The organism is Oceanobacillus aidingensis (genome assembly GCF_042654105.1).
GTDB lineage: Bacteria > Bacillota > Bacilli > Bacillales > Amphibacillaceae > Oceanobacillus > Oceanobacillus oncorhynchi.
In genome coordinates this window covers 57,672-115,342 of the sequence record NZ_JBHSFT010000018.1, presented here as the reverse complement: position 1 = coordinate 115,342, position 57,671 = coordinate 57,672, and the positions used below count along the sequence as shown (strand labels likewise).

At 38.3% G+C, this 57,671-nt stretch carries 56 protein-coding genes and 2 riboswitches (2 of these 58 cut by a window edge); of the genes, 44 read left to right on the top strand and 12 right to left on the bottom strand.

Going from position 1 to position 57,671, the window contains the following annotated elements:
• The 5 genes in view from ACFO3P_RS12370 to ACFO3P_RS12350 are tightly spaced (at most 18 nt apart) and all read left to right on the top strand, a layout consistent with a single transcriptional unit that may run on beyond the window.
• Positions 1-243: the 3' portion of an NAD(P)/FAD-dependent oxidoreductase gene (locus ACFO3P_RS12370; RefSeq protein ID WP_042531180.1), read on the top strand. It extends 936 nt beyond the left edge of the window; the window shows 243 of its 1,179 coding nt (coding positions 937-1,179); its start codon lies beyond the left edge, outside the window; its stop codon occupies positions 241-243.
• On the top strand, positions 240-1,244 hold the full coding sequence (locus tag ACFO3P_RS12365; protein ID WP_193062483.1) for a proline racemase family protein: 1,005 nt from the start codon (positions 240-242) through the stop codon (positions 1,242-1,244). The genes ACFO3P_RS12370 and ACFO3P_RS12365 overlap by 4 nt, the downstream gene beginning before the upstream one ends.
• Positions 1,245-1,256: 12 nt before the next feature.
• Positions 1,257-1,994: a hypothetical protein gene (locus tag ACFO3P_RS12360; protein WP_193062485.1), complete on the top strand. Its 738-nt coding sequence runs from the start codon at positions 1,257-1,259 to the stop codon at positions 1,992-1,994.
• 18 nt (positions 1,995-2,012) lie between these two features.
• Positions 2,013-3,434, top strand: coding sequence for a Na+/H+ antiporter NhaC (gene nhaC, locus ACFO3P_RS12355; protein ID WP_042531187.1), 1,422 nt, complete (start codon positions 2,013-2,015; stop codon positions 3,432-3,434).
• Positions 3,418-4,299, top strand: a complete 882-nt coding sequence (locus ACFO3P_RS12350; RefSeq protein ID WP_042531189.1) for a dihydrodipicolinate synthase family protein — start codon at positions 3,418-3,420, stop codon at positions 4,297-4,299. The genes nhaC and ACFO3P_RS12350 overlap by 17 nt, the downstream gene beginning before the upstream one ends.
• A gap of 24 nt (positions 4,300-4,323) precedes the next feature.
• Here the strand turns inward: ACFO3P_RS12350 and ACFO3P_RS12345 are convergent, their stop codons facing one another.
• A complete protein-coding gene (locus tag ACFO3P_RS12345) occupies positions 4,324-5,544 on the bottom strand; it encodes an RNA polymerase factor sigma-54 (RefSeq protein WP_289584664.1) in 1,221 nt (406 codons plus the stop codon).
• A gap of 646 nt (positions 5,545-6,190) precedes the next feature.
• On the opposite strand from ACFO3P_RS12345, the gene ACFO3P_RS12340 reads away from it, so the two are divergent.
• The gene (locus ACFO3P_RS12340) at positions 6,191-7,672 is read left to right on the top strand and encodes a peptide MFS transporter (RefSeq protein ID WP_193062501.1); all 1,482 of its coding nucleotides are present in this window, start codon (positions 6,191-6,193) and stop codon (positions 7,670-7,672) included.
• A 426-nt stretch (positions 7,673-8,098) separates the two neighbouring features.
• Here the strand turns inward: ACFO3P_RS12340 and ACFO3P_RS12335 are convergent, their stop codons facing one another.
• Positions 8,099-9,187, bottom strand: coding sequence for a GntR family transcriptional regulator (locus ACFO3P_RS12335; protein WP_193062503.1), 1,089 nt, complete (start codon positions 9,185-9,187; stop codon positions 8,099-8,101).
• A gap of 361 nt (positions 9,188-9,548) precedes the next feature.
• Between ACFO3P_RS12335 and ACFO3P_RS12330 the strand changes: the two genes are divergently transcribed.
• From ACFO3P_RS12330 to ACFO3P_RS12275, 12 genes are all read left to right on the top strand, one after another.
• On the top strand, positions 9,549-11,159 hold the full coding sequence (locus ACFO3P_RS12330) for a xylulokinase (RefSeq protein WP_289584665.1): 1,611 nt from the start codon (positions 9,549-9,551) through the stop codon (positions 11,157-11,159).
• A gap of 22 nt (positions 11,160-11,181) precedes the next feature.
• A complete protein-coding gene (locus ACFO3P_RS12325; protein ID WP_256705549.1) occupies positions 11,182-11,877 on the top strand; it encodes an L-ribulose-5-phosphate 4-epimerase in 696 nt (231 codons plus the stop codon).
• Positions 11,878-11,917: 40 nt separating this feature from the next.
• Positions 11,918-13,342, top strand: coding sequence for an L-arabinose isomerase (araA, locus tag ACFO3P_RS12320; RefSeq protein WP_193062509.1), 1,425 nt, complete (start codon positions 11,918-11,920; stop codon positions 13,340-13,342).
• A 233-nt stretch (positions 13,343-13,575) separates the two neighbouring features.
• Entirely contained in the window at positions 13,576-14,958 is a 1,383-nt protein-coding gene (locus ACFO3P_RS12315; RefSeq protein WP_256705551.1) for an MFS transporter, read from the top strand.
• Between the two features lie 190 nt (positions 14,959-15,148).
• Entirely contained in the window at positions 15,149-17,134 is a 1,986-nt protein-coding gene (locus tag ACFO3P_RS12310) for a glycoside hydrolase family 127 protein (protein WP_256705552.1), read from the top strand.
• 220 nt (positions 17,135-17,354) lie between these two features.
• The gene (locus ACFO3P_RS12305) at positions 17,355-18,224 is read left to right on the top strand and encodes an AraC family transcriptional regulator (protein ID WP_256705553.1); all 870 of its coding nucleotides are present in this window, start codon (positions 17,355-17,357) and stop codon (positions 18,222-18,224) included.
• 237 nt (positions 18,225-18,461) lie between these two features.
• A complete protein-coding gene (gene melA / locus ACFO3P_RS12300; RefSeq protein WP_256705554.1) occupies positions 18,462-19,949 on the top strand; it encodes an alpha-glucosidase/alpha-galactosidase in 1,488 nt (495 codons plus the stop codon).
• 16 nt (positions 19,950-19,965) lie between these two features.
• Positions 19,966-21,237 carry an ABC transporter substrate-binding protein gene (locus tag ACFO3P_RS12295; protein WP_256705555.1) on the top strand — a complete coding sequence of 424 codons (1,272 nt, stop codon included), beginning with the start codon at positions 19,966-19,968 and terminating at the stop codon, positions 21,235-21,237.
• Between the two features lie 112 nt (positions 21,238-21,349).
• A complete protein-coding gene (locus tag ACFO3P_RS12290) occupies positions 21,350-22,240 on the top strand; it encodes a carbohydrate ABC transporter permease (RefSeq protein ID WP_193062519.1) in 891 nt (296 codons plus the stop codon).
• 2 nt (positions 22,241-22,242) lie between these two features.
• A complete protein-coding gene (locus ACFO3P_RS12285) occupies positions 22,243-23,091 on the top strand; it encodes a carbohydrate ABC transporter permease (protein WP_193062521.1) in 849 nt (282 codons plus the stop codon).
• Positions 23,092-23,429: 338 nt separating this feature from the next.
• Positions 23,430-24,296 (top strand): DMT family transporter, encoded by an 867-nt coding sequence (locus ACFO3P_RS12280; RefSeq protein WP_042531196.1) that lies wholly within the window; start codon positions 23,430-23,432, stop codon positions 24,294-24,296.
• A gap of 287 nt (positions 24,297-24,583) precedes the next feature.
• Complete coding sequence (locus ACFO3P_RS12275) at positions 24,584-25,867, top strand: histidine--tRNA ligase (protein ID WP_289584668.1); 1,284 nt, start codon at positions 24,584-24,586, stop codon at positions 25,865-25,867.
• A gap of 88 nt (positions 25,868-25,955) precedes the next feature.
• Here ACFO3P_RS12275 and ACFO3P_RS12270 read toward each other — a convergent pair whose 3' ends face one another.
• A complete protein-coding gene (locus tag ACFO3P_RS12270; protein WP_289584669.1) occupies positions 25,956-26,744 on the bottom strand; it encodes a class I SAM-dependent methyltransferase in 789 nt (262 codons plus the stop codon).
• A gap of 230 nt (positions 26,745-26,974) precedes the next feature.
• On the opposite strand from ACFO3P_RS12270, the gene ACFO3P_RS12265 reads away from it, so the two are divergent.
• The 3 genes from ACFO3P_RS12265 (at position 26,975) to ACFO3P_RS12255 (ending at position 28,372) form a co-directional block, all read left to right on the top strand.
• Entirely contained in the window at positions 26,975-27,394 is a 420-nt protein-coding gene (locus ACFO3P_RS12265; RefSeq protein ID WP_042531201.1) for a nucleoside 2-deoxyribosyltransferase, read from the top strand.
• 225 nt (positions 27,395-27,619) lie between these two features.
• On the top strand, positions 27,620-28,039 hold the full coding sequence (locus ACFO3P_RS12260) for an SRPBCC family protein (RefSeq protein ID WP_042531203.1): 420 nt from the start codon (positions 27,620-27,622) through the stop codon (positions 28,037-28,039).
• Positions 28,040-28,372 carry an ArsR/SmtB family transcription factor gene (locus tag ACFO3P_RS12255; protein WP_042531205.1) on the top strand — a complete coding sequence of 111 codons (333 nt, stop codon included), beginning with the start codon at positions 28,040-28,042 and terminating at the stop codon, positions 28,370-28,372.
• 93 nt (positions 28,373-28,465) lie between these two features.
• Here ACFO3P_RS12255 and ACFO3P_RS12250 read toward each other — a convergent pair whose 3' ends face one another.
• Positions 28,466-28,912 (bottom strand): SRPBCC family protein, encoded by a 447-nt coding sequence (locus tag ACFO3P_RS12250; protein WP_289584670.1) that lies wholly within the window; start codon positions 28,910-28,912, stop codon positions 28,466-28,468.
• A gap of 255 nt (positions 28,913-29,167) precedes the next feature.
• On the opposite strand from ACFO3P_RS12250, the gene ACFO3P_RS12245 reads away from it, so the two are divergent.
• The 5 genes from ACFO3P_RS12245 to ACFO3P_RS12225 all read left to right on the top strand — a co-directional run bounded on the left by ACFO3P_RS12245 (position 29,168) and on the right by ACFO3P_RS12225 (position 33,329).
• Positions 29,168-29,680, top strand: coding sequence for a GNAT family N-acetyltransferase (locus ACFO3P_RS12245; RefSeq protein WP_193062531.1), 513 nt, complete (start codon positions 29,168-29,170; stop codon positions 29,678-29,680).
• A 28-nt stretch (positions 29,681-29,708) separates the two neighbouring features.
• On the top strand, positions 29,709-30,254 hold the full coding sequence (locus ACFO3P_RS12240) for a GNAT family N-acetyltransferase (protein ID WP_193062533.1): 546 nt from the start codon (positions 29,709-29,711) through the stop codon (positions 30,252-30,254).
• A 172-nt stretch (positions 30,255-30,426) separates the two neighbouring features.
• The gene (locus ACFO3P_RS12235) at positions 30,427-31,146 is read left to right on the top strand and encodes an EcsC family protein (protein ID WP_193062535.1); all 720 of its coding nucleotides are present in this window, start codon (positions 30,427-30,429) and stop codon (positions 31,144-31,146) included.
• A 304-nt stretch (positions 31,147-31,450) separates the two neighbouring features.
• Positions 31,451-31,969 (top strand): TetR/AcrR family transcriptional regulator, encoded by a 519-nt coding sequence (locus tag ACFO3P_RS12230; protein WP_193062895.1) that lies wholly within the window; start codon positions 31,451-31,453, stop codon positions 31,967-31,969.
• Between the two features lie 406 nt (positions 31,970-32,375).
• Positions 32,376-33,329 (top strand): SDR family oxidoreductase, encoded by a 954-nt coding sequence (locus ACFO3P_RS12225; RefSeq protein ID WP_042531218.1) that lies wholly within the window; start codon positions 32,376-32,378, stop codon positions 33,327-33,329.
• Between the two features lie 182 nt (positions 33,330-33,511).
• Here ACFO3P_RS12225 and ACFO3P_RS12220 read toward each other — a convergent pair whose 3' ends face one another.
• Together ACFO3P_RS12220 and ACFO3P_RS12215 are read right to left on the bottom strand one after the other, a co-directional pair.
• Positions 33,512-33,664 carry a small acid-soluble spore protein P gene (locus tag ACFO3P_RS12220; RefSeq protein ID WP_040979436.1) on the bottom strand — a complete coding sequence of 51 codons (153 nt, stop codon included), beginning with the start codon at positions 33,662-33,664 and terminating at the stop codon, positions 33,512-33,514.
• Between the two features lie 24 nt (positions 33,665-33,688).
• Positions 33,689-33,928 (bottom strand): hypothetical protein, encoded by a 240-nt coding sequence (locus ACFO3P_RS12215; RefSeq protein ID WP_042531220.1) that lies wholly within the window; start codon positions 33,926-33,928, stop codon positions 33,689-33,691.
• Positions 33,929-34,409: 481 nt separating this feature from the next.
• Here ACFO3P_RS12215 and wrbA point away from each other — a divergent pair, with 481 nt between their 5' ends.
• From wrbA to ACFO3P_RS12155, 12 genes are all read left to right on the top strand, one after another.
• Complete coding sequence (wrbA, locus tag ACFO3P_RS12210) at positions 34,410-35,021, top strand: NAD(P)H:quinone oxidoreductase type IV (RefSeq protein ID WP_042535902.1); 612 nt, start codon at positions 34,410-34,412, stop codon at positions 35,019-35,021.
• A gap of 388 nt (positions 35,022-35,409) precedes the next feature.
• A complete protein-coding gene (locus ACFO3P_RS12205) occupies positions 35,410-35,976 on the top strand; it encodes a class I SAM-dependent methyltransferase (RefSeq protein ID WP_244882350.1) in 567 nt (188 codons plus the stop codon).
• A gap of 54 nt (positions 35,977-36,030) precedes the next feature.
• Positions 36,031-37,092 carry a suppressor of fused domain protein gene (locus tag ACFO3P_RS12200; protein WP_042531222.1) on the top strand — a complete coding sequence of 354 codons (1,062 nt, stop codon included), beginning with the start codon at positions 36,031-36,033 and terminating at the stop codon, positions 37,090-37,092.
• 119 nt (positions 37,093-37,211) lie between these two features.
• Positions 37,212-37,307, top strand: a riboswitch (TPP riboswitch).
• Positions 37,303-38,031: a thiamine phosphate synthase gene (locus ACFO3P_RS12195; protein ID WP_226894733.1), complete on the top strand. Its 729-nt coding sequence runs from the start codon at positions 37,303-37,305 to the stop codon at positions 38,029-38,031. It overlaps the preceding riboswitch by 5 nt.
• Positions 38,032-38,045: 14 nt before the next feature.
• A complete protein-coding gene (gene thiO, locus ACFO3P_RS12190; RefSeq protein WP_042531224.1) occupies positions 38,046-39,182 on the top strand; it encodes a glycine oxidase ThiO in 1,137 nt (378 codons plus the stop codon).
• Entirely contained in the window at positions 39,179-39,382 is a 204-nt protein-coding gene (thiS, locus tag ACFO3P_RS12185) for a sulfur carrier protein ThiS (RefSeq protein ID WP_042531226.1), read from the top strand. Before thiO ends, thiS begins: the two co-directional genes overlap by 4 nt.
• 4 nt (positions 39,383-39,386) lie before the next feature.
• A complete protein-coding gene (locus ACFO3P_RS12180) occupies positions 39,387-40,157 on the top strand; it encodes a thiazole synthase (RefSeq protein WP_042531229.1) in 771 nt (256 codons plus the stop codon).
• Positions 40,147-41,169 (top strand): ThiF family adenylyltransferase, encoded by a 1,023-nt coding sequence (locus tag ACFO3P_RS12175; protein ID WP_193062537.1) that lies wholly within the window; start codon positions 40,147-40,149, stop codon positions 41,167-41,169. Before ACFO3P_RS12180 ends, ACFO3P_RS12175 begins: the two co-directional genes overlap by 11 nt.
• Before the next feature lie 219 nt (positions 41,170-41,388).
• A complete protein-coding gene (locus ACFO3P_RS12170; protein ID WP_042531233.1) occupies positions 41,389-41,919 on the top strand; it encodes a hypothetical protein in 531 nt (176 codons plus the stop codon).
• 126 nt (positions 41,920-42,045) lie between these two features.
• Positions 42,046-42,615, top strand: a complete 570-nt coding sequence (locus tag ACFO3P_RS12165; protein WP_042531235.1) for a DUF4256 domain-containing protein — start codon at positions 42,046-42,048, stop codon at positions 42,613-42,615.
• A gap of 106 nt (positions 42,616-42,721) precedes the next feature.
• Positions 42,722-43,180 carry a DUF3995 domain-containing protein gene (locus tag ACFO3P_RS12160; protein ID WP_226894734.1) on the top strand — a complete coding sequence of 153 codons (459 nt, stop codon included), beginning with the start codon at positions 42,722-42,724 and terminating at the stop codon, positions 43,178-43,180.
• 84 nt (positions 43,181-43,264) lie between these two features.
• Positions 43,265-43,606 (top strand): VOC family protein, encoded by a 342-nt coding sequence (locus ACFO3P_RS12155; RefSeq protein ID WP_193062539.1) that lies wholly within the window; start codon positions 43,265-43,267, stop codon positions 43,604-43,606.
• Between the two features lie 125 nt (positions 43,607-43,731).
• Here the strand turns inward: ACFO3P_RS12155 and ACFO3P_RS12150 are convergent, their stop codons facing one another.
• Together ACFO3P_RS12150 and ACFO3P_RS12145 are read right to left on the bottom strand one after the other, a co-directional pair.
• The gene (locus ACFO3P_RS12150; RefSeq protein ID WP_256705558.1) at positions 43,732-45,240 is read right to left on the bottom strand and encodes an alkaline phosphatase; all 1,509 of its coding nucleotides are present in this window, start codon (positions 45,238-45,240) and stop codon (positions 43,732-43,734) included.
• Positions 45,241-45,375: 135 nt separating this feature from the next.
• A complete protein-coding gene (locus tag ACFO3P_RS12145; protein WP_193062542.1) occupies positions 45,376-45,930 on the bottom strand; it encodes a nucleotidyltransferase family protein in 555 nt (184 codons plus the stop codon).
• 256 nt (positions 45,931-46,186) lie between these two features.
• Between ACFO3P_RS12145 and ACFO3P_RS12140 the strand changes: the two genes are divergently transcribed.
• The 4 genes from ACFO3P_RS12140 (at position 46,187) to ACFO3P_RS12125 (ending at position 49,948) form a co-directional block, all read left to right on the top strand.
• Complete coding sequence (locus ACFO3P_RS12140; RefSeq protein WP_289584673.1) at positions 46,187-47,131, top strand: helix-turn-helix transcriptional regulator; 945 nt, start codon at positions 46,187-46,189, stop codon at positions 47,129-47,131.
• 83 nt (positions 47,132-47,214) lie between these two features.
• Complete coding sequence (locus ACFO3P_RS12135; protein ID WP_256705560.1) at positions 47,215-47,703, top strand: DinB family protein; 489 nt, start codon at positions 47,215-47,217, stop codon at positions 47,701-47,703.
• 31 nt (positions 47,704-47,734) lie between these two features.
• The gene (locus tag ACFO3P_RS12130) at positions 47,735-48,787 is read left to right on the top strand and encodes a hypothetical protein (RefSeq protein WP_256705561.1); all 1,053 of its coding nucleotides are present in this window, start codon (positions 47,735-47,737) and stop codon (positions 48,785-48,787) included.
• Between the two features lie 318 nt (positions 48,788-49,105).
• On the top strand, positions 49,106-49,948 hold the full coding sequence (locus ACFO3P_RS12125) for a DUF4037 domain-containing protein (RefSeq protein WP_289584674.1): 843 nt from the start codon (positions 49,106-49,108) through the stop codon (positions 49,946-49,948).
• 62 nt (positions 49,949-50,010) lie between these two features.
• On the opposite strand, the gene ACFO3P_RS12120 is transcribed toward ACFO3P_RS12125, so the two are convergent.
• Positions 50,011-50,931: a LysR family transcriptional regulator gene (locus ACFO3P_RS12120; protein ID WP_289584676.1), complete on the bottom strand. Its 921-nt coding sequence runs from the start codon at positions 50,929-50,931 to the stop codon at positions 50,011-50,013.
• A 61-nt stretch (positions 50,932-50,992) separates the two neighbouring features.
• On the opposite strand from ACFO3P_RS12120, the gene aroA reads away from it, so the two are divergent.
• On the top strand, positions 50,993-52,345 hold the full coding sequence (gene aroA, locus ACFO3P_RS12115) for a 3-phosphoshikimate 1-carboxyvinyltransferase (RefSeq protein WP_256705564.1): 1,353 nt from the start codon (positions 50,993-50,995) through the stop codon (positions 52,343-52,345).
• 30 nt (positions 52,346-52,375) lie between these two features.
• Here the strand turns inward: aroA and ACFO3P_RS12110 are convergent, their stop codons facing one another.
• From ACFO3P_RS12110 to ACFO3P_RS12100, 3 genes are all read right to left on the bottom strand, one after another.
• Entirely contained in the window at positions 52,376-52,534 is a 159-nt protein-coding gene (locus ACFO3P_RS12110) for a VOC family protein (RefSeq protein ID WP_379542437.1), read from the bottom strand.
• A gap of 216 nt (positions 52,535-52,750) precedes the next feature.
• Entirely contained in the window at positions 52,751-54,289 is a 1,539-nt protein-coding gene (locus ACFO3P_RS12105; RefSeq protein WP_042531247.1) for a BCCT family transporter, read from the bottom strand.
• Positions 54,290-54,850: 561 nt separating this feature from the next.
• Positions 54,851-56,257, bottom strand: coding sequence for a sodium/glutamate symporter (locus tag ACFO3P_RS12100; RefSeq protein WP_193062556.1), 1,407 nt, complete (start codon positions 56,255-56,257; stop codon positions 54,851-54,853).
• A 578-nt stretch (positions 56,258-56,835) separates the two neighbouring features.
• Positions 56,836-56,973, top strand: a riboswitch (FMN riboswitch).
• Between the two features lie 128 nt (positions 56,974-57,101).
• Between ACFO3P_RS12100 and ribD the strand changes: the two genes are divergently transcribed.
• Positions 57,102-57,671, top strand: the 5' portion of a protein-coding gene (ribD, locus tag ACFO3P_RS12095; RefSeq protein WP_193062558.1) for a bifunctional diaminohydroxyphosphoribosylaminopyrimidine deaminase/5-amino-6-(5-phosphoribosylamino)uracil reductase RibD. Its footprint extends 558 nt past the window's final position; 570 of the gene's 1,128 nt are visible here — the first part of the coding sequence; it begins with the start codon at positions 57,102-57,104; its stop codon lies beyond the right edge, outside the window.

Sequence of the window (57,671 nt, the reverse complement as noted above, 5' to 3'; positions counted from 1 at the left end):
CCAAAAATGAAGGATATGAATATTATTCGTAGTTATGCAGGTCTCCGGCCGTGGACGCCGGATCACTTGCCAATTATTTCAGAGACTACTGTTCCTAATTATTATGTAGCCGCTGGTCATGAGGGAGATGGAATTGGATTGTCTGCGGTAACAGGTTATTGGATGGCTCAGATGGTGACAGATACACTCGAGGATGACATTAGTCCGCTAAGTATGGAAAGATTTCAGGAGGAGGCAATATGAAGATAAATTCAAAACTACTTGTTACTGTGGATACACACACTGGGGGAAACCCGACAAGAACGGTTTTATCCGGTATGCCTAAATTAAAAGGAGAAACGATTCAAGAAAAAATGCTGGATATGAAGGAAAACCATGATTACATTCGAAAATTTCTAGTTTTTCCACCCAGGGGACATGATGTAATGAGCGGCACGATACTACTGCCGCCTTTAAAAGAAGAAGCAGATTTTAGTGTGATTTTTATAGAGACCGGTGGGTATCTGCCGATGTGCGGACATGACACTATTGGTACATGTACAGCATTAGTAGAACTCGGTTATGTCGAAGTCAAAGAGCCTTATACTTCGGTAGTCCTAGATACCCCAGCTGGTGTGGTAGAAGCCAGCTGCAAAGTGAAAGAGGGCAAAGTGCAAGAAGTAACATTTATTAGTACCGATTCCTTTCATCTAAAGACGGTTTATATCGATTATAAAGATTTCAAGAATATAAAGTGCGATATAGCATATGGTGGGAATTTCTATGGGATTATGAAAGCGGGAGATTTAGGTTTATCCCTTCATGTATCGAGGTCAGAAGAAATCGTCGAAATTGCCATGGCAATCAGAGATGAAATTAATCGTCAGCATGAGGTGAAACATCCTGATTATCCATTTATTAATAAGCTGACCCATATGGAATTCTATGAAACAGGTGATGTTGTTAAAAACACAGTAATTGTACCTCCGGGAGGCATTGACAGATCGCCATGTGGTACAGGGACATGCGCAAAAGTATCAACACTTTATAAAGAAGGCGACCTTGATCTAAATGAAGTCTTTATCCACGAGAGTATCACAGGATCTCAATTTAAAGCCCAGGTAATCCACGCGAGTGTGAAAGGAAATATAATTTATAATAGGGTTGCTATTACAGGAACAGCATGGATTATGGGGAGACATGATTTTTATTTTGATCCCGATGATCCTTTAAATCAGGGATATCTATTGATTCCAGAAATATAAGGAGGTGATTTTATGATTTCAAAAGTAATAAACAGTTATGATATTCATATAAATGGACAACAATTACGAATTATTGAGAAAAACGAGCTGGAGACGGTATTACAAGACTATGAGAATAAGGCATTAATGCGGAATGAGCCGAGAGGGAGCAAATATGTTCGTTTACTTATCTTTCAATGGAGTGATGATGTTTTAGATGTAGAATTACACCCAAATGAAAGCGTTGACAATATTCGTATTTTATTAAAAGGGTGCATTTCCTCTCTTGTGGATCGTGGGAGAATAAACTCAAAAGAAAGCTATTTAGTAAGAAATAATGGCCAAATGTATGAATTTCAGCATGGATGTCTGACGACAGAAAAATTACCAGAAGTAGAGAAAAAACAAAATATGTATTTAGTCAACGATAAGAAGATAAAAGTCTATGAAGTTGACATGGAATTAGAAATTAAAAATATAACAGCTATTAAAGCGTATATTCACTCTAAGCAAGATGGAAATAGTGATTATCTGGTGCTTAAACAGGGAGAAAAACAAGTCGTTGCAAATAAAAAAGGAGATATCTTAGCTTATCCAATTATTGAAGTCGTTGCTGTATGTGCAAAGGAGTTCTCTCAGGAAATTATCACCTCTTTCACAGGATTAAAAATACATGCTGAAGATATGCAACTCAATTATTATTTGATATCTAATTCACAATTTTATATTGAGCATAGCGACATCTACGCTAAAGGATTTATCATTAAATAAAACAAGGGGCGGAAATATATGGTTAGAGAAAAGAAACTGCCAAGTATACCAGTATTATTGCTCATTTTGGTTTTGTTTGTAGTAATAATGTTTGGTTTTATTGTTATTTTAGAACTGCCTATCCAATTAGCTTTGCTCGCAATCTGGTTTGTAATTATGGGGTTTGGATTATATTTAGGTAATACGTATATAGAAATGGAAAAAGGACTTTTAAAAGGAATTTATGAAGGTTTAGGAGCGACGCTTGTTTTAATCGCTGTAGGTGCACTTATCGGCTCTTGGATTGCTGGAGGTATTGTACCGACGATGATCTATTATGGTTTGAGTATCATTAGCCCGAGTATCTTTTTGATGGCAGCAATGATTATCTGTGCGATTACATCTATTTCAACAGGAACATCATTTGGTTCAGCAGGCACAGCCGGCATAGCGATGATGGGTATCGGGGAGAGCTTTGGGCTGCCAACATATTTGGTTGCTGGGGCAGTTATTTCAGGGTGTTACGTTGGAGATAAAATGTCGCCATTATCTGATACAACAGTTATGACAGCTTCCTTGTCAAGAGTTGATTTATTCAGACATATAAGATCGATGTCATATGTATCTTTACCGGCTTTCGTGATTGCGGCAATTGCTTATTGGATTGTAGGTTTAATCATGCAAGATGGCAGCGGTGATCTGTCAATTGCAGAGAATACAATGGCCAGCCTGCAGGATACATTTCATATATCCTGGGTCATGCTGATTCCGGCAGTAGTGGTTGTCGTCATGCTGGCATTTAAACTACCATCCATACCGGTAATTATATTTGGAGCATTACTAGGAAGCGTGTGGGCAGTTTGGTTCCAAGGATATGGATTTATTGAAGCGATTGAGACATTGTATTCAGGAAGTGGAGTTACTACAGGAATTGATTTCATTGATAACCTTTTAGATCGTGGTGGTATTACTTTCATGCTTGAGGTTATTTTGTTGATTCTTCTAGCTTTAGGTGTCGGCGGATTGTTACAGTCCATTGGTGCCTTTACGGTAATCGGGGAGCTTTTTGCTAAATGGGCAACGAATACAGGTAATCTGACATTAACGACTATGATCGCAGCATTCTTTGGAATATTTTTTGGCGGAGCAGCTTACGTTTCAATGTTAACAGGCACGAAAATTACGGAAGCTAATTATGACAGGAAAAAAATAAGCAGATCCTTGTTATCAAGAAATGTAGAGGCAGGCGGTACGATTACAACGCCGATGGTTCCATGGTCAGATGGAGGGGTTTTTATGGCAACAACGCTGGGTGTCTCAACACTCGCATATTTGCCATTCTTCTGGTATGGATTTTTAGTTATTATCATTAACTTAATTTATGGTTATTTTGGATTGTTTATTTTAGATAAAGATGATTATGAAAAAGAAAGGGATGAGGAGCATGAAAAAACAATTTGAAGGAGCATTTCCAGTATTAATTACACCAATGAATGAGGATTACAGCGTGAACTATGAAGGGTTAAAAGAAAATATCCAGTACTATTTGGATCAAAAAGTCCCTGGAATAGTGGTAGTTGGAAGTACAGGAGAATTTGCATCATTGGATGAAGCAGAAAAGAAGGAAATTGTCAAAATTGCTGGTGAAGTAGTAAAAGATACAGAGACAGATTTATTGGTCGGTATCGCCGATGAACGCACAGACAAAGTGTTAGAATATGCAAAACATGCCGAGGCAAACCATGCAGATGGACTGTTACTAATCAACTCATACTACATGACACCGACAGAAGAAGAGGCATTTGAACAATTTAAAGAAGTGAACGATCAAGTTTCCACACCGATTATGATGTACAACAATCCATTTACGGCTAATGTGAATTTGGAAAATGAAACGATTTATAAAATTGATAAAGAACTGGATAACGTGCAGTATATTAAAGAGTCGAGCGGAGATATAAGAAAGGTTAGAGCGGTGGCCGACAATACAGATCTTGTTCTGTTCTGCGGTGCTGATGATCTTGCATTAGAATCATTTGTCCTTGGAGCGACTGGCTGGATTTCAGTGGCAGCTAATATCGTACCGAATAGTGCAGGAAGACTGTATGAGCTGGTGAAAGCGAAGAATTATGACGGGGCAAAGGAGCTTTATAAGGATTTATTGCCGCTATGTGAATTTCTGGAGGACTCCGGGAAGTATGTTCAAATAGTGAAGAAGGCGATGGAGTTGAAAGGGTTAAATGGCGGGCCATCAAGAAAGCCCAGATTAGGACTTACTGAGGAAGAGATCACAAAGCTGAAAGAGCTTATGGAGAAACTCGATTAAAATTATCCAACAAATTAAAAAGGATTAGTCCTTACGTTTTGGACTAGTCCTTTTAATATTTCCCAGTATTTGATTTTTATATTTGTTTACGGTTCTTCTGGAAATAAAGATCCCCATCTCAGCTAAACATCTCGAGATTTTATTATCTGAAAGTGTTTCAAAGCCATCTATATTTTGAATTACGTATTTTATATAACTAACAGATAGGTTCTTATAACTCTTTTTAGACAACAATGCTTTTACTGAAAAGATTCCTCTAGGTGTAGCAATATATTTATTACAGAGTAACCTGCTGATGGTAGCGGGGCTCAGTTTGGTCTGTTCAACTAAATCTGTTTGATCTAAAGCATTCAAAAAGTCACTTCTCCCAGTTAAATAATCGTATTGGACATTTGCAATGATAGAAATTACTTGAGTTAAGTATATTTTCCTTGCATTCAAAATAGAAATAAGTTCTTCGTATTCCGTTTTAAACTTTTCCAACTCAGCGTTGAATGGATGGTTATTACAGTCGATTAATATCGGTTCATAAGAAATGCCTCCAGTAAGATAATCATGAATGATAACCTGTAATCCATTCTTTCCATATACAATGGAAGCATCAGGAGAAATATTTAATGTTTCTTCAGCATCTAAAGGGGTTAAATTACAATGAGCAGTAATTAAATCTATGTATTTTTTGAATTCAGTTTCTTCCACATGCGAACCTTTTAGAAAACTAAATGAATTTTGATGGATTTCCTCCAGGTTAGTTGAGAATAGATCAAATAGCTTTTCGTTATAAAAATCCTTATTTTTTAACTGGAATTTTATAAAATCTATCATATTCCGCGTTCCGATGCCTTTATTTTCATAAGTTTGTAATTGGTTAATCAACTGTTTCACTCTATTTATTGGCGTTTTAGTATAAATAGAAATTTTATATGGGTCTTCTTCTAAGAAACCTTTGGTATTGAGAGAATGAAGAATGAACTCCATCGTTAACTGATCCTGTGCATAAAGAATACAGCGGAAATGGGTTAGAATGTCATCGATTATATGTTGAGAATCAGTCTGCTTTTTAGAGATATAGGACATTGGGATTTTGTCTTCATATATGCAAATCAACGGATTTTCATTGTATTTATTCTGTATATAATTGTAAAGATCAGATTGATTATATTTAAAGAGATGGATGGAGTTAATGATGTAATGGTTTAAAGAGATACTTATGTCAGCGTTTACATTGTTTTGTATGGAAATCATGTAAGCCCTCCCTTGTATATGATTAAAGAAAACAAAAATTAAGAACATTTGTTAATTAAGATAATTTTATCCTTTCTAAAAATACAAGTCAAACAGAGAAAAGTAGATGTAATTTGATACTTTTTATAGAAATTTTTTCGCGCTATATGCATGCTTGAAGAAAAATTGTAAAAATAACCATTTACCAGTTTATTTACATCGAACTTCCAGAGTGGTATGATATATAGTATTCAACTTTTATACACGGGAATAAACAAAAGAAGTAGTACCCTGACGAACCCAAAATAAGTATAAAAACGGCTTTATTTTCAAAACAGTGATTAGCGGTATATTTGAAAATAACAGCGAAGCAATGCAAGAAAGACCTTGTCATACTTGCATGACATGAATGGTTTATCCGTTTATTTCTTTTAAAGTTGAGTTGATTTCATGCAGCATTTGCTTATAGGCTCATCAATTACAGGTACCTCTTCTGTTTGGCGGTTTTACGATTCCAGTAATCTAGAACCCAAACGGCGGGGTATTTTTTAATTGTTTGAATATTTACGTAAGAGCAGCAATTTAGCTGGAATGGATGCTCCGTAATATATGGAAGCCTATATATGGCAAAAACAAATTAATATAAATAGAAAGGGACAGAAAGCTTATGACATCGAAGAACCCACAAGAGATCCTTAAGAGTATTCCGCAAAAAGGTTTTTTCGGACATCCTAAAGGGTTGTTTACATTATTTTTCACAGAGTTTTGGGAGAGATTTTCATACTATGGTATGAGAGCAATCTTACTTTACTATATGTATTATGCGATTAAAGATGGCGGACTGAATCTGGATAAAGGAACCGCTGCTTCCATCATGGCTATTTATGGCTCGCTTGTTTATATGTCAGGGATTATCGGCGGCTGGATTGCTGACCGTTTGCTTGGTACGAAACGCACCGTCTTTTATGGCGGCATATTGATTATGGCAGGTCATATTGCCTTATCCTTTCCGGGAGGAGTTACAGCTCTATTCGTATCAATGGGCTTAATTGTTATTGGAACAGGGCTGTTAAAACCGAATGTATCTAATATCGTCGGGGATTTATATGATAAAGAAGATCCGCGTACTGATGCCGGATTTAGTATATTCTATATGGGGATTAACCTTGGTGGTTTAATTGCACCATTTATTGTCGGAACACTCGGGCAAAAATATAATTTCCATTTAGGATTTGGAGTAGCAGCTCTTGGTATGTTAGTCGGGCTGATTATTTTCTTGGCTACAAGAAAGAAATATTTAGGTCTTGCTGGCTCTTATGTACCAAATCCTCTATCACCGGAGGAAAAGAAATCTGTATTTTTAAAAATGGGAATCAGCGCGATTGTGGTTATCATCGCAGGCGCTATTCTGATTTCTAACGGTATTTTAACCATTGATGGATTTATCATGTTAGTCAGTATATTAGGGATAATTATTCCGATTATTTACTTTTTAGTCATGTATTTCAGTAAGAAAACAACCAGTCAGGAGCAAAAGAGTTTACTTGCTTATATTCCGCTGTTCCTTGCAGCAATGGTGTTCTGGGCGATCCAAGAACAAGGAGCGGTTATTTTGGCACAATATGCCGATGAGCGGACAAGATTATCATTTGCCGGTTTTTCCTTACAATCATCTTGGTTCCAATCATTCAATCCATTATTTATTGTTCTGTTAGCGCCGGTATTTGCAGCACTTTGGATGAAGCTTGGCAAAAGACAGCCATCTACGCATAAAAAATTCTCACTAGGTCTGGTTTTTGCTGGTCTATCTTTCTTGATCATGATCATTCCAGCAATTTACGCAGGTCCTGATACGCTGGTAAGTCCAATATGGCTTGTGCTCAGCTTTCTGATTGTAGTATTTGGTGAGCTATGTTTATCACCAGTCGGTTTAGCAGCTACAACAAGAATGGCTCCTGCTGCATTCTCTGCCCAAACAATGAGTCTTTGGTTCTTGTCTAATGCATCGGCACAGGCAATTAATGCGCAAATTGTTAAACTATACAGCCCGGAAACCGAGATTCTCTACTTTGGAATTATTGGCGGGATTGCTGTGTTGCTAGGTGTAGTATTGTTCTTTTTCTCTTCTTTTTATAAAAAGAGAGTGTAATTGGATGGAATAGAACTTTGCACGCATGTGATTAACCATACAAATTTTTTTATAGCCACCCAACTGCTTACCAGGGCAGAGGGGTGGTTATTTTAATGATTATGGATTAATACTTCCATGAAGGAAAGAACCAAATAAATTGATTATGTTTTTTCTGATATAATCCCTCACAGATTCTCAAAGGTTAACTTGGCTATTTTTATTTGTGAACAAAAATGGTGTACGTATATTGGCATATAATAACTGATTCAAGTAACAATCTACTTAAATGAGAGGGTATGTTTGAAAGGTTGTTCGCCCATTATATACTTCGGATATTATTTGCATTTTAAACGTGTTGATAATTATTGAATTGGATATGCATAGATTTTCTATACGAGCCCAGTCTTTTCTAGTATGAAAAGGTGGAACGGCATTGTCAGTTTTTTAGCTAAGTTTATCTTTTACAGTCTCCCCATCAACTAATACTGGTTGATAATATGTTTCCTCTGATAAATTTTTCCGTCCTTGTAATTTCTTAAGCACCCAGTCAGCTGCATCACGTCCCATTTTCTCTTGTGGGTGTGTCAACGTCGTCAGTTTGATATTTGCGTTTTGTGAGATATAAGAATTATCCTGCCCGATAATGGATAATTTGTCTGGAACAGAAATACCAATTTGCTTGCATACATTTGCAACTTCTAAACCTACCTCATCGTTGTAACAAACAATGGCGGTTAACATATCTTTATTTTCATTGAGAAAATGATGCAGGTTAATAGATAAATCCGACTTGGTTTCTGTGGTGAAAGAAAGGACTAAGTTGGGTTGGAAGCGTAATTTAGCTTCCTCGAGTGCCTTTATGTACCCCTTCATTCGATACTTCCCTTGCAAATCATCCATTTTTGCAATAATTCCAATTTGTGTGTGCCCTTTTGAAATCAATTCATTTGCAGCCAGATAGCTGGATTGTACGTCATCAAGACATAGAAAAGGAACGTCCAATTCCTCATAATAAGCATTAATCATAATAAATGGGATACCCTGCTCCTTGAACGACAGATAGTAAGCAATATTGGGATTGTACAGGTTACTTTTCGTAGGTTCAATAATCAAGCCATCTACACCATAGGACATCATCATTTCCAAAGCTTTTTTTTCTTGTTCAACATCATTATTTGTACTGGCAAGTAATAAAGAATAATCATCTTCGTTTAATCTGCTTTCAATGCCACGAATGATGGAAGGGAAAATATAGTCAGAGATGTAAGTTGTTATAACACCAATTATTTTATTATTTGATGCTCGATCAGATTTTGATTGATATTGGTTGCTGACATAAGTACCTGAACCTTTTTCACTTCTTAGGAAACCTTCATTTGATAATTCTAAAATAGCCTTGCGAACGGTATCACGGCTGACTTGATATTGATTTTGCATAGCCGCTTCGGTAGGAATTCTTTCCCCAACGCTAAATTCTCCTGAAAGAATTTTACTTTTAATTTCATCCGTGATGATCTGATATTTTGGTTTCATTTCATTCACTTCTTTCATATTTGTTGGTGTAATGATTTGGTTATATAGATATTTGTATGTACTTATTTTACCATGACTTTAAAAGAATTAAAATGAATGTTCTTAAATTAATAGATTTATTAAAGAAACTAATGCGAAATAGATTTATATAATTAAATTTAAAACATGAAACGAGCTATATAAGGGCATTATTTAAATTTATTCACATTATTATATATAATTCAATTTTATTTGTACGTATATTTATTTTTAATGTTGACATTTGTACGTACTGAAAATATAATATAATTAATAAATAGAAAGCGTTTTATATTACAAAGTGTGTTGAAAGCGCTCTCTGGGAGGAGGGGAGGAAAATAGTATGAAAATAGGTAGAGAATTTATTAAACAAATAATTGAGGGAGGTGATACTTCTCTCGGAATTGAATTCGGTTCAACACGTATTAAAGCAGTATTAATCGGTAAAAATTTTGAAACCATCGCAACTGGAAGTCATCAATGGGAAAATCGCTTAAAAAATGGATTTTGGACGTACAATTTGCCAGATATTATTACCGGGATGCAAACAGCTTATGAAAATATGAGAAAAAAAGTGGAGCAAGACTATGATATTACAATTGAAACTGTCGGTTCAATCGGTATTTCGGCAATGATGCATGGATATATGGCTTTTGATGCAGCTGGTGATTTACTTGTTCCATTTCGTACGTGGAGGAATGCAACAACAGGTACTTCAGCGAAAATATTAACGGATCAATTTCAATTTAATATCCCTGAAAGATGGAGTATTGCGCATCTTTATCAAGGAATATTAGACGAAGAGAAGCACCTTGCCCACATAGATTATATGACAACCTTATCGGGTTACATTCATTGGTTATTAACGGGGAGAAAAGCAATCGGAGTTGGAGATGCATCAGGTATGTTTCCAGTGAATGAATCAACGGGAGATTATAATGAAGCAATGCTTGCGAAATTTGATGAACTAATTTCGAAAAAAGCATACGTTTGGAAGTTAAAAGATATTCTTCCTGAAGTATATACAGCTGGTGACCAAGCTGGGGGATTAACGGAAGCTGGTGCAAAAATTCTCGATAAATCACAAAATCTGCAGTCTGGAATTCCTTTTTGTCCTCCGGAAGGTGATGCTGGAACTGGAATGGTCGCTACGAATAGTGTAAGAAAACGTACAGGGAATATCTCTGTGGGTACTTCCGTTTTTGCCATGATTGTATTAGAAAAGTCACTTTCAAAAGTGTATCCGGAAATTGATTTGGTAACTACACCAGCTGGTGCTCCTGTTGCAATGGTTCATACGAATAATGGCTCAAGTGATCTCGATGCATGGATTAGCTTATTTCAAGAATTTTATGAAGCGATGGGGCAAAAAGCTGAAACTCAAAAGATATTTGAAATCATGTTGAATAAAGCGCTAGCAGCAGACGCAGATGGCGGCGGGTTGCTCAGCTATGGATATTTATCGGGAGAGAACATTACAGGTCTTGAAAAAGGACGGCCACTGTTTATCCGATCATCAGAAAGCAATTTCAATTTAGCTAATTTTATGCGTACACATCTACTTACAGCATTTGGTGCTTTGAAAATAGGAATGGATACATTGACACAAAAAGAAAAAATAGAAATTGACAGCTTATTAGCTCATGGCGGTTTATTTAAGACTCCTGTTGTTGGACAGAAAATTATCGCTGGAGCAATGAATGTACCTGTTTCTGTTATGGAAACAGCTGGAGAAGGAGGAGCATGGGGAATGGCACTTCTTGCTGCTTATATGAAACATAAGACTTCAACAGAGAGCTTAGAAGATTTTCTAGATGAAAAAGTATTCACAGACGTGGAAGAACAGGAAATACATCCTGAAGAATCGGACGTTAAAGGATTTGAGATATTTATGGAACGATATAAGAAAGGGTTAGTTATTGAACAGGCAGCAGTTGACAATTTGACTTCATAAGTGAAGTACAGGAGGAGTTAATGTGTTAGAGCAATTAAAAGAAGAAGTGTTTCAAGCCAACCTGGAATTACCTAAACATGGACTCGTTAAATTCACATGGGGAAATGCCAGTGCAGTCGATAGAGAAAACGGTTTATTTGTTATCAAACCGAGTGGTCTTGATTATGAAGCGATGAAAGCCAGCGATATGGTTGTTGTTGATTTAGACGGTAATGTTGTTGAAGGAGATTTAAATCCATCCTCAGATATGTTGACTCATGCAGTACTTTATAAGCATTTCCCACAAATCGGCGGTGTTGTACATACGCATTCAACTTGGGCAACCATCTGGGCGCAAGCAGGGCTGGATGTCCCTGCAATGGGGACAACGCATGCAGACACATTTTACGGTTCTGTACCCTGTGCTCGTACTTTGACACAAGAAGAGATTGATCGAGGTTATGAAGCAGAAACTGGTCACGTAATTGTCGAAACGTTTAAAGAACGCAAATTAGATGCTTTGGAAATTCCCGGTGTTTTACTTCATGGACATGGCCCGTTTACTTGGGGAGAAGATGTAAAAACTGCAGTAACAAACAGTGTCGTATTAGATGAAATTTCAAAACTAAATTTATTTACACGAGAGCTAAATCATTTTGCTCAAGAATTACCACAGCGCATTTTAGATAAGCACTATCTGCGAAAGCATGGAGAAAATGCGTATTATGGACAAAATTAATACTTGATATTATTTATTAAATAAGGAAAAGAGGATTTATATGTCAACAATTGAAAAAAAAGAGTTTTGGTTTGTTGTAGGTTCACAACAATTATATGGGGAAGAAGCATTAGCGGAAGTTAAGAAGCATGCGCAAAGGATGACTAATGAATTAAATGAAAGCGGCATCTTACCATGTCCCATCGTATTACAAGATTTAGCGGTCAGCGCAGATAAAATCACAGCAATGATGAAGGAAGCCAACTATCGTGATGAAGTTGCCGGGATCATCACATGGATGCATACATTTTCTCCTGCGAAAATGTGGATTCATGGTATGAAGTTATTACAAAAACCATTACTTCATTTAGCAACACAATTCAATGAAAGTATTCCTTGGGAAACGATTGATATGGACTTTATGGATTTAAATCAATCTGCTCATGGAGATCGCGAATACGGCTTTATCAATGCTCGTTTAAATAAGCAGAATAAAGTTATTGTAGGGCACTGGAAACGTTCAGAAACGCAAAAACAAATTGCCGATTGGATGAATGTAGCCGTTGCTTTTAATGAAAGCTTCAACATTAAAGTTGCCCGCTTTGGTGACAACATGCGTAATGTTGCAGTAACAGAAGGAGATAAGGTTGAAGCACAGATTCAATTTGGATGGACTGTTGATTATTTTGGGATTGGAGACCTTGTTCAATATGTGAACAAGGTGAAGGATGAAGAAATTGCCGCTTTAATAGCAGAGTATGCAGATCTTTATGAGTTTGAGTATGGCGCTTATAGTAAGGAAGATTGGGAAGCGAGTGTTAAGGTGCAAGCAAGCTATGAAATCGCGATTAAACGTTTTCTTGATGATGGCGGATATAATGCTTTCACTACGAATTTCGAAGATTTATATGGTATGAAACAGCTCCCTGGTCTTGCGGTTCAACGTTTGATGGCAAAAGGATATGGTTTTGCCGGTGAAGGAGATTGGAAAACAGCTGCTCTTGACCGTTTATTAAAGGTAATGAGTAATAACCAATCGACTGGATTTATGGAAGATTACACATATGAATTAGCTGCGGGTAAAGAATCTGTTCTGCAATCACATATGTTGGAAGTAGATCCTACGTTAGCTGGTAATAAGCCTAAAATCATTGTTTCTCCTTTAGGACCTGGCAATAAAGAAGATCCAGCCCGTTTAGTGTTTGATGGGAAAGCAGGGGATGGCGTAGTTGTTTCAATGGCGGATTTTGGTACGCATTACAAACTTTTAATTAATGAAGTTTCTATGTTTGAGCCTGAATTTCCAGCACCAAAACTTCCGGTAGCGCGTGTGCTTTGGAACATTAAGCCGAATTTCCATGATGGGGTAAAAGCTTGGATTGAGAATGGCGGCGGGCATCATACCGTTGTTTCATTAAATTTAACAACAGAACAAATTGTAAACTATGCGAAGCTTGTTGATTTAGAATATGTCATTATTAAATAATACTTTTATTCCCCGAGGAAGCTTAGCTTCTTTGGGGAGTACAAAAAAAGCATCGTCAGTAAACTTCTAAAAACATTAACCAGTAGTGAGCATAATAAAAAATACTAATAATATCTAGAAGGAAAAGCTTATGACAATATCAACATACATAACACTGGTTAAATAATAGTTTCTATGTTAATTCAAGAATTCAAACTAGAGAGAGAAAATTATTTAAGAAAAGGAGAATAAGTATGGAAGCGGAAAAAAGTATAGAGACTACACAAGCAGAAGAAAACCGAACTACAGATAAGTTACCATTATCTGAGAAGATAAGTTATTCATTTACTGATTTAGCTGGTAACATGCTATATGTCACTATCACAACTTATATCATGTATTTTTATACAGATGTTTTTGGAATCTCCGTGGCTGCTGCAGGATTGATTTTACTGATTGCACGGGTTGTTGATGCAATTAGTGCTCCAGTTTGGGGAATCATTATTGACCATACGCAAACAAAGTGGGGGCAAAGTCGGCCATACTTTCTTTGGTTAGCAATTCCATTTGGTGTTGCTACAGTGTTGGCGTTCTTATCGCCAACTTTACCAGACACAGGGAAATATTGGTATGCTGCTATAACGTACATTTTAGCTGCAGGAATCATATATACCGGAATCCAAACACCGATAAATTCAATTTTGCCTAATTTGACTAAAGACTCGAACGAAAGAGTCGCGGCCAATACATTTCGAATGATTGGCGGAAACGTAGGTGCGTTTATTGCAGGTAGCGCTGTATTACCATTAGTAGGTCTAGTGGGGCAAGGAAATGACAGAATTGGATTCCCTTTAGCTATAGGTATTCTAGCGATTTTGGCGATTTTTTTACTTTTATTTGCTTTTAAAAATTTAAAGGAAAGACATACGAATAATACAGAACCAATACCGCTAAAAAAAAGTATTCGTGCAACATATCGTAACTGGCCGTGGTTCCTTTTAATTGGTTCGTTCATTCTTTTCTGGATTGCGCAGACAAGTCGTATTAGTATGTCTGTATACTATGCTCAATACAATCTTGGAAATGCTAATTTAGCTGCAATATTTAATGGATTAACCATATTAGGAATGTTAGGAACCTTGCTAACACCATTTCTTGTCAAAATTGCAAATAAACATATGACAATGATTATTGGTTTTCTAATTGGTATTGCAGGACAAACCTTAATGGCATTTTTTGAACATAGTATACCTCTTATAATGATAAGCTGGGTCATTGCAATATTCGGCTTTGCTATTGCGATTGCCATGCCATTTGCTATGCTGGCAGATACGGTTGACTATGGAGAGTGGAAAAATGGTGTGAGAGCCACAGGATTTTTAACTGCTATCGGGGGAGCATTCTGTATTCAATTAGGATCTGGTTTTGGCAGTTTTATTCCATCCCTTATTATGGAAGCGTCTGGATTTGTAGCGAACCAAGCTCAAAGTGCAGCTTCACTGAGTGCAATTAAATTTTCATTTATTTGGCTGCCAGTAATTATAAGTATTATTGCTATAATTCCTATGATTTTCTATAGACGTTTTGAAAAACAAGAATCCAAAATAAAAAAGGATTTACAAGAGAGACACCAATGAAATGACTAAGAAGATTAGAAGAAATCAATTAAACCAATATTATACTATTAGGTATATGAAAGCGGATTCGTATGATACCACATTTCAAAGAAGGTGATAAGCTTACTATTTGTCTCATTAAAAAAATTGAAGAAAGCGTAAATAGGATAAAGTTTAAGTATATGAAAATAAAAGTAGAGGAGAATGTACCGTGACAAAAAATATTAAATCAAATGCAATGCAATTGGAGAAGGTAGAAGTTACTTCACCGTTTTGGAAGCGATATCGTGATTTGGTTGCTGAGATAGTTATACCTTATCAATATGAAACGCTAAGCGATGAAAATGATGTGGAAATAGCAAATGATGCCTTTACAGATGAACGATTTTACGATGATGACTTAAAAAGCCATGCAATAGAGAATCTAAAAATAGCTGCTGGACTTTCAAAAGGAAAAAAGCATCAAGGAATGAATTTCCAAGATACAGATGTTTATAAATGGTTAGAAGCGGCTGCTTATACGCTGGAATACTTTCCGGATGAAGAGATGCAAAAGAAAACGGATGAGATTGTGGATTTAATTGCTCAAGCACAAGAGGAAGACGGATATTTATCAACGCTTTTTCAAATCGATATGCCTGAACGAAAATTCAAGCGGTTAGATCAATCGCACGAACTTTATTCAATGGGTCATTATATTGAAGCAGGAGTTGCTTATTATGAAGTTACTGATAATCATACTGCTTTAGAAATCGCGAAAAAAATGGCAGATCATCTTTATGAAATTTTTGGATATGGAGAAAATCAAATTCCTGGATATGATGGACATCCAGAAATCGAATTGGCTTTGATGCGTTTATGGGAAATTACCAAAGATGATAGATACTTGGAATTAACTAATTTCTTTATTAGAGAACGTGGAGAGGACCCGGAATTTTTTGATAAGCAAAATGTGGTTGATGGTATCGACAATGCCTTTTGGCCAGAATTAAAGGAATTTGGAACACGTTATTACTTTTCTGATAAACCAGTAACGTGCCAACATGATGCACATGGTCATGCTGTTCGTTGTGTTTATTTCTGTGCCGGTTTAGCTCATTTAGCCCGTATTACCGGAGAAAAAGATTTACAAGATGCAGCAGATCGTTTATGGAAAAACATTACTCAAAAGCAGATGTATATTACAGGAAATGTTGGTCAAACAAAATCTGGTGAAGCCTTTACTTTTGATTACGATTTGCCAAACGATACGATTTATGGAGAGACTTGTGCTTCTGTGGCTATGACGTTTTTTGCTAGACAAATGTTAGCGGGAGAATTTAAATCAGAATATGCAGATGTCATTGAAAAGGAATTATTTAATGGAGCATTAAGCGGGATGTCTCTGGATGGTACGCATTATTTCTATGTTAATCCATTAGAAGCGGATCCTAAATCAAGTGTATTGGATCCAAACAAAAAACATGTATTAACACGTCGCCAAGCCTGGTTCGGTACAGCTTGTTGCCCAGCCAATATTGCCCGGCTGGTAGCTTCAGTTGATCGATATTTATACGAAGTAAAAGACGATGTAATTTTAGCTCATCAATATATTGCAAATTCTACTCAATTTAGCAACAATATTAAAATTGAACAAGACAGCAATCTTCCATGGAATGGCGAAGTAACGTTTACTATTAGTAATCCAGAAAAATCTCAATTTCGTTTTGCAATACGTATTCCAAATTGGAGTAAAGATCATTTTGAAATAATTGTAAACGACAAAAAAGTAAAAGTATCTGATGAGGAAGGTATTGTATATTTCAATATTGAAGACGCAGAAACAACCATTGAGCTCACTCTTGATATGCAAGTTCATATTGTTAGAGCAAATCGACAAGTAAAAGAAAACATCAACAAAGTTGCGCTTCAAAGTGGCCCAGTTGTTTATTGTGCTGAAGAAACCGATAACCAATCTAAATTGTTTGATTATCAACTCGAAGTAAACCCGGAATTTACAGTGGCATATCATCCTGATTTATTGGGCGGTGTTAATGTTATTACGACTAGAGATGTAACCAGATTACAAAATACAGTCGATGATTTGTATACCTTTGATACCAAACCAAAAGGTGAGAAAAGTAAACTGACAATGATACCATACTACGCTTGGGCAAATCGCGATGAAGGGGAAATGACAGTTTGGCTGCATGAATAAATGGGTTACAACACATTGTTTAAATAAACTGGGAAACATAAAGTAGCTTTATGTTTCCCAGTTTATTCAGATATCCCTTATAAGAAACAAAGTGTGAAATGGTTATATATTTTATCAAATTTGATATACAAGAGGTTACGTTATTTTTCAATCTTTGGTTTTGGTATGGAAGCTTTAATATACCCAGCAATACGAATAAGTTTCTAAGGGAGGTAAAGGGATGAAAGAGAACACTTTTCCTGAAGCTGTCTATTATTATTTTAAAGAATGGCAAGAGTATAATATGGAAATACATAAACACAAAGCAATCGAGATTATGTACGTCATTAAGGGGAAGTGTACGATAGAAATAAACAATACAAAGGTCGAGTTACGAAAACAACAGTATATTTTTATCTATGGGAATGTGCCGCATCGGCTAATTGTTGAAAAAAAGAACCCTTGCAGAATGCTTAATGTAGAATTCGAATGGAAAGAAAACATGAAGCATTTTACTTCCATCCATAATCTAATGCATCATGACCAGAGTCTTAAAGAGATGCTTACTGCCTCCGAAGATTATTTCATTTTGAAGGACAGTGGACATATCTATGGTCACCTCAGTTCTTTGGTGCTGGAGCTGGATTTGCAGAATTCCGATAATAGATTGCAGATTGATATTTTATTTATTCAATTATTGCTTAGTGTAGCCAAAAGCCGTAAAGAACAAATGCAGCAAATCGGTCAATCAAATGAATGGATTATCCATCAAGTATTAACTTATATCCATGAGAATTATGATTACGAGATCAGAACCTGTGACTTAGCGAATCTTGTCCACCTGCATCCTAGCTATTTGCATCGTATTTTCAAAAAAATGATGAAAATAACAATCAACGAATACCTTACAAAAGTAAGAATGGAAAAAGCTAAAATGTTGCTCACTAAAACGGATATACCTGTAACAGAAATCGCGAACTATGTCGGAATCAATACGAGCCAATATTTCAGTAATTTGTTTAAAATTTATACAACATTTACACCTTCCCAGTATCGTAAAGAAGGACAGAATTTTATAGGAGAGGATAATAAACTGGAAAGTCACGGTTGATATTTCAGATCAACTTGATTTTGTACCCGCGAAGGTATGAATCAAGTTTTTTTGTGTTGATATGCAGCATGCATTCCGTTATTGTCTTCATTTCTTGCTTTCATAGAAATTTCCTGAAGACCCAATTAATAAAAGTTAGGATTTTATACATGAATATTTATGGTAGTCACTATATTGAAAGCGATTCCAAATATTCGATGTTATAGTTTGTTTATCAGGTTGCGAGGAGGACTAACAATGACTTTTAAAATTGGATTTATTGGTGCAGGTAGTATTGGTTTTACTAGAGGATTGCTAAGGGATATTTTATCTGTTCCTGAATTTAACAACATAGAAGTAGCTTTTACAGATATCAATCAGAAGAACTTGGATATGGTCACACAGCTATGTCAACGAGATATAGATGAAAATGGATTATCTATACAAATTGAAGCAACTACAAATAGACGTGAAGCTTTAAAAGATGCGAAATACATTTTCAACGTTGTTCGCATTGGCGGGTTAGAAGCTTTTAAACATGACATTGAAATTCCCTTAAAATACGGTGTTGATCAATGTGTTGGAGATACATTATGTGCTGGCGGGATTATGTATGGACAGCGTGGTATAGCGGAGATGTTAGAAATTTGTAAAGACATACGTGAAGTTGCGGATAACGATTGTCTCTTACTTAATTATGCTAACCCGATGGCTATGCTCACTTGGGCATGTAATACATACGGCGGTGTTCATACCATTGGACTATGTCACGGTGTACAGAATGGACATAAACAAATCGCAGAAGTGCTAGGCCGGAATAAAGAGGATGTTGATATCATTTGTGCTGGTATTAACCATCAGACATGGTATATCCAAGTGAATACAGATGGTGAGGACCGTACCGGAGATTTATTAGAGGCTTTTGAACAACATCCCGAATACCGTGAAGAAGAAAAGGTACGCATCGATATGCTTCGCCGTTTTGGTTATTTCAGTACGGAATCTAATGGTCATTTAAGCGAGTACCTGCCTTGGTATCGTAAGCGTCCAGAAGAAATAAATCAATGGATTGATTTAAGTAATTGGATTAATGGAGAAACCGGTGGCTATTTACGAGTTTGTACAGAAGGCCGGAATTGGTTTGAAACAGATTTTCCGAATTGGCTAAAGGAACCGGCATTTGAATACAAAGAAGAAAATCGCGGTCAGGAACATGGTTCCTATATTTTGGAAGGGTTAGAAACAGGGCGAACCTACCGCGGTCATTTTAATTATATTAATCAGGGTGTAATCTCTAATTTACCAGATGATGCTGTTATTGAAGCACCTGGTTATGTCGACCGTAATGGTATCAGTATACCTGTTGTAGGTGATTTACCTCTTGGTCCAGCGGCTGTTTGTAATGCCAGCATTTCTGTTCAGCGGCTGGCAGTAGAAGCAGCGGTTCATGGCGATGACTACTTATTAAGACAAGCTATGATGATAGATCCATTAGTTGGAGCAGTTTGTAATCCAAAAGAAATTTGGCAAATGACAGATGAGCTTCTAGTAGCACAGGAAAAGTGGCTGCCACAGTACCAGGGTGCTTCCCAAGCTGCTAAAGAACGGTTGGAAAATGAAGAACGTATACCGACAAAAGACTATCAAGGGGCAGCAAGATTAAAAACAAAGACAGTCGAAGAGATGGCGCAGAATCGGGAAGAAGCGGTCAAAAATGCTGGTGAAGCAGATAAAGGTAACTTTTAAAAAAGGGGGCAAAAACATGAAAAAAATGATGTTTGTAACTCTAATGTGCTTGGTCGTATTATTTGGATGTTCATCAAGTGATAGTGCTGAGGGAGAAAATGATGGTCAAACAACACTTGAGATTTGGTGGAATGTGGATGAGGCAGAAGATCGCAGTGGATATTATGATGCGATAGAGAGATATCAAGAATTAAATCCCGATATTAATATTAATGTGCAGGTTCTTCCCTATGAGCAGCTGAATCAGAAGATAACCACTTCAGCTGCTAATGGAAATCCACCGGATATTGCTCAAGGGTTGCAAGAGTGGATGGCAGATTTTAATTCTATGGGCATTTTATATCCACTAACAGATTTTGTTGACGAGTGGGAGGATAAAGATAACGTCCCACAACCTGTTTGGGATAGTGTCACAATTAGTGAAGAAGTAGTCGCTTTTCCAAGTTATATCGGAACAAGAGCACAGATGTACCATGAAGATATCTTAAATGAAGCAGGGGTAGAACCACCTGAAACCTGGGATGATTTATTTACCGTCGGAAAGCAGTTAAATGATGCTGGGGTTGAAAATCCTTTTGGTATCAGTGCAACATCTGCCCGTGCTCCACAAGAGTTAATTGTTTTCTTATGGTCTAATGGTCTGGAGGTTGTAGAAGAAACAGGAGAGGGCATGTTTAGAAATACTTGGACAGACAATGAAGATCAACTGGCAAAAGCAACAGAAGTTTTCCAATTATATAAAGACATGCTTGATCAAGGAGTCATTTCACAAAATCAAACAAGCTGGGGCTATCAAGAATTAGATCAGAATTTCGCTCAAGGCAGTGTAGCAATTACTCAAAATGGACCTTGGCTTCAAGAATATGAAAGCGAACAGCCTGAAGGGATGGCGGATGTAGCTTTGTCCGGTGTTCCGCCTTATAAAGAAACCCCTTCTACGTTTTTAGAAGTAGCTCAATGGTATGTATTTGAAGATTCTGAGCAGAAAGAAGCTGCTTTAGACTTTATTGAGTGGATGGGCTCTGAAGAAGGACAGAGCATTTATGCAAAAGGAAACCGAACGATTCGTAATGATATGGAATTAGAAGGTGAATGGAATACTGTTTTCACAGATATTGCAGAACACGGTAAATCTTGGCCGCCTGTTCCAATGGGAGGGATCACTAATGCAATGACAGATTCTCTGCAAAAAGTATTATTAGGGGAATCCACTCCAGAAGAAACAGCTATTTGGTTATCTGATCAAATTAACCAATCTCTTGCCAGTAATAACTTACTAGATGAATAAATAAAAGATACAATTCAGTTGATTATTCAGCAAATCACGGTGTGGAAAATGATTGCACCTGGAAAAATTAACTGGATTGTAGTATTTCCCCTTAAATAAAGGAGTTGCTGATATGATCAGATTTTTTAAAAAGCACGCAATAGCTTATATTTTTATGCTTCCAGCTGTTGTATTTTTAGTGTTGCTGCTTTTAGTACCGATTATTCGAGTATTCATTAATAGTCTCTATAACGCTAACTTATTGAATCCTGAAAGTGATGTATTTATTGGTCTGGAGAATTTTAAGAATGTTATTCAGGATCCGTTATTTTGGACTTATGCTGAAAATAGCATGGTTTATACGATAGGTTCTGTAGCAGGTGAGTTTATTGTAGGTTTAGGTATTGCTCTTTTGTTAAATCAGAAAATAAAGGGAAGAGCCTTCTTTCGTGGAGTGATGATTATTCCATGGGTCGTCCCAATTGTAGTTGCAGGGATGACATGGCGATGGATGCTAAATCCGGATTACGGAATTATTAATGTATTGTTAGTAAATATGGGAATTATCGATCAAAGTATCAATTGGCTGGGAAATGAATCAACAGCAATGTTTTCTGTTATCTGGATCAATATATGGAGGAGTTTTCCTTTTTACGCGATTTCATTTTTAGCTGTTCTTCAAACAATCAATAAAAGTGAATTAGAAGCCGCTGAACTTGATGGTGCTAATATGTTTAAACGATTTTGGTATATTACGTTACCTAAGCTGAAGGGGATTTCCAGTATATTGATTGTACTGCATTTAATTTGGACATTTAACAATTTTGATTTTATCTGGATATTAACAGAAGGCGGTCCCTTGAATGCAACAGAGACATTAGCGATTGCTACGTATAAGGAAGCCTTTATGACGTATCATTACGGTACAGCTTCAGCGATTTCCGTACTAATGGTTGCGATATTGATTGCTATGATGGCGTTGTATTTCTGGATACAAAAAAGACAAGGGGCAAAGGAGGGTTAATCATGCACTTTTCAAAAAAAATAAAGAAAAGGTTATTAAATACGGTGACTTATGTTCTGCTATTGATTGCCAGTATCTATAGTTTATTTCCGATACTATGGGCTTTCTTAACAGCAATCAAGCCAGGAGACGAAGTACGGTCAGCTAACCCTACATTCTTTACATCTAATCCTACTTTTGAGAATTTTCGTTCCGTTCTATTCGAAACACAATTCCCAAAGTATTTTCTTAACAGTGTAATTGTATCCGCAGGGAGTGTATTTTTATCTATCATAATTGGTGTCTTAGGTGCGTATACGCTGAGTCGATTAAGTAAAGCCCCGGGTACGAAAATATTTGGTGTGAGTATGCTGCTTGCACAAATGATACCAGTTGTACTATTAATGATTCCGCTTTATCGAACCATGATGAATTTAGGTTTGTTAGATTCTTACTTAGGATTGATTATATCTTACACAGTCTTTGCCGTTCCTATTATTACTTGGATGCTGAAGGGTTTCTTTGATACGATTCCAGTGGAAATCGAGGAAGCAGCGATGATTGATGGCTGCAGCAGAATTTATATTATTATTCGCATCATGCTGCCGTTATCTGTTCCAGCTATTATTTCTGCAGGTATTTATGCTTTAGTGCACGCTTGGAGTGAATTTGTTTTAACCTTTACTTTCGTGTCTGAAGACTCTATGCGAACTTTATCAACGGGTGTATTCAACTTTATGGGGCTTTGGATAGTAGATTGGGGAAGATTAATGGCAGCAGCGATTCTAATCATTATCCCAATTGCGATTGTATTTATTTTTATCCAGAAATATCTAGTTAGTGGTCTTACAGCAGGATCAACGAAAGGATAAGCACGTACGGATCAAATTGAAAATAAATGGCAGAAATGTTGACTTTACCACAGTTTCCATCACTGTGGTATTTGTCGTTGTTTAACATACATTGCTTTTTTACCCTTATAATAGCAACTTGTAGAAAAGAACCCATTATGATATTTTCAAATATGGGTTCTTTTCATGGGTTATCTGGCTTTTTCATAGTATGATTGCTTTGTTTTAGAAAATAATAATCGTAAGCTTATCAGTACCGCACTGCGGTAGTACAACTATGTTATTAACGAAGGAAGCAGCATTTTTAAATGTTTTATTAAAAATAAAGGAACAATCAAAGAGGAGGAAGTAAACATTTCATGAGTGACAGAAATAAAGGCATTTTATTGTTATTATTATCAGCGTTAGGATTTTCTTTGATGGCCATGTTTGTAAAGCTGTCAGGAGATGTGCCTACAATACAAAAAACATTATTTCGCAATGGAATCTCAATGGTTATTGCGTTGGGTTTTGTTCTTTATCATAGAGAACGGCTTTTTGGGAAAAAGGAAAATCAAAAATATTTACTTCTGCGCTCTGCTCTGGGGATGACTGGGGTATTGCTTAATTTCTATGCCATCGATCATCTAGTGCTTTCCGATGCGGATATGCTGAATAAAATGAGTCCATTTATAACCATTATTTTTGCTGCGGTTTTCTTAAAGGAATACGTGATGCGGTTTCAGGTGGTCTCTGTTATTATCGCATTTCTTGGAACGTTATTTATTATCAAACCGGTCTTCAATCTAGATATGGTTCCATATGCAGCAGGGATTTTATCCGCAGTTTTTGCAGGAGGAGCGTACACCGTTTTACGGGTGCTTGGGAATAAAGAACAATTTTATACGGTTGTATTTTACTTCTCGTTCTTTTCCACTGTGATTTTATTACCGCCTGTTATCTTGTTTTATCAGCCGATGAGCGGGCTGCAGTGGTTGTACTTACTTGCAGCAGGAGTGTTCGCTACGGTGGGACAGTTTGGGATTACCGTTGCTTACAAATTTGCTCCAGCAAAAGAAATATCCATCTTTTTCTACTCGACCGTTGTATATTCCGGTATTATCAGTATTGCGCTCTTTGGCCAAATCCCAGACATATGGAGTATCCTTGGCTATCTGGCCATATTCGGTGCATCCTTCTATATGTTCCTGCGAAATAATCGGGATTTGAAAGAGGTTAAAGAATAGCGCATTGAAAAACCTGCACTTGAATGGGTACAGGTTTTTTCCTTTGAAATTACCAAACGGCTATGATAAACTGATCCAAAATCAGAGGTGAGCAAAATGGTTTTCGTTAAAATAAATGATTCCTTCTCACAATTCCCTCATCATATCAACTAGCCTTGCTTTATCGATTTAACTTTTAAAAAATCGAATGAGGAAGGCTATTATTCATGAAATCGCATCCCGAATTAAGTAAATCACTTAACTCAGAGTGCGATTTTTTTTGTATTCAAAAACAGGAGGTAAGGAAAATGAAGAAGATAGATTATCAAAATGTAAAAGGAACACAAGATTATTTACCGGAGTCAGAAAGCGTACGGAGAAATATCCGGAGAACATTAGAGGATGTATTTATCCAATATGGATGTCAGCCGCTGGAAACACCTATCTTAAATTATACGGAATTGCTTGCTTCTAAATATGGCGGCGGTGCGGAAATATTAGAGGAGATGTACACTTTAACAGATAGAGGAGAAAGGGATTTAGCTCTGCGCTATGACCTTACGATACCTTTTGCCAAGGTGGCTGCAATGAATCCGACATTGAAGCTGCCATTTAAGCGGTATGAAATTGGTAAAGTATTTCGGGATGGGCCAATAAAAACAGGAAGATTGCGTGAATTTACCCAGTGTGATGTGGATATTGTCGGCGCAGATTCACAAATAGCTGAAGCGGAATTAATGATGATGGCGCTGGATGGCTTTGACAAGCTCGGAATGCAGGTGAATATTCAATATAATAATAGGAAATTATTAACCGGAGCATTGGAAGTGTTTGGTGTAGCGGATGCGAAAATCAATAAAGTGGTGCTGATTTTGGATAAGCTGGAGAAGATAGGGGTGGACGCAGTTATAGCCGAGCTTGCTGAACTAGGGGTGTCAGATGATGCGGCCCGCTCCATTAAACAATTTTTGACAGATGACGATCATACGGACTTTATCCGCTTTGAATCATTATCTAATCAAAATGAACAAGTCAGACAGGGATTGCAGGAACTAAAAGAGCTGAAATCGTATCTTGATTATTTGGATATTAGCGACCAATGTATATTTAATCCGTTTCTGGCACGGGGGCTAGAAATATATACAGGTACCGTTTATGAAATGTTTTTAGCGGATGATTCGATGAAGTCAAGCATTGGAAGCGGCGGAAGATATGATAATGCAATCGGCGGACTGATAGGAACAGATGAAATTTTCTCTACCGTTGGAATCTCTTTTGGGCTGGATGTGATTTATACAGCGATGGCTGCTGCGGGAGGAATCGAACCTGCTGGAAGAGAGGTGGATTATTATATTATTCCTCTGGGAAGACAAAAAGAATCATTGTCTGTGTCAACATATTTCCGGGATAAAGGATATAACGTAGATGTGGAATTAGGCAATAAAAAGGTCGGTAAGGCGCTTGACAGGGCGAATAAAGAAAACATACGAAACGTGATTATCATTGGCGATGAGGAAGTCAGGAAGAATCAGTTTAACGTGAAGGATATGCTTTCGGGAAAAGAGACGATAGAATCATTTTCGTTTCGTTGAATAGAGGATTGGTGAGAAGTATAAGGGGAGGCAGGAATCTATATGGCCCTCTTTTTATAGATTCCTGTTCTGTCTATTTAATCAAAACTTATTTAGCAGGTATGCCGCCTTGCTTTATTCCGACGACACGAAGTCGTTTATAATCTGCAATCCACTGCCCTTCTTGGTACAGGGCATCCTTTAAGTTATTTTCTACCTGTATCATCACACGCTCTTTGATAGCTTCCGGATGATTTTCAAAGATATTTCTGCAGAACATTTCCATCCAATTTCTCAGCCCGTTGTCTCCCTCTAAGGGTGTCGGCCGATTGAAATGCTGGGCAAAGGTTACGTTAAATCCCGTTTCCTCCATTAATGCTGCATACTCTCCTATGCTTGGGAAGTACCATGGGAACTGTTCCGGTGTATAGGGAATTCCAGCTTTTTTAACCTGATGGATGATTTCATTTGTAATCGTTTGAACATTGCTTTTACCGCCAAACTCTGCAACAAATCTACCGCCGGGTTTCAAGCTGTTATAGATGTGCTGAAGTGCTTCTTTGGGCTGCTTTACCCAATGAAGTGTTGCATTAGAGAAAACGGCATCAAAATCATTGTTGTATTCGAGTTCTAAAACATCTTTTGGCATAAACATTATATCGGGATATTTATCGTTTGCCTTGTGCACCATATTTTCTGATTTATCTACGCCGGTTACAGCGGCGCCATGCTGATTGATTTGATGGGCTAAATCTCCTGTGCCACATCCGACATCAAGAATCTGTTCACCTTCTACGGGAGATAAAAGCTCTAATAAATGATTTCCAAATGATGATACAAAGGAATGATTCCCATCGTATAAATCTGCATTCCAGCTATCTTTTACATATTGTTCCATGATGCTTCCTCCTCATGTAGAATCTGTTGATTAAATCTGTGCGTATTAGTTGTATTATATGGGATGTATCTCAGCTTGCAAACTAAATTGTTTAATAAATGTTCATTCTCAAGTCACCGATGGAAGGATAACAGCATCCAATTTTGAGTAAGCCGGATAATAAGGATATACTTAAACATGCATGCCGTTTTTAACTGAATGGTATTTATTATACATATGGAGGTCAAAATATGAGAGTCTATTTAGCAAGCCCATTCTTTAATGAAAAAGAGATGGAGCCTTTAAAAGAAGCGGAACAAATTTTAGAAGCAAAAGGATTGGATGTTTTTTCACCGCGGAAAAACCAAATGGATCATTTGGAGGAAGGGAGCCGGCATTGGTCGATTGCAACATTTACCAATGATAAAAAGTTTATTGATTGGGCGGAAATCGTTGTTGGCGTTTATCATGGGAATTATTCAGATAGCGGAACAGCATTTGAATTAGGTTACGCCTATGGAACGAATAAACCGTTTATTGCAGTTCATGTAGGCGAGGACAGTAACTTGATGGTGCATGAAGGAGCTCATGCCAATGTCACCTTGGAAGAGCTGCGAGAATATGATTTTGAAGCAATGCCAAGCTCCTTTTATCAGGGGGAAATGTTCTGATTAAGTACAGCAGGGAATACCTTTTGATGGATGAAACAGTTCACCTATCAATGAAACAGTTCGATGAAAATCCTGTGATTACAGGATTTTTTATTGCAGAAATCGGTTAACCAAGTAAAGAAGTGGATTATAACATTAAAAATCATTGACATGAAACCTTTTGGTGTTATAATGAAAATAAAACCAAAAGGTGTTATATGAAGTGGGAAAAGAGGCTAGATGAATATGGAAAAACTTAAAGATATTGAACAGACAATTATTTTTAATGCTCCAATTGAAAAGGTCTGGGAAAAGGTGTCCACCTCAGAAGGAATAGCCGCTTGGTTTATGCCAAATGATTTTGAAGCGGAAGCAGGGCATGAATTTACCATCCAATCACCATTTGGGCCATCACCTTGCAAGGTATTAGAAGTAGACAAACCCAATAAAATATCTTTTGCGTGGGATACAGATGGATGGGTTGTTTCCTTCATTTTGAAGGATTTAGGAAATCGTACAGAATTCACACTTATCCATGGAGGCTGGAAAGAAGCAGAAGCAGTAATTACCAAACCGAATGAGAAGAGCTCTGTTATCAGAGAGAGAATGAATAAAGGATGGGAGAATATTGTGAGGGAAAGACTGAGAAAGGTTGTTGAAGTTTAAATGACAGCTGTAAAGAAACATGATGTTTTCCAAGCCATTGCGGATCCGACCAGAAGGGAAATTCTATATTTACTGTCAGATCAAAGGCTAGCTATCTCAGAAATCACTTCCCATTTTTCTATTACCCGAACAGCAGTAGTAAAGCACCTTACTATACTTTCTGAGGCGAAGCTTGTTTCAGGAGAAAAGGTTGGCAGAGAGAAAATCTATTACTTGCATGCAGAGCCGCTGACAGAAATAAAAGATTGGCTTTCCTATTTTGAACGATTCTGGGATAATAAATTGTCTATGCTGAAGTATTTGGTAGAGAATGAGGAAGAGGATAAAGCGTAAAAAACGACAAAGAAAAAGAGCCGCTTATTATCACTTTAAGCGGCTTCAACATGAAGAAATGCCTGTAACATTCCCGCTGAATGCAGTTTCGTTTTATACTAAGGTTATACCCTGATCTGCCTGTTCACTATACGTTTTAAAATTGTCTAATATCGCCTGCCAGCCATTTCTTTGCATCTCGATGGAGTTTTCAAATTCCCCTTCAAAGACCTCTGTGATCTTTGTTGTGTTGCCTTGAGACGTGAAAGCAATTGTCACCTTTCTTCCATCATCCAGTTTATAAGCAATGGTATCATGGAGGATTACCTCGTCATATATACCGCCAAAATCAAATCCAAAACTCCCATCCTTTGCTTCCATTCGAGTAATGAATTTACCGCCGGCTCTTAAATCATTCTCTGCCTTTGGTGCATGCCACTCTTTAGAAGCAACATACCACTTTGTGATATGCTCTGGCTCTGTCCAATAAGTCCATACGTTATCAACAGGTGCATGAACGGTTGTCTCCACGGTTATCATTTCCGGCTTCTCTCTCTGCATTACAAAACCTCCTTGTGATTTAAAGTTCATTTGTATTTAGAATACCACTTTACATACAGCAAGGTTTCTTTTTTATTGCTATTTGTATTTGGATGATATGTGATAAGATTTAGTAGTTATCAAGTGAATATTTTATCGAAAAGAAATTACTTAACCTTCATTGGCAGCTTACATGAACACATTTTTAATAAAATGCGTAGTGCTGCTGAGATAATTCCACACCATAGATAAAACTGCTTTGAAAGGAAGAATAAAATGATAAGAGAAGCAACGACAAATGATTTATCAGCCATTTTAGAGATTTATAATGACGCCATCGTGCATACTGCCGCTGTTTATTCTTATAAACCGCAAACATTGGAGAACAGAGAAGTATGGTTTAAGCAGAAAAAGGATGCGGGTTATCCCATATTTGTTTGTGAACAGGATGGAAACGTGGCGGGATTTGCTACATTCGGGCCTTTCAGAGACTGGCCGGCTTATAAATATTCCGTTGAACATTCTGTGTATGTGGACAAGAGCTATCGGAAAAAAGGAATTGCCAGCTTATTGATGCAAGAAATTATCGCTGTCGCCCGGGAAAGAGAATATATGACAATGATTGCCGGCATTGATGCTGCGAATGAGAAAAGTATTGCTTTGCATGAGAAATTTGGTTTTGAACATGCGGGCACGATAAAAAAAGCTGGCTTTAAATTTAAGCAATGGAGAGATTTAGCGTTTTATCAATTAGAGCTTAACGGACCGGAAAACCCTGTGGAAGAATAGATTAATGATATGAAAGGGAGCTTTTGCCTTGATTCGATTAGAATACTTTTCAAAAGAAGATTTCCAGCAATTAATTGATTGGGTGCCTGATGCTTCCTTTATTGTACAGTGGAGCGGTCCGACATTCCGTTATCCTTTAACGAACGAGCAGCTTGCAACGTATTTGGAAGGAGCGAATGAACCAGACGCTTCTAAATACATATTTAAAGTGATTGATAATGGGACGAATGAAGTCGTAGGACATGTTTCGCTGGGGAAAGTGGATAGAAATAATCATTCAGCAAGGATCGGCAAGGTATTAGTTGGTGCTGCTGACAGCAGAGGAAAAGGGTATGGAGCTCAGATTATACATGCAGCATTAACATTTGCATTTGAAAAATTGAACTTACATAAGGTTACTTTGGGTGTGTTTGATTTTAATGTATCAGCCATTAAATGCTATGAAGCAGCGGGATTCCGTAGAGAAAGAATCTTGCAGGATGCGGCAAAAATGGGAGATGAATATTGGACGCAGATTGAGATGGAGATATTAGCTGGTGAGTGGGCAGAAAAAAATGACAGACGAAAATCTTAATTCATGACGAATTAAGATTTTTTTTATTCTTTCCTTAAGGCTGAATCATGTAATTCAGTGATATTTTATTGCATCTTTGCTGGTTAAAGGCTTCATTCAACCCATAAATGAAACTCTTTTCTGATTAAAACGTATGAATAAAGTATAGAAAAGAAAAGGCAGGTTTTTGAATATGGATTATGAAACAATCGTGTATGAAGAACTTCGAGTTTGGCGTAATAAAGTTTTGAAAAAATCCAGTCTTTTTAATCAGTTATCGAAAAAAGCGCAAAAGAAAATAAATAGCATGATTCCTGAGAAGGCGCACCAGATCATTACAGACAGCATTAAAAATATGGTGAAAGCGACATTGGCCGGATCCAATATGACAACGAAGAAACCTGAACCAACCGAACTTTCCTTGTTTGAAAGGGATCAAATAGCCAAAGAAAAGCTAGTTTCTTATCGTAAAACAGCAGTAGTTGAAGGAGCTGGAACAGGGGCAGGAGGTATTTTCCTTGGACTTGCAGATTTTCCGCTGCTGCTGTCAATCAAGATGAAATTTTTGTTTGAATTGGCAGCAGTCTATGGCTATGATGCAAATGAATATGAGGAACGGCTATTTATCCTCCATGTTTTCCAACTTGCATTTTCCAGCGATGAAAAACGGAAGGATACGTTTTATATAATCGAAAATTGGGAGCAGGAGAAGGAGCAGCTGGCTGATATGGATTGGCGTGTTTTCCAGCAGGAGTATCGCGATTATATTGATTTGGTGAAAATGCTGCAGCTCGTTCCGGGGTTTGGTGCAATTGTAGGTGCATATGCAAATCATAATCTGATGGACACGCTTGGAGAAACAGCAATGAATGCATACAGGATGCGCCATTTTGAGCTGCAAGCGGAGAAGTGAAAGGTTCCTATGAGGTGTCTGAGGAAGATGCTGCAGTATTTTTAGGTGAATGAAGCTTCAATCGGGAAGCTCAAAAGGGCGTAAATAATATTGCTGCCCGTTTCCCAATGAACTTGATTATAAAAATATAAATGAGCTATCTGAAAAAAAACGCCTGCTGGAATAGAAAATGAGTAATGGGAGAGGGGATGGTTTTAACATTTTTCATTAAAAATTATTACAAAGTACTTGCATGATTCTAAAAATAACGTTAGGATTTATTTGTAATTGATTAATCACTTAATTTTTGGGCAGGTGCACTATGATGGTAAAATCAAAGAAGGAAAATCGGAAAGAAGAAATTCTAGAGGCTGGATTAGAAGTATTTGCAAAGAAAGGCTATTATAATGCAACTACCGCTCATGTTGCAGAAAAAGCTGCTATCTCTCAGCCGTATGTTTTTCGATTCTATAAAACAAAGGAAGAGTTATTCATTGCTGCCTTAGATCGGGCATTTGAAAGGATTCTGCAAACGTTTAAAAATGTGGAAGCAAGCCCGGAACAGCTCGTTGAAGAAATGATTGAAGCCTATGAAGAACTGTCCGAATTGTATCCTAATGAGATTGCTTTGCAGGTAATAGGAATTTCCGTAACAGAAAAATCGATACAGCGTACTGCAAAAAAAGGATTATCTGACATCAGAAGCTATACTTTAGAAAGATTCAAGTCTGCCGGAATAAAGGATGCAGAAAGGGAAGCCAGTACGTTTTTAGCAAGAGGAATGCTATGTAATATTTCTTATTTCTTAGACCTTCCCGAGCTTATTGATGAGAAAACAAAATAAATAATCAATGAAAGTTGATTATTTATTTTTGCAAAGAAGTGATTGATTAATCAATAAATAATTTAGGGGGTGAGAATGTGAAATTACGTAAGGTAGATTATGTTTTTATTGGAATTATTGCTGTTTGTCTCATCAGCTGGTTGGATTAATTAGTTGCTAATCAATAATTAAAAGGTGGTTGAAAAAATGATGGTGAAAAATAAAAAGGAACATGCTGTTTCCACTTTATCTGTCGGATTAGGCATTGCTGTCGCTGTGATTGTATTGTTCACATATTGGGATTAATTCTTTATTTATCAAGCTTATATTGAAGGTGATACCTTAATAGGCGTAAAAGGTAACATGGAAATTATTTTTGCTTTTTAGTTATTGATTAATCAATAACTAAAAGAAGGGAGTATTGAAAATGAAAAAAGCAATTGTATTAGGCGCAACCGGGGGTACTGGTCAAGTTATGGTTTCAGAACTATTAGACAGAGGAAGAGAGGTCATTGCCTTCGGACGCTCTCAAAATAAATTGGAAGCATTAATGGCAGAACACAATCATCATTTGAATCTTACCTATCAGCTGGGAGACATATTTGATTGTCAAACGATTGTGGAAGCTGCTAAAGATGCAGATGTTATCTTTCAGTGTGCTAATATTCCATATCAGGAAATGGCGGAAAAATTGATGCCGCTGGGAGAAAGTGTGATGAAAGCAGCAGATATTTTGGGAAAAAGAATCGTGATTGTTGATGGCATTTATGTATATGGACACCAAGTTGCGAAAGGAGATGAAAACCATCCTCAACATCCACATACAAAAAAAGGTAAACTTAGAGTAGCTTTCGAACAATTGATATTCAGCGGAAAATGGAAAAGAGCAAAAGCTTTAATTGTCAGGTTGCCAGATTATTATGGCCCAACTTCACAAAATTCTTACTTGCAGCCTACACTTGATGGAATGGCTGCAGGTAAAATGTCCATTTTTATTGGTAATTTACAAACGCCCCGTGAATATGTTTATTTGCCAGATGCTGCTAAGATGATTGTGAATATAGCAGATAAAGACGATTCCTATGGAGAGAATTGGAACATACCAGGTGCTGGATTGATTTCAGGTAAAGAGATTATTCGAATTGCTCGGAAAGTAACAGGAAATCAGAAGGTGGTTATTCCTCTGACTAAAAATGTTATCCGGTGTATGGGTTTGTTTGATGCATTTATGAGAGAAATTGTTGAAATCATGTACCTTACCAAAGAAGGATTTATTTTGAGTGGAGATAAATATGAAAGACGGATTGGCCCCATTCCAGCAACTCCTTTTCAAAATGGGCTGGAAGAAACATTACTATCTTTAATAGGCAATAAAAATTAATGTTATAAAGTTAACAGGGGTAACAAAAGCTAATGGTGATAAAGTAAGATAATGAAGTAAATAATGGGGTCAATGTAAAGTTAAAGAGGCAAAGATATGAAAGTTCTCTACCATATACAAAGCAATTGACCCTTACAGTCTTTACAATGTTTGTTTTGTATATGGTATAAACCATTCATGCGTCACATATCATGCGATGCATTATTTTTTTGTCTGGAATGATTTTTATTCTTCACTTTATGAGAACCTGCCAATGGTTCGCCATAAGGCTGCTTTGGACTTTGCGGCAAATTAGGTTGTTCCTGCTGTTTTGGTCCTTTTCGGTTTTTCGTCATTTATATTCAACCTCCGTCGTGTAGTTATTGTGCTTTTGTATTTACAAACGTATTTTCATCCTCGATTAAGCCGCATGCTCCGCACTGTATTCTTCTCTCAGGCCCATTATAGGCGATGTGAAATACTTCCAGCGGCTCCTGCGTGTAATCATTTAATACTTCTCCTGTGCTGGCATCTAATTTGACCGGATTCGCTACTTGTTCAATGACATTGAAACGCGACCGGTTTGTTTTACATCTGGGACATTGATATGGCTGGCTCATCTAGAGCACCCCCGATTACTTTATTGTTATTTAAGGTATCTTATTGGTATTTTCTCTGATTTCTATGAAATTATACGGGTATTTTCATCTGTTGATTCATTTCCTATTTTTTAATCGTTTATCTAATGATTTAAATAATGTGTTGACAAAATAAAAAGTACATCATATAATTTATATTGAATTAAAAATAAATGAATTAATTATAGTTTGATTAAATATAAATTCAGAAAGAAGGGTGATGATAGGTAACTAAATGAAACACAGTTGGAAGCAGAATGGTCTCAAAAAGCGGTTATTTTTTCACTAAGTATAAAAAAGCTGAAATGAGGCATAAAAAGAACAGTTAGATATTGGGATGCAGCGCTCCAATAAAGGAGATGGTTCTGGCGAAGAAAAAGAGAGCTATTTTAAAGAGGTGTAAGAAATGGGATTTTTAAATAAATTATTTGGAAAATCAAATGAATCAAAGGAGATAGAAACGATGACAAAAACAAAAGTAGCAGTTATTTTTTATAGTATGGGCGGTACGAACTACCAAATGGCAAAATGGGCAGCAGAAGCGGCGGAAGCAAATGGCGCAGAAGTAAGAGTATTGAAAGTGCAGGAATTAGCTCCAGAATCTGCTATTGAAGGAAATCCGGCATGGAAAGCAACCGTAGAAGCAACCAAGGATGTTCCTGTTGCATCTTCAGAAGATATTGAATGGGCAGATGCACTTATCTTCAGCACGCCAACGCGTTTTGGTAATGTGCCTTCTCAAATGAAGCAATTCTTAGATATCCAAGGCGGACTTTGGGCTAGCGGAAAAACAGTGAACAAAGTAGTCAGTGCGATGTCTTCTGCACAGAATCCGCATGGCGGTCAGGAAGCGACGATCCTGTCGTTGTACACGAGCATGATGCACTGGGGAGCTATCATTGTACCTCCAGGCTACTCGGATGAATCTGTATTTGCAGCTGGCGGAAATCCTTATGGTACAAGTGTCACTGTTGATCAAGACGGAAAAATGGTGGAAGATGTGGAAGCGACAGTTAAGCATCAGGCACAACGTACAGTGACAGCTGCTGAATGGGTTAAAAAAGGAAATCAATAATTCATGCTATTAGAAAAGATGGCACCTTTCATTTGGAATGGTGCTGTCTTTTTTGTATATCCGGAAAGCAGTGAGACGCTGCTTCATGAATCAGGGGGATAGTAAGTTTTTAAAAACATAGAGAAAACAAGTATAATGGCTTTATACCGCATTTAAATTCCTCCTAATAATTAAAAGGCAAAGAAAAACAATGTGAAAATAACTGATTACTCGCAAATTGCTGATAAATATGAGAGCAATACATATCGATTAGATGAAATGCAATTTGATAAGGATTTAAAGGAGTATCAATATAGATACCCTAAACCAATGTATCACGTGTTAGATTTAGCATGCGGGACAGGTATTTATCTTAATACTCAAATAAACCTGTTTTGATAGTCGAAACATGAGCTGGTACGGGCTTGATGCTTCAGAGGATATGTTGAAAAAGGCGAAGAACAAATTAAAAAATGTCTCACTCGTGCATGGTTTAGCTGAAGATATGCCCTACGAGAATGAAAAGTTTGATTATATCTCCAATAATTATGCTTTTCATCATTTTTTAAAGAAGGAAGCAGCGCTTGATGAAATATATCGTGTCTTGAAGAAAAACGGTGTATACAAGCTGCATAATATTGCTATCCATGATATGAGAAAATGGTGGGTATATCATTATTTTCCAACAGCATATGAAGAGGACGTAAAAAGGTTTTGGGAAAAGGAAGTTATTTTTGATGAGCTTTCAATAAGAGGGTTTAACACAGAACTGCAGATGACATATCGATTAGAAAAAATCAGGGTGTCGGATTATCTGGGGTATGCAGAGAATAGAGACATATCCATATTAACGTTGATTGATGATCAGGATTACCAAGAAGGGTTAGAGAAAATGAGATATGATGTGAAGCGTAATCCTAAAAAAACCATCGTCACTGATTTTGCAGAGATGTTTTGTATTTCGACAAAGGGGTAGTGTTTTAGAAAGAAAAAATCGTCTTTTTGGAAAGGGAAACAGAGGAGGAATTTAATGAGTGAAGAAGTAAAAGCAGCCGGCTGGGATGCAATTGATAATGCAATGGAAGCAATTTATGGGAAGCAGGAACCGAAGCATTATGGAACAGTGATCTCTTATTCGCTGGGCGGACCGGATCCATTAGATGGAATCAGCGCTTATCAATCAGAAACGCCAGGCTTGCACTGGCATATAGTTACATATGGATTTTCAGAGATTTACGAAAAAGAAACCGATAATCCAGAAGTAAGCGGTTTTGGGTTTGAATTAACGTTCAGATTGAAAAAAGAAGAAGGGGAAGAGGAACCGCCAGCCTGGGCGCTTAATCTGCTTCAGAATTTGGGAAGATATGTTTTTAACAGCGGTAATGTTTTTAAAAATGGAGACTATATGGATGCAAATGGTCCTATCTGTTTGGAATCAGATACGGCATTAACTGCATTGGCATTTATTACGGATTCTGAGCTTGGTACAATAGAAACAGAAAATGGTCAAGTGCAATTTCTGCAGATGGTTGGTATCACAAATGATGAGCTCGAAGCAATGCAGACGTGGAATACACGAGGTGTTCTCTCTGCCAGTTCCCCATATATGCCCGCGTTTATTACCGATTTAAAAAGAGATTCTTTACTAAATCATGCAGATGTCTCCCAAAAAGTTGATGAAGGAAGAGAACGGGAAGGATCCAATACAGGATTTCTATTTAACGATAATTTATCGTGGACTCCAGAAAAAAAGGGCTTATTCAGAAAAAAACCAGCAATGCTGACTCTGGGGGCAAAACAAACCGAAACCATAAGTAAAGTGCTGCGAGGGCGTCTCTTGAAAGGAAAGGCTCTGACATTGGCAGGTCCTGATATTGTCATTGCTATAGAGCCCGGGGAAAAGTCAGAATATGCAATGGAGAAGGATAAGGTGCGTCTAATTTTAGATGAACAGAGTACAATCGAGTTGAGTGAGAAGCTGATTCCTAAAGAAGGTGTGGCGGAACTATTCTCGTTTGAACAGCTGGCTGTAAAAATTGTTAAAACATACATCAAAGATAATGAAGGAAATGTTGTTCAGGTAATTGGGTAAGAGAACTCATTTGAAAGTAAAATAACATTTCCTTGATAAATCGCTAAACACTTTTGAAAGAATATCTTTGAAAATAAAAAATTATATGTTATTCTTTATTTGTAATCTGAAAATTAAATAAGCAACACTAGGGGAGCCTTTGGCTGAGACGAATACTCGGACCCTTTGAACCTGATCTGGTTAACACTAGCGTAGGGAAGTGGCAGGAACATGACGATATATCATTCGAACAATGAATTTGTATATAATCAAGACCACTTATCCCTCAGCTGGATAAGTGGTCTTTTTCGTTCTTCTGCCAATCCTGAAGCAAGAAAATGGAAGAAAGGGGAGAAGAAGATGGACAGGCATCTGCACTTGATCAGTGATGGCAGTTTTTCCGAGCAGCATTTGCAAATAGTGAAGCGGATTCAGGCTGAGATTGGTTATTTGCATATCAGAGAGAAGAACAAGACAGCGAAGGACATTCTGGAAATCATCGGTGCATTAGAAAATATCGGATTGCCATTAGAGAAAATAATAGTGAATGACAGAGTAGATATTGCTGTGATAAAGCAGTGCGCAGGTATTCAGCTGGCGTTTCACAGTCCTTCCATTCCACTTGTAAAAGAAAGCTTCCCTGAATTGAAGGCAGGAAAGTCTGTTCATTCTTTAGCTGAGGCAGAGCAGGCGCAGCAGGAGGGAGCTGATTATGTGCTGTATGGCCATATTTATTCCAGCAAGTCCAAAGCCAATCAGCAGCCCAGAGGATTAACGGAACTACAGGAAATGACTAACGCGCTGTCTGTGCCGGTATATGCTATTGGCGGGATTACTCCTGAGCGGGCGAAAGAAGTAACTGCCGCAGGAGCAGCCGGCATCGCGGTCATGTCTGGTATTTGGCAGGCAGAGGATCCGGTCCAAACTGTCAGAGCTTACCGGCAAGCGTTGAATATATGAAAAGGAGGGAGAAGATGAATAAACAGTTTGATCAAATTATTGTAGGCGGCGGAGTTATTGGCTGCTCTATTGCTTATCAGCTGGCCAAAAGAGGCAATCGGGTGCTGGTCATTGAAAGGAATCAAATCGGCTGCGAGGCTTCCAGTGCCGCAGCAGGTATGTTAGGCGCTCAAGGAGAGTTTACAGAAGACAGTCCGCTTTTTCGGTTTGCACATGAGAGCAGAGCGCTATTCAAAAATTTATCCGAGGAACTGAAGGAAGCGTCAGGAGTAGATATTCAATATATTCATAAAGGAATCATGAAGCTTGCTTTTCATCAGCAGCAATACAGCAAGCTGCAAAGCGTCGCGTCCTTCCAGCGGGAAGCGGGGAACCCTGCGTATTTACTGTCAGTAGAAGAAGCGAAAAAAATGGAGCCAAGCCTGACGGAGAATCTTCGTGCTGTCCTGTATTTGCCGGATGATGGTCAGGTTTCCGCCCGTCATCTGACCAAAGCCTTCTCTCTGGCTGCGTCTCATTATGGTGCGGTGTTGCATGAGCAGGAAAGCGTTAATGAGCTGTTGATAGAAAATGAAACGGTTTATGGTGTCCGGACAACAGAGGCAATCTATGAAGCGGTCCAGGTTATTGTTGCAACAGGAGCTTTCGGAGATGAATTGCTGCCTGCAGATTATGCTGCGATTCCGGTGAAGGGCGAATGTCTGCTGTTAGAACTGGACCAGAAGCTATTTCAATCAACACTTTGGATGGATGGCTGTTACCTTGTTCCGAAGCAGGGAAAAAAGGTGATTGTTGGAGCCTCCTCCATACCAGGAAAAATGGATAAGCATGTCCATGCCGCAAGCGTCCAGAGACTGCTGTCACGAGCGCAGAAAATGGTTCCGGAGCTGGCAGAGGCGAGGATAAGAAAAATGTGGGCAGGCATCAGACCATCTACAGCTGACGAACTGCCATACTTGGGCGAGATTCCGGGAATCCCAGGCCTATATGCGGCAAAGGGACATTATCGAAATGGCATCTTACTATCGCCTATCACGGGAATTTATATGGCAGATTTAATAGAAAATAAGCCGGTTTCCCCGCTTTATTATGATTGCTTTCATGCGGACCGTCAAAATAAAAAATTGGAAAAGGCAGGTGAATCAACATGAAAATCACAGTGAATGGCAACGGATTAGAAGTGCAGGAAGAGGTAAAGCATGTCAAAGGCTTAATCGACTTTCTGGGATTGGAAGATAAACCTTTGATTATCGAGCATAATCAGCAGATATTACAGAAGGAAGAGCATGAAAAAGCGGTGTTGGAAAATGGAGACAAGGTAGAAATCGTTCATTTTGTTGGAGGAGGTTAAGCAAATGCTTACAGTTGGAAACTATCAATTTAAATCACGTTTATTCTTAGGGACAGGTAAATATCCGGATTTTGATATTCAAAAACAGGCGGTAGATAAATCAGAGACAGAGGTACTCACTTTTTCTGTCAGAAGGATGAATATTTATGATCCTTCCCTGCCCAATTTTTTAGAAAAAATCGATGTGGACCGCTATACGTTTTTACCAAATACAGCAGGGGCAAAGGATGCGAAGGAAGCGGTGCGAATTGCTAAATTAGCGGCCGCTTCAGGACGATGTGATATGGTCAAGGTGGAAATCATTGGCTGTGATAAAACGTTGCTGCCTGATCCGGTAGAGACATTGAAAGCAACAGAAGAACTGGTGGCAGAAGGTTTTACAGTGCTTCCTTACACCTCAGATGATGTGGTATTAGCAAAAAAACTGGAGGAAGCAGGAGCCCACGCCGTGATGCCTGGAGCTTCTCCCATTGGAAGCGGGCAAGGAATCATCAATCCATTAAATCTTTCTTTTATTATCGAGCAGTCAAAAGTGCCTGTCATTGTCGACGCAGGGATTGGATCGCCTGCTGATGCAGCGTATGCCATGGAATTGGGCGCAGAAGGTGTTTTACTGAATACAGCTGTTTCCGGAGCACATGACCCTGTAAAAATGGCAGAGGCAATGAAATATGCAATAGAAGCAGGGAGACTGGGGTATGAAGCGGGAAGGATTGCGATGAAAGATTATGCTGTAGCCAGCAGCCCGGAGGAAGGGATCAGCGTTGGAAACTAATCGTTATCATCGTCAGATATTATTTGCGCCAATCGGCGAGTCTGGCCAGGAGAAGCTGAGCCAAAGCCATGTGCTGATTATCGGTGCAGGCGCTCTGGGGTCGAGCAGTGCGGAAGCTTTGACGCGTGCGGGCATTGGCCACATAACATTAATAGACCGGGATTATGTAGAAGAAAGTAATCTGCAGCGGCAGCAGCTGTTTAGTGAAAGGGATATGGAACAGAAAATGCCCAAGGCAATTGCTGCCAGACAACGGCTTTCTGAAGTGAATAGTCATGTCAAAATAGATGCGATTGTTGGAGATGCTGAGGTGGATATATTGCGGAAAATAGTGCCTGAAGCAGATCTTATCATCGACGCGACGGATAATTTTGAGACAAGACTTTTGCTGAATGATATGGCGCAAAAGTATCAGAAACCATGGATTTATGGAGCGATTGTAGCAAGCTATGGAGTTACTTTCACGGTGGTTCCTAAAAAAACTCCCTGTCTACAATGCTTGCAGGAATACATTCCAGTTAATGGCGCTACCTGTGACAGCGTCGGCGTTATTCAGCCGGTTGTGCAAAAGGTGGTCTCCCAGCAGATAACAGAAGCGTTAAAGCTATTGACGGGTAACGAAGCGGCTTTATCAGGAAAAATCATTTCCTTTGATCTTTGGAACAATGAGCATGTGGAAATAGAGGTAGCTTCCTTACGCAAAGCGGATTGTCCATCATGCTCAGAGAAAAGAAGCTATCCAAACCTTGCTTACGATTCTCATTTGAAAACCGCTGTGTTATGCGGCAGAAATACCGTCCAGCTCCGTCCGCAGCGTAAACAAACAGATTTGAATGAAGTAGCCAAAGAGCTGCAGAAGAATAACCAGATCAAGCTGTTTCAAAATCCTTATCTGCTTTCGTTTGAAGTGGACTCCTTCCGTATTGTGCTGTTTCAGGACGGGAGAGCATTGGTTCATGGGACGATGGACCAGATGGAAGCAAAAAATATCTATCACCGCTATTTGGGATAATTAACTTTTATCACAGGGAAACGCCCATAAAATTCCACACCCTGTATAAAAAAGGAAAATATATTAATTTAGATAGGAAATCAGGTGAACTGACTCCTTGACTCAATCAGGCTCATTCAGCGGGAGAAAAGAAAAATTTCCGCTGAATGAAGTTTTGTTTTATACTTAGAAAAACGAATATGAATTAAAATTATTCTGTATAAAAGTGGTGAAGAAAAAATGAAGAAAGGTATATATCTTACTCTGAGCATCCTGGTTTACCTCATTATTCTAACTGGCTGCAATGAAAAAAGAGACTATGAAACAGACGGCCCTTTTATCACAGTAACTTCTATTTCCACCGGGCCAGATGAATACAGACATTTTTACCCGGTAAACTATGCTGTTTATGAAAACGGGAAGCTGACACTGCATACAGAACAGACAGGTGATATAAAAATAGGTGAAGATGCTCCAGTATATGAAACAAGTGTTTCTGAAGAAGAAGTGGAAAAGATTAAAAGTCTGATAGAAGATAACTTCTGGCAGCTTCCCGAAGATGTATCAGATGATGACTCCGTTGATGGGAGCTTTTATTATGTCGACGTCCATTTAACAGATTCCACGACTAGAGTCGGCGGACTGAACCCGAATGAAGCGGGATTTATAGAAATAGTTGATTATGTACATAATTTGGCAGAAAGGGAAAATCGGGAGCTGTGGGAGAAGCAATTAAGAGAGCATATTTATAAAATGAATCCTGATTCTTAATTTCTTGTGTAATCTAAACTAAATCATTGTTCGGGGAAATAAAATTCAGGATAAAAAATGAAATAACCTTCCTAAATGGATATAATAAGATTAGATGAAATAATCTAAAACGTAAGGAGACTAAATATGACAGCAGAAAATAAAAAAGAGCTTTCTCAAGCGGAACAGGAAGAATTACTGGGGAAATTAAAGACGCGTTTTGAAAAGAATACGGAGCGTCATCAGGGTCTGGAATGGGAACCGATTCAAGCCAAGCTGGAGGGGAATTCCGAAAAATTAATCTCCTTATTTGAAATGGAGAGAACGGAAGGCGAGCCGGATGTAATTGGATATGATGAGGAAAGGGAAGAATATATCTTTGTAGACTGCTCGAAAGAAAGTCCTAAAGGACGCAGAAGTGTGTGCTATGACCGGGCTGCATTAGAATCAAGAAAGAAGCACAAACCGGAAAATAGTGCGATAGATATGGCAACGGATATGGGCATTGAAATGTTAACAGAAGACCAATACCGCGAACTCCAAAAGCTTGGAACTTTTGATGCGAAAACATCAACCTGGGTAAAGACACCGACGGATATTAGAGAACGAGGCGGAGCACTTTTTTGTGATTTCCGTTTTGGGCATGTTTTCGTATATCATAATGGCGCGGAATCCTATTATGGTTCCCGTGGGTTCCGGGGGATGTTACGAGTGTAGCAGTAAGCAGGAGAAGGATATGGAGAATCAGGAATGGATGTAAACCGACAATTCTTGATTCTTTTTTATTTGTACAAAGAATAACAGAGCAGAGAGGAGCATTTATTTGCTGGTCAATCGAGGATGGCTTATTTTAGGCATTATTTGGACGGTTCTTTTTGCCGGTATGAGCTTTTATTGGGCGATGGGCGGAATGCTTGGTGTCAGATCTCTGGGCGGAGCAATCTACGAAATGTCGCTTGATCCGGAACCTTCCTTTGTTCGCATTGTATGGCTGACGGGCTTTGTGAAATTATTAGGCGCATTATTGCTATTGCTGCTGCTCGTTTCATGGAAAAATGCGGTTATCGCCAAGGCGCTTTATTACCTAGCAAAGCTTGCAGGCGTATTTTTATTTATGTATGGATTCTTAAATTTTATCACGATTTCAATGAGTGCATTTGCTATGTTGGATATGGATTTAGAAGCCCATGCAACCTTTTGGAGATTGGTTTTTTGGGAGCCGTTTTGGATGATAGGCGGAATTTGTTATTTTTTCTCTGTGAAAAAATATCGCTCTGTTTAAGGTTGTACGCTTGCTTCAGGTATATTTGTCAAACAGCTATTATTTCAATGCTGGAAATTTTATTCATTGTAAGGAGGGGATCGTATGCAATTAAAACATTTAAACCTAACAGTAAACGACGTGGAAGCTTCGCGGGAATTTCTGGAGAAATACCTTGAAATGACATGTGTGAATAGTCGTGGCAAAGGTTTTGCAGCTATGTTTGACGATAATCAATTCGTTTTGACGCTGATGAAAGGAAAAGGTGTTCAATATCCGAAAACCTTTCATATTGGATTCCCGCAAGAAAGCAGAGAGAAAGTAAATCAAATAAATAAACTGTTGAAAGAGGATGGTTATGAAGTAGATTCACCCATTGAATCTCATGGATATACGTTTTATGTGGAGGCTCCGGGCGGATTTACTGTTGAGATTTTGTCTGAGTAAAATTAAAAATTCATTTATTTAAGGTATTCAAAAATCCCTGTGAATCACCGAGTACGTAATAAACTCGTATTCACAGGGATTTTCAAAGAAGTCTAATAAGCTGCATCTAAATTTTGTCTAGACACTTATTTAAAATACACTTCGTCGCCTGGATAAATCAAATGCGGATTTGGAAATTGATTGATTTCCTGCAATGTTGTCCATAAATAATTATATTTTAGGCCAATTTCAAATAAGGTGTCTCCAGGTTTAACCGTATAGGCTTCTTCTTCAGAATGATTTTGGCTGATTTCTCCGCCTAGTTCCATTTCTGCCGCATCAGCGATGATTTTTGGTAAATCTGTATTATCGAGTGATCCTGAAAATTGATCAGCTCCTGGTCCATATGCGTAGACGGGAATATCCACCCCTGTGTGATTGGTACTTGTCCATCCGACATTGGCCTTTGCACTGATGACTGCGTTAATAGCCATCTTAGGGTCTTCTGCTTCTTGAATGGATTGAATTTCTTCTTCTGATAATTCCATATCCGTATAGTTACCAACCACTTCTTTCGTGTTGGAGCGATCCTCATTTAGATCTGCAGCAATATTCTCACCAGTTGCCGTTACACTATGAAGCAACTCTGGATTTGCTGTTCCTGAACCGTTAGCCCCTGCGGTCATGCCGCCTGTTTCATGATCTCCTCCAACAACAACCAGTGTATTGCCATCCTTTTCAGCGAAATCCATTGCTTCTTGAACTGCTTCTTCAAAAGCGCCTACATCTGTCATTGCCCATGCTGCATCATTGTCATGACCTGCCCAGTCAATCTGGCTTCCTTCTACCATCAGAAAAAAGCCGTCTTCATCTTTGTTTAGGGTATCAATGGCAGTTTGCGTCATTTCTGCAAGACTAGGCTCTTCCTCCGTATCACGATGCAATTCCGGTGACATGGCATCATCTGCGAATAGTCCCAGTAAATTCTCATTTTCTAAATCAATATCTGCTTCCAATAATTGATTGCGATTTTCAATAAGCTGATATCCTTGCTCTTCTGCTTGCTGAAGCACGTTCGTTTCTTCTTGATTTCCGCCTGCTGATTCTGGAAGGAAATTATTTTTTCCGCCACCAAGTAAGACATCAATCTCATTATCTATTAATTGTCTGGCAATCTCAGTTTCCTTGTTCCGGTCATCCACATGAGCACCAAATGCCGCTGGAGTGGCATGTGTAATCGTGGAAGTAGCAACTAGTCCCGTAGACATATCTTTGTTCTGTGATGCTTCTAAAATCGTCTGCTGCGGGTTACCTTCAGGGTCCAACCCAATAACGCCATTATTCGTTTTGACACCTGTTGCCATAGCTGTACCTGCTGCAGCGGAGTCGGTAATATTGGAATCAGCGGAATATGTAGTATACATTCCTTGCAAATGGTTATCCCATACGGCAGGCTCCCCTTTATAATGCCGATAATTGGTTGCGTAGTCAGCGTTAAAACCATCGGGTATCATATAAATGATATTTTCCGCCTTCTCTCCATTTTCTCCGCTATTATTCAATTGGCTGTTTCCGTCTGCGCTCGCTGCTGTGGTACTTACTCCTGAAAAAATAATTCCGGCACTTAACGCTGTCACTCCAAGCTTTTTTAACATACCATTATCCTCCTTCGAAATTGAATCTAACTTCATTGTAGGTGGCAGACTTTAACTGAGGATGAATAGAATGTAAATAATATGTAATGTTCTGTTTTTTATTAATAAGATAAGGATAAGTTTTCATGTATCGCATTAATATTCTATAATTAAATTTTTCCAGACTGAATCCCATTTTTTATTATGCATCCGTTCTCTATAAATAGAATGGAGCCTTGTACCTTTTACATAATCCGGCGTTGGTTTGACAATGCCTTGAAATAAATCTTGTAAACCATGAGGAGCCATTATTTTAATTTCATGGTGAGACATCTGCGCAGCAACGGCAGTGGGTGTCTCAGGAAAGTGAGAAACACCATCAAAGGAAGAGGTATAAGGGAGGTTGTTATTCTTTAAATGCATCCTCGCTTGATTTTTCACAGACCATGGCTGTCCAGGCATCCATTTTTCTAATTTCGCTTCTAGTTTTTTCTCTGTAACTTCGAAAAGATCCGTTTGGTCAAAATAAATAACATCAATATCATTTATTTTTGTATGATAATCATATAAGATATCCCAAACTTTACTTCTGATTAATCCCGCAGCAACCCAACAATCATTCAGTTGTAATCTGTCTACTGTTTGTAAAATCGATAGGATACAGCTGTCTTGCTGGAGAATCGCTATTAATCTGTCTTCGAACTCTATCATATGTACCACGCCCTTTTTTATCTGTCTATATTGTATAGCATAATCAGACTGAATGAAATGCTGCACAAATTATTTTATAGAAATATCTGAATATAAAACGAAACTTCACTCAATGGGAGTTTTACGGACGGTTTTTCGTGATAAAATAAAGAGAATATGAAGTTAACAGTGCAATAAAGACAAAAGGAAATTTGAAAGTGTTCTCATGTAACTCATATACCTAGCCCCTGCCTTGCATGCGAATGGAGGAAATGCCATGTCGAAAACCAAACGTTTAATTGAGCTAATGATGACAGTAAATGCAAAACGCAAATTCACAGCGAGAGAGCTGGCAGAGGAATTTAATGTTTCCTACCGGACGATTCTCAGAGATTTGGATGAATTAAGTGAGCTGGGGGTGCCGCTTTATTCAGAAGTTGGCGCGGATGGCGGCTATTATGTATTGAACGAGCGGATGCTTCCTCCAGTTTTATTAAAAGAGTCAGAAGCCATTGCCCTTTATTTTGCTTTTCAATCTTTGCAATTTATCGGGGCTTTACCATTTGAAACAGAAACAGGCTATGTTTTAAAGAAATTATATAGCTACCTGCCAAATGATGCGAGAATGCGTATCGATACGATGAAGGACCGGATTGTTTTTTGGAATCCAAGTCGTGTACAGACCGCAAATGAACTGGATATATTATTAAATGCAGCGGTAGATCAATCTATGCTTACGATTCAATATGACAGTCAAAAGGAAATAAAAGAGAGAATGATTCAGCCCATCGGCTTGTACAGTCATAATGGTTTCTGGTATTGTCCGGCCTATTGTTTTCTGCGTGAGGATATTCGTTTATTTCGTGCAGATCGAATAAAAAAAGCGGAGCTTACTAATGAAAAAGGGCAGGAATTGCCTTATTCATCCGTGATGGACTGGATTGAGCTATCAGAATCTGAGGTTTCTGACCCGATTCCGTTTACAGTGGAGTTAACACGAGAAGGAGTACGGCGGGCGATGTCAGAAATGGATTTAGAAAGGCATGTTCAGAAGCTGCAGGATGGAGCTGGCTGGGTGAAAATGAACATACCAAAGACCGAGCTGACATACTTTGTTGATCTGGTCTGGAATTTTGGCAGGGAAGCGCAAATTATAGAACCAGAAGAAGCAATAGCCCTTATGAAAAGAAAGTTAAAAGATTTGCTGGAGAGATACCATTAATTTTTCAACTATTTTTATCAATGATGACAGGATTTGTCATGATTCCATGATAGGGTAGAAAAAACAATGAAAGGATGAGCGTAATGAATGCTGCAGCTATTTTAAGAGACGAGTTATTAGCAGAGTTGGATCTTGGTATCCAGTCTATGGAAGGATTGTTAAAAAAGGTGGAGGAGAAGGATTGGAATTACCGGCCGGCAGAAAATATGCGCAGCCTCAGGGAGTTGGCGCAACACATCGTATCGATACCAGAAGTAGACTTGAATCTTTGGCAGGAAAAGGATCAGGAGACCATTAAACAGTTAGAATCAAAATATGAGAAGCTGGAATCTTCTGAGGAACTGATTGAAGCGATGAATCAAGGCTTACAATTGTACAAAAATTATATGCTTTCCTTGTCAGTTGACGATTTTTTAACGAAAAAGACGAAACCCTTTTACCTGGAAAAAGGGGAAACACAGGCGCATTGGCTCGTGGAAGAAGTTTCTCACCTATTTCATCATCGGGGGCAATTCTTTAACTATTTAAAGCAGCTTGGTTACGATATTAATATGTTTGACCTTTATGTTTAATAGAGAAGAAATAGGTGGGGGTGCATCTGATTTGAATAAGAAAACAATTATTTGCGAACGCTTACAAAGGCAAAGATTAACAAAGCCGCTTGAAGATAGGCAAGATATCAAAGCCTATAAACAGCTATTTCAGAAATTACAGCCTGTAGCGCCGGTTTTTAATAGCCGTCCAGGCGAACCGCCACAGCTGGTGCATAGGATAGCTTTTAATGATGCCTTTTTGTCAGAAAGCATACGTAAAAAACATCAGTTAGTAAAAGGTCGTTTTCAAGGCGGGCGTATCGGATACGTACTAGAAGATGATTTGAGTCTTTATAGCACTATTTTCCGAAAACCTATCCCCAAAATGACGGGGCTCCAAAAAGAGATTTTATCCATGATTCAACAATCTGGCGGTATATCAAAGAATCAGCTGAAAGAGGAACTGCCTTTTAAAGCACGAGAAATTACTGCTGCCTTAAAAAGATTGCAGGAAGCTTTTTTAGTTTATGAGTTACAAATAGATACGGATTGGAATACAGGCTGGTTCGATTTTAAAACAGAGTGGCCGGAGATAGAATGGGAGCTAGATAGTACTTCAGCAGCAGCCCAGATGCTGTTACGTTTTTTTGATGTAATGGTATTTGCCACCTTAGATCAAATTAAAGGCTGGACCCAATTAAAGCTGAAAACAATCCAAGGCGCTTTAACCGTGTTAATGGAAAGAGAAGCGATTGTAAAGTTAGAAGTGGATGGACTTGGGGAAGGGTTCGTTCAGAAGAAGGATTTAGATTTAACGGATAACGAGATGCCACAATCTGTATTTATGCTGGATAAATCAGATTATTTAGTCAGAGCAGATTTGGATGAACTGAAAGACCGGTTTAAAGGAAGTGAAGTTCTTCAGTATCTTTTAATTGATGGCGAATGGAAAGGAGCAGTGCTTGGACATTGGCGGATTGGTCCGCATGATGTAGAGGATGTTGTGCTCTGCTTGGAAGAGAAAGAGGCGGAAAAAAGGAAAGATGAAATCATTTCTGCTGTCAGAGCAGGATATCCAGAGGAAACAACCCGTATTGTGTGTTTTAATGGAGACCAGCTATAAGGAGAAAAGATGAAAAGAGATTATGATAGCTAACCAGAAAAAATTCATGCCCGCAGCGCTGAATATCTGATAAGAACTGCTAAAGAAAAAGATGCCAAAAGATTTTCGAATATCAGACTGCCAATAGATGGAGAAACAGAATATATGGATAGGGAAAGAGGAGAAGCCTATATTGATGAAGCGGGGTTTAAACATATCATCAAAAATGATGCGGAAAGTACGAACAATCTATGCTAATGGGGAAATTCATAGACGGAGAATAATTAAAAAAGTGATGAATAGAGTACTTTTAAGTGGCGTAAGGAGGTGCACGGTATCATGGACTTAAATAAATTAGCATCCAAAGCTTCAAAAATGTATCAAGCTAATCCCAAAGTAGAAGCTGTTTTATTAGGCGGTTCAGTATCCAGAAACTGGCATGATTCCTATTCCGATATTGAACTGTTTATTTTCTGGAAAGAGCCGCCGACAGAGGAGGATAGAAAAAAGCCAATTACAAAGCTGGCAGGAAATATCATTGATTTTCACCCTTATGAAGAAGAGGAATGGTCAGAAAGCTTTATTACAGAGGGAATAAAATTAGAAATAAGTAATTTTCTAACACAAACGATTGCAGAGATCATAGAGGATGTCATTGTGTTTTTTAACCCCGATGTATATAAACAATGTATTGCAGCGGCTGTATATGATGGTGCTGCGTTAAGCGGGAAGTCGCTTATACAGGATTTGAAGGAAAAGGTACATTCCTATCCGGATGAATTGAGTATCGCCATGATAAAAGAATATATGTTTTTAAGTAATAGCTGGACAAACCGAGCTGCATTGCTACATCGGAAAGACTGGCTGATGCTATATAAAGTAATGACAGATGTTCAAACACACCTCATGGGCATGCTGTCTGGCTTAAATAAACAGTATGTCCATCATCCTGCTTTTAAATGGCAAAGGCAGACATTGGAATTAATGACAATTGTCCCTGAAAATATATACAGCCGTCTAGCGTCTGTTTTCTTGGATAATCCCACAGATTCTCTAAAGGAATTAGAAAAAATCGTGCAGGAGGTTTACCAGCTTATACAGCGCGAATACCCGCAAATAGACATCTCACCAGTTATCGATAAGTCGTTATTTTTGCGGCCTGAGCAGGATGGGAGGGCATAGGATACGGCGGAGAGCTGCTGATGCCCTTTTCTTATTCGTGTTCCATATTCCATAAAATTCAGTCAGCTTAACAAATGATTTAAAAAAGTGTCAGCTGCCAAAGACAAGGGAGCATTTTTCTTCGTGGCCAATCCAATTTGTCTTTTTTCAATATCTTCATCGATGCTCACTTCAAATAGTTCCTTACCAGCTAACTCCTTTGATACAAGCTCTTTCGCAACAAACGCAATACCCATACCAATTTTTGCACATTCGATTAATAATTCCACGCTGCCAACTTCTATATCAGACTGCACTTCCAATTCTCGTGTAAGAAAAAGCTGATTTAGAAATTTCCTGGAGCTGCTTGCTTCGGAAAAAGAAATAAGCGGATATTCTTGGATTGCTGACAGAGAAAGTCTTTCTTTCGATAAGTGCTGAAACTTCTTCCCGGCAACAAATGTAGTGTGAAGACTTAAAAACTCCGTTATAGAAATATTATTTTGATGCACTGGCAGATGAACAATGCCAATATCAATCAGTCCATTTTCCAGTTTTTCTAGAATCTGTGGTGTCGAGCCATGCTGTAACCTGATTTGGATGTCGGGATATAACTCTTGAAAGGTTTGTATATAGGGAAGAAGATAATGCTTGCATGTGGAATCACTCCCTCCAACGGTAACAGACCCGTTTTGTAGATTTTTCATTTCTGTCATTTTTTGTTCTGCATGATGAATTAAATCAAACGCTTGTTTGAGATAATCAAATAACACGTCTCCTTCCTTTGTCAGCAGAACTCCCTTTGATGTTCTGGTGAATAGCTGCATACCCAGTTCGTTCTCCAGCTGTTTAATGGAATGACTCACACTTGGCTGCGTAATAAAAAGACGATGTGCGGCTTTACTAAAGTTCTTTTCAATAGCTGTTATGTAAAATACACGATATAAGTCTGTATTTATGATATAGACACCACCTATAGCTCTTATTAAAAATAACAATTTCATTTATATCATAATCCAAATTATAATGAAGAACAAACAGCATCGGTTAGAAGGGGAGATAAAGATGGAGGAAAATCTTATGTTTGACAGCAAAGCCAGAAGTCCCTGGACCTCTTTGCAAGGGATTGAAAGGATAACTGTTTCGCCTGGGAAGCATAGAATAGAGGATTCTATCACTATTCCAGGAAGTAAAAGTCTGACAAACAGAGCGCTTATCATGAGCGCTTTAGCAGACGGTAAATCCCAAATAAGCGGCATCTTAAAAAGTGATGATTCCTATTGGTGTATCGAGGCATTAAAAAAATTAGGAGTGAATATCAAGCTTCAGGGTAATACAGCGTATGTCAATGGAAACAGAGGTTGGTGGAATTCTGCTGATTTATATATAGGTTCAGCTGGAACCATTGCAAGATTTCTGCCAGGAGTCTTGGCTGCGTGTCATGAAGGAGAGTGGGAGCTGGAGGCGAGTCAAAGCATGCGTAAAAGACCGGTTGCACCGCTTATTGACGCTTTAAAAGAGCTTGGTGCTGAAATCGATTATTTAGCTGCGAAAGATTATTATCCATTGCGGATTAAAGGAACTGAAATGAAAGGTGGAGAAGTCAGCCTTTCAGGTGCAATATCCAGTCAATTTATCAGCGGGATATTGATTGCTGCACCGTGCTTCAATGAAACCACGACAGTAACCATCAAGGACGAAATTGTGCAGCATGCCTATGTTTATTTAACCCTGGATTTAATGAAGGAGTATGGTGCAGATGTACAAGATGATCATGCGCTCCAGCAAATCGTTATAAATCCTCAAGGGTACAAAGCGAAAGATATCCAACTGGAGCCAGATGCCTCTGCGGCCTGCTACTTTTTGGCGCTGGCGGCGGTGACAAACGGAAGGATACGGATAAATGGTTTGACAGAGAAAACCAAACAGCCGGATATTCAGATGCTGGAGGTCTTTGAACAAATGGGCTGTCGGGTTACGAAGGGCGCTGATTTTATTGAATTAGAGGGCACAATGAAACTAAAAGGCGATTTTGAGATATCCATGAAAGAGATGTCTGATCAGGCATTGACTTTAGCGGCAATCGCGCCTTTCGCAGATGGTCCAATAACGATTAAAGGTGTTGCACATATCCGCCATCACGAATCTGACCGGATAAGTGTTATCTGTAAAGCATTAACCCAGCTGGGGATCATAACAGAAGAATTTAACGACGGGTTAAAAGTTTATCCTGGCAAGCCGAAACCAGCCTTATTAAACACCTATGATGATCACCGGGTTGCGATGGCATTGGCCTTGATCGGAGCAAGAGCAGAAGGAATCGAGTTAAACGATCCCGGCTGTGTTTCTAAAACATTTCCACCATATTTTGCGTTATTGGAGGATTTAGGTGTGAGGATAACAAAGCATCAAGCTTGATAATTACAAAGCGGCTGCTGCTTATCCAGTTCATATCATAATTATATTGCCATCAGGGTCGCTTATATTAAAATAAGCAAAATCAACAAATTCTACGATTTCCGATACGATCTCATATTGTAATTTTTTAATATGCTGATAAGCCTGATCAATATTATCTGTATGAAAATTAAATAGAGGGTACGGCAGCGGTGTGATTTCTTTTGTTGCACCAGTTGGTCCTGCATCCGAAATCCATTATAACATAATATTGGGAATATTATGTTATAATGGATTGTCTAATAATGTATGTTTAGCCTATATAAAAACCAGCCTTCCTTCAAAATTAGAGAAAGGCTGGTTCCGATATGATTCAGCACAGTATAGCTGGCTATAAGACCTCCACTTCAAGAAATGAAGGAAGGATTATGATAACGTCTCTTTTTTATGATTCTCATACAAGTCTTTACATGCTTTCGGAGCTGTCCAGAAGGTAGTCAGCAATAAGAACACAACTGGGACAGCAGTAACAACGATAAACGACTGTAATGAATTGACACTGTTTTCACCAACGGATACAAGGACAATAGCTACTAAGCCCATAACCATCGCAAAGAAGGCTCTTAACCATCTTGGCGGATGCCCGTTACCGGAGATAGCCATGGATATTGTTAGTGACATAGAATCTGTTGTTGTTAATACAAAGATGATTGTGGCTAATAGAAACAAGAAACTGAAAATGGTACCTAGCGGTAATTGTTCCGTAATCGCCATCATGGCAGCAGGTTGCCCGGATTCATTCAAGGCGGTCGATATCGATCCTGGAAGTTCTAATTCCTGGAAAATCCCAGTGCCGCCGATAACAGCAAACCAGATAGTCGAAACGACAGGAGCTATAATTGCAACAGCTACAATAAGCTCGCGAATGGTCCGTCCACGCGAAATGCGGGCAGAAAAAACAGCCATCATTGGACCGTAGCCGATAAACCATGCAAAGAAAAATACAGTCCATAAGTTGAGCCATCCCTCATCACCGCGATAAGTGCTGAATGGAATAAGTTCGTTCACATAGAGCCCGAACGCTTCAAGATAATGATTGAAAATAAAATATCCTGGGCCAAGTATCAATACGCCAATAATTAATGCTACCGCCAAAATAACATTAAAGCTGCTTAAAAGTTGAATTCCCCGATGAAGGCCGGATACAGCAGAAATAGCTGCGGCGACAACGAGTAAAATAATAATGGTAATATGAACGGCGAGTGTGTCCGGAATGTTTGTAATGGCGCTCAATCCGTAGCCCGCCTGCAATCCTAAAAATCCAATCGGACCAATCGTTCCAGCTGCAACAGAAATAATTGCAAAGGAATCGACAATGGTTCCAAATGCACTTTTATAAATAACTTTTTCTCCAAAGATTGGATAGAGAAGGGATCTTGGCTTTAATGGCATTCCTTTATGATAATGGGAATACATCAACACAATCGTGCCAAGTGTCCCTAAAATCGCCCATGAGAGGAATCCCCAATCAACAAAGCTCATTGCAAGCGCAGGTACAACGGCCTCCGGTGATGCATTTTCAATTCCTGAAAAATGAGGAGGAACCTCCAGAAAATGACTCAAAGGTTCTGCGGCTGCCCAAAACACACCGCCTCCAGCTAATAAAGTACACATAATTATAGAAATCCATTTAAATGTACTCATTTCCGGTTTATCAATATTCCCCAAACGGATTTTTCCATATTTCGAAAAGGCTAATATTAAAGCTATAAAAAACGTTCCCAGTATAACGATCTGATAAATGATTCCAAAATAAGTAGCTGACCATCCAAATAAAGTGTCCACCATATTTGCAACAAAGTCTGCGTTAACCAGCGCGGCTATGACAAATAGGATAAGCGCACCGCCACTTATCAGAAATGTAGGTAAATCTAAAGAGTTCTTCTTTTTATTTGAAGCTTGCATTACTTCTTTTCCTCCAGTTTGTTAATTATTCTATCCATTTATTCTTCCTCCGAATCCCAATTTCTATTTAATGAGTATATACTTTTTTTACGAGGGGAAATGCGAAAAAGCCCCGACATGTTCTTTTATTATCATGAAATAGGCAACAGAAACGCAGAAAAATAAAAAGTGGAATCATACTCCAGCAACGGAAGTATAATTCCACCGTTCTATACCCTAAATCACTTTAATCAGATTGTCAATCATACATCCTTATTTGAAATTATCTCTTTTTTTGCAAAATAATTATTGGTTAAAGAAGATGTAGAAGAAATAACATTAGAAACAAGTCAACGATAAAAGTTATTGCAACTGGTGAAATAATTGCAGGAGCTGGTACTTCAAGTACAATGACTACGGCCTATCAGCCTGACGCTTTGTCTATTGATGGATTATTAAAAGAAGCCCCAGATTCAGCAAATGTTGCAGTATCTTGGTTATTCTCGTTAGGGGTATTATTTTCTGGTGCTTCAGAGTTAAAAAGCAACAACATGAAATAGTACTCATGCTGTTGCTCATATGCTAATCGAATTCTTTCCTTTTTCCAAAGTATAGGGTACCTAATAACCAAAATGCAGTGGTTAATAAAATCACTGCTATTAATACAGGAATTGCTCCAAATTGGATGATAAATGGTACGGAAGCAGCAGTTACAAGGCCGCCACCAACCATTGGTTCAAATAATATTTGTTTATAACCAAACGCATTGAGTGCAGGCGATTTATTCTCTGGATCCACAATACGCATAAGCATTATTCCTGTCGCTGCAACTCCGGTACTTTGACCAAAATCTCCAATTCCTCGTTCAAACCAGTAACTCGGAATCATCTTAGGTCCGAGATATAGGAAGAGGAAGATATTAAGAGCTATACCGACAATGGAAAGTAAAATAAATGGAATGATATTAGCTCCAATTACTTGCAAGCTTAGTGAAGCCATGGCACTAATGATTAGAAAATCCAGTGCTACTCCTTGTATTGTGTTAATCGTATCCCGATCAACTAGTTCATGATAATCAAAGCGGGATAGAAAGATTTGGACAATTATCCCGCCAATCATTGCAAATGGAAACAAAGGAACATATTCAAATAAATAAATATCCAGTGCGCTTCCATACGTTGCATCTTCTAACCAAACAAACGCTTCTAATAGTACATAACCAATGAATATAGAAATACCAATTAGACCTAAGTGAAATGCAAATGGTTCAATTGATAGCGGAGAGGTAGTTTTCGTACCTGCCGATTTACGGTGTTCTTTATTGATAATGCCCGTTCGTTGTTCAAAAGAAATTTCATCGGGATGACGTAACGTCTGCGATTTCCCTTTTCGTGCAGCCCAATTCACCATAATCATACCAATTACTACGCCGGACAGTATTCCTACCGTTGCTAAACCAATAGCAAGGTCATAACCTTCAGAGAATCCGAGTTCTTCAAATGTACTTTGTAAGCCGGCAGCAGTGCCATGGCCGCCAACAAAGCTAATTTCAATCAGTGCTCCTGCTGCAGGACTAAGTCCAAAAAAGGGGGTTAATACGGTAAGCGTTAGTAATATACCTACTACGTATTGAGCCCAGGATATTGTGTAGCCTAAGGCTATTTGCGGTCCGCCAACCCTCCACATCTTTCTAGGCTTTGGTAAGATAAATCCAATAAATAAACATGCAAAAACAATATTAATCAATAGCTCAGGTAAACCCGCCCAAACTTCTACCATATCTTTAGTAAAGAAGCCAGCATCAAGAAAACCATCTGTAGTTAGCCGGCCTAATACTTCCGGCCCCAATAAGAGTGCTAAGAAACCACCTATCAAAGACGTAGGTAAGAAGAGTTTTTGAAGGATGGGGATTTTCAATCGGATAAGCTTCCCGATTACGAGCAGAGCGGCTAGTATAATAACAGCAAAACCGACAATTTGTAAGGACATAGATAAACTCCTTTTCATAAAATTTTAAGAGGATTTCCAAGTAGAAATGAAATAAAAAATATTGAACTTCACTATACCCGTCATAATACTATGAAAAACATGTCATATTCTCTTTAGCGTACGTCAATGTTACATATGTATCTCTGGAATAGAACTTGAAATGACTGCTTTATCTCGTATTATATTGCTTTTTAATTTTACTTTTGGTGTGCCGTGTTCTTAGGCGGGATAGGGCTTATATGGGGAGGGTAACCGGTGTGAGGGCTTATTATAGGAGGTGAATTAGGATGGTTTATTGATTATTTTTTGGGTTTAAAGGATGAAATAAACAATAATAAAGAATCGTCTTTGTTTTCAATGAACATTAACTCGTGATAAAAATAATGTCTTGCATTTTACACTTTTAACTGATATTATCATTTTTAACATGTCAGAATTTGAATTAAGATTCTTGGTAGGATTTTGGTAGGTTTTTAAGGATATAACAGGATATTGGAATTTAATTAATATAGTGATAAGCCATATAACAAGCTATGTGAGAGCATTAAAGGTAACAAAAGCTAATAACAAAATTTAATATTATTCTTCGGGGCAGGGTGTAATTCCCGACCGGCGGTGACAAACATATCGAGTTTGAAGTCCGTGACCCGCGTTTAGCGGTGGATCTAGTGAGATTCTAGAGCCGACAGTAATAGTCTGGATGGGAGAAGAAAAGTAAGTCAACACATGAATGGGTGTAGTGTACTCTTTTTTGAACTGTTCAGGTGTATTGGACATAGTTTATTTAAGGACGCCCCGTGATTTTTTCACGGGGCTTTTTCGTGTTTAAGAAAGGAGGGAACGCATGGACGAACGGTACATGGAGCAAGCCATAGAGCTTGCGGGTTTAGGAAGAGGAAAGACATATACTAATCCATTAGTCGGTGCAGTAATTGTGAAAGACGGTGTCATTTTAGCGACCGGCTATCATTCGAAATACGGTGACAAGCATGCAGAAAAAATGGCTGTCGACCAATGTGAATCGCCCGAAGAGATGATTGATGCAACGATATATGTGACGCTGGAGCCCTGTAATCATACCGGAAAACAGCCCCCTTGTACCCAAATGATTATAGACAGCGGTATTTCCAAGGTTGTGATTGCACAGCTTGACCCCAACCCTGTGGTAGCAGGCAAAGGAAAAGCTTATTTAGAATCACAAGGGATACAAGTCGTTTCCGGTATATTGCAGGAAAAGGCGGAAGCGTTAAACAAGCATTATAACTATTTTCATAGGAGAAAGCGGCCGTATATTGTATTAAAGCAAGCTGTCAGCCTGGATGGGAAGCTCTCTATTGAACCGTCTCAGCGGACGTATCTCACTGGAGAGGAAACCTATAAAAAAGTACGTGAAGAGCGGCAATATTACCAGGCT

Bases quoted from the DNA above. Each gene is read 5' to 3' on its own strand.
- ACFO3P_RS12365 (WP_193062483.1), top strand. From the start codon at position 240: ATGAAGATAAATTCAAAACTACTTGTTACTGTGGATACACACACTGGG.
- ACFO3P_RS12360 (WP_193062485.1), top strand. From the start codon at position 1,257: ATGATTTCAAAAGTAATAAACAGTTATGATATTCATATAAATGGACAA.
- nhaC (WP_042531187.1), top strand. From the start codon at position 2,013: ATGGTTAGAGAAAAGAAACTGCCAAGTATACCAGTATTATTGCTCATT.
- ACFO3P_RS12350 (WP_042531189.1), top strand. From the start codon at position 3,418: ATGAAAAAACAATTTGAAGGAGCATTTCCAGTATTAATTACACCAATG.
- ACFO3P_RS12345 (WP_289584664.1), bottom strand. From the start codon at position 5,544: ATGATTTCCATACAAAACAATGTAAACGCTGACATAAGTATCTCTTTA.
- ACFO3P_RS12340 (WP_193062501.1), top strand. From the start codon at position 6,191: ATGACATCGAAGAACCCACAAGAGATCCTTAAGAGTATTCCGCAAAAA.
- ACFO3P_RS12335 (WP_193062503.1), bottom strand. From the start codon at position 9,187: ATGAAACCAAAATATCAGATCATCACGGATGAAATTAAAAGTAAAATT.
- ACFO3P_RS12330 (WP_289584665.1), top strand. From the start codon at position 9,549: ATGAAAATAGGTAGAGAATTTATTAAACAAATAATTGAGGGAGGTGAT.
- araA (WP_193062509.1), top strand. From the start codon at position 11,918: ATGTCAACAATTGAAAAAAAAGAGTTTTGGTTTGTTGTAGGTTCACAA.
- ACFO3P_RS12315 (WP_256705551.1), top strand. From the start codon at position 13,576: ATGGAAGCGGAAAAAAGTATAGAGACTACACAAGCAGAAGAAAACCGA.
- ACFO3P_RS12305 (WP_256705553.1), top strand. From the start codon at position 17,355: ATGAAAGAGAACACTTTTCCTGAAGCTGTCTATTATTATTTTAAAGAA.
- melA (WP_256705554.1), top strand. From the start codon at position 18,462: ATGACTTTTAAAATTGGATTTATTGGTGCAGGTAGTATTGGTTTTACT.
- ACFO3P_RS12295 (WP_256705555.1), top strand. From the start codon at position 19,966: ATGAAAAAAATGATGTTTGTAACTCTAATGTGCTTGGTCGTATTATTT.
- ACFO3P_RS12290 (WP_193062519.1), top strand. From the start codon at position 21,350: ATGATCAGATTTTTTAAAAAGCACGCAATAGCTTATATTTTTATGCTT.
- ACFO3P_RS12285 (WP_193062521.1), top strand. From the start codon at position 22,243: ATGCACTTTTCAAAAAAAATAAAGAAAAGGTTATTAAATACGGTGACT.
- ACFO3P_RS12280 (WP_042531196.1), top strand. From the start codon at position 23,430: ATGAGTGACAGAAATAAAGGCATTTTATTGTTATTATTATCAGCGTTA.
- ACFO3P_RS12275 (WP_289584668.1), top strand. From the start codon at position 24,584: ATGAAGAAGATAGATTATCAAAATGTAAAAGGAACACAAGATTATTTA.
- ACFO3P_RS12270 (WP_289584669.1), bottom strand. From the start codon at position 26,744: ATGGAACAATATGTAAAAGATAGCTGGAATGCAGATTTATACGATGGG.
- ACFO3P_RS12265 (WP_042531201.1), top strand. From the start codon at position 26,975: ATGAGAGTCTATTTAGCAAGCCCATTCTTTAATGAAAAAGAGATGGAG.
- ACFO3P_RS12260 (WP_042531203.1), top strand. From the start codon at position 27,620: ATGGAAAAACTTAAAGATATTGAACAGACAATTATTTTTAATGCTCCA.
- ACFO3P_RS12255 (WP_042531205.1), top strand. From the start codon at position 28,040: ATGACAGCTGTAAAGAAACATGATGTTTTCCAAGCCATTGCGGATCCG.
- ACFO3P_RS12250 (WP_289584670.1), bottom strand. From the start codon at position 28,912: ATGCAGAGAGAGAAGCCGGAAATGATAACCGTGGAGACAACCGTTCAT.
- ACFO3P_RS12245 (WP_193062531.1), top strand. From the start codon at position 29,168: ATGATAAGAGAAGCAACGACAAATGATTTATCAGCCATTTTAGAGATT.
- ACFO3P_RS12235 (WP_193062535.1), top strand. From the start codon at position 30,427: ATGGATTATGAAACAATCGTGTATGAAGAACTTCGAGTTTGGCGTAAT.
- ACFO3P_RS12230 (WP_193062895.1), top strand. From the start codon at position 31,451: ATGGTAAAATCAAAGAAGGAAAATCGGAAAGAAGAAATTCTAGAGGCT.
- ACFO3P_RS12225 (WP_042531218.1), top strand. From the start codon at position 32,376: ATGAAAAAAGCAATTGTATTAGGCGCAACCGGGGGTACTGGTCAAGTT.
- ACFO3P_RS12220 (WP_040979436.1), bottom strand. From the start codon at position 33,664: ATGACGAAAAACCGAAAAGGACCAAAACAGCAGGAACAACCTAATTTG.
- ACFO3P_RS12215 (WP_042531220.1), bottom strand. From the start codon at position 33,928: ATGAGCCAGCCATATCAATGTCCCAGATGTAAAACAAACCGGTCGCGT.
- wrbA (WP_042535902.1), top strand. From the start codon at position 34,410: ATGACAAAAACAAAAGTAGCAGTTATTTTTTATAGTATGGGCGGTACG.
- ACFO3P_RS12205 (WP_244882350.1), top strand. From the start codon at position 35,410: ATGAGCTGGTACGGGCTTGATGCTTCAGAGGATATGTTGAAAAAGGCG.
- ACFO3P_RS12200 (WP_042531222.1), top strand. From the start codon at position 36,031: ATGAGTGAAGAAGTAAAAGCAGCCGGCTGGGATGCAATTGATAATGCA.
- ACFO3P_RS12195 (WP_226894733.1), top strand. From the start codon at position 37,303: ATGACGATATATCATTCGAACAATGAATTTGTATATAATCAAGACCAC.
- thiO (WP_042531224.1), top strand. From the start codon at position 38,046: ATGAATAAACAGTTTGATCAAATTATTGTAGGCGGCGGAGTTATTGGC.
- thiS (WP_042531226.1), top strand. From the start codon at position 39,179: ATGAAAATCACAGTGAATGGCAACGGATTAGAAGTGCAGGAAGAGGTA.
- ACFO3P_RS12180 (WP_042531229.1), top strand. From the start codon at position 39,387: ATGCTTACAGTTGGAAACTATCAATTTAAATCACGTTTATTCTTAGGG.
- ACFO3P_RS12170 (WP_042531233.1), top strand. From the start codon at position 41,389: ATGAAGAAAGGTATATATCTTACTCTGAGCATCCTGGTTTACCTCATT.
- ACFO3P_RS12165 (WP_042531235.1), top strand. From the start codon at position 42,046: ATGACAGCAGAAAATAAAAAAGAGCTTTCTCAAGCGGAACAGGAAGAA.
- ACFO3P_RS12155 (WP_193062539.1), top strand. From the start codon at position 43,265: ATGCAATTAAAACATTTAAACCTAACAGTAAACGACGTGGAAGCTTCG.
- ACFO3P_RS12150 (WP_256705558.1), bottom strand. From the start codon at position 45,240: ATGTTAAAAAAGCTTGGAGTGACAGCGTTAAGTGCCGGAATTATTTTT.
- ACFO3P_RS12145 (WP_193062542.1), bottom strand. From the start codon at position 45,930: ATGATAGAGTTCGAAGACAGATTAATAGCGATTCTCCAGCAAGACAGC.
- ACFO3P_RS12140 (WP_289584673.1), top strand. From the start codon at position 46,187: ATGTCGAAAACCAAACGTTTAATTGAGCTAATGATGACAGTAAATGCA.
- ACFO3P_RS12135 (WP_256705560.1), top strand. From the start codon at position 47,215: ATGAATGCTGCAGCTATTTTAAGAGACGAGTTATTAGCAGAGTTGGAT.
- ACFO3P_RS12125 (WP_289584674.1), top strand. From the start codon at position 49,106: ATGGACTTAAATAAATTAGCATCCAAAGCTTCAAAAATGTATCAAGCT.
- ACFO3P_RS12120 (WP_289584676.1), bottom strand. From the start codon at position 50,931: ATGAAATTGTTATTTTTAATAAGAGCTATAGGTGGTGTCTATATCATA.
- aroA (WP_256705564.1), top strand. From the start codon at position 50,993: ATGGAGGAAAATCTTATGTTTGACAGCAAAGCCAGAAGTCCCTGGACC.
- ACFO3P_RS12105 (WP_042531247.1), bottom strand. From the start codon at position 54,289: ATGCAAGCTTCAAATAAAAAGAAGAACTCTTTAGATTTACCTACATTT.
- ACFO3P_RS12100 (WP_193062556.1), bottom strand. From the start codon at position 56,257: ATGTCCTTACAAATTGTCGGTTTTGCTGTTATTATACTAGCCGCTCTG.